This is a genomic window from Chryseobacterium pennipullorum (assembly GCF_003384725.1).
In the GTDB taxonomy this organism is placed as follows: Bacteria; Bacteroidota; Bacteroidia; order Flavobacteriales; family Weeksellaceae; genus Chryseobacterium; species Chryseobacterium pennipullorum.
This window is the reverse complement of record NZ_QNVV01000006.1, coordinates 115,344-173,014: the sequence shown is the minus strand read 5'-3', so window position 1 is coordinate 173,014 and position 57,671 is coordinate 115,344. Positions and strand designations below refer to the sequence as shown.

At 37.7% G+C, this 57,671-nt stretch carries 49 protein-coding genes and 1 tRNA gene (2 of these 50 cut by a window edge); 32 read left to right on the top strand and 18 right to left on the bottom strand.

Annotated features, from left to right (window positions below; genetic code table 11):
• The 3 genes from DRF67_RS09195 to ccoN all read right to left on the bottom strand — a co-directional run.
• Positions 1–1,746 carry the start of a translocation/assembly module TamB domain-containing protein gene (locus tag DRF67_RS09195; RefSeq protein ID WP_115928000.1) on the bottom strand. It extends 3,282 nt beyond the left edge of the window, so only the first 1,746 of its 5,028 coding nucleotides appear in the window; it begins with the start codon at positions 1,744–1,746; its stop codon lies off the left edge, out of view.
• Between the two features lie 266 nt (positions 1,747–2,012).
• Complete coding sequence (locus DRF67_RS09190; RefSeq protein WP_115927999.1) at positions 2,013–2,897, bottom strand: cbb3-type cytochrome c oxidase N-terminal domain-containing protein; 885 nt, start codon at positions 2,895–2,897, stop codon at positions 2,013–2,015.
• 19 nt (positions 2,898–2,916) lie between these two features.
• Entirely contained in the window at positions 2,917–5,196 is a 2,280-nt protein-coding gene (ccoN, locus tag DRF67_RS09185; RefSeq protein WP_115928033.1) for a cytochrome-c oxidase, cbb3-type subunit I, read from the bottom strand.
• 183 nt (positions 5,197–5,379) lie between these two features.
• On the opposite strand from ccoN, the gene DRF67_RS09180 reads away from it, so the two are divergent.
• From DRF67_RS09180 to DRF67_RS09125, 12 genes are all read left to right on the top strand, one after another.
• Positions 5,380–5,688 (top strand): helix-turn-helix domain-containing protein, encoded by a 309-nt coding sequence (locus DRF67_RS09180; protein WP_115927998.1) that lies wholly within the window; start codon positions 5,380–5,382, stop codon positions 5,686–5,688.
• A 217-nt stretch (positions 5,689–5,905) separates the two neighbouring features.
• Complete coding sequence (locus tag DRF67_RS09175) at positions 5,906–7,324, top strand: amino acid permease (protein ID WP_115927997.1); 1,419 nt, start codon at positions 5,906–5,908, stop codon at positions 7,322–7,324.
• A gap of 412 nt (positions 7,325–7,736) precedes the next feature.
• Positions 7,737–8,351: a hypothetical protein gene (locus DRF67_RS09170; protein WP_115927996.1), complete on the top strand. Its 615-nt coding sequence runs from the start codon at positions 7,737–7,739 to the stop codon at positions 8,349–8,351.
• 4 nt (positions 8,352–8,355) lie between these two features.
• Entirely contained in the window at positions 8,356–9,459 is a 1,104-nt protein-coding gene (locus tag DRF67_RS09165; RefSeq protein WP_115927995.1) for an agmatine deiminase family protein, read from the top strand.
• Positions 9,460–9,662: 203 nt separating this feature from the next.
• On the top strand, positions 9,663–10,295 hold the full coding sequence (locus tag DRF67_RS09160) for an HdeD family acid-resistance protein (RefSeq protein WP_115927994.1): 633 nt from the start codon (positions 9,663–9,665) through the stop codon (positions 10,293–10,295).
• Positions 10,296–10,642: 347 nt separating this feature from the next.
• Positions 10,643–11,038 carry a hypothetical protein gene (locus DRF67_RS09155; protein ID WP_115927993.1) on the top strand — a complete coding sequence of 132 codons (396 nt, stop codon included), beginning with the start codon at positions 10,643–10,645 and terminating at the stop codon, positions 11,036–11,038.
• A 433-nt stretch (positions 11,039–11,471) separates the two neighbouring features.
• A complete protein-coding gene (locus DRF67_RS09150) occupies positions 11,472–11,918 on the top strand; it encodes a hypothetical protein (RefSeq protein WP_115927992.1) in 447 nt (148 codons plus the stop codon).
• Positions 11,919–12,355: 437 nt separating this feature from the next.
• Complete coding sequence (locus DRF67_RS09145) at positions 12,356–13,417, top strand: hypothetical protein (RefSeq protein ID WP_115927991.1); 1,062 nt, start codon at positions 12,356–12,358, stop codon at positions 13,415–13,417.
• Between the two features lie 5 nt (positions 13,418–13,422).
• The gene (locus tag DRF67_RS09140) at positions 13,423–14,256 is read left to right on the top strand and encodes a hypothetical protein (protein ID WP_115927990.1); all 834 of its coding nucleotides are present in this window, start codon (positions 13,423–13,425) and stop codon (positions 14,254–14,256) included.
• 5 nt (positions 14,257–14,261) lie between these two features.
• On the top strand, positions 14,262–14,750 hold the full coding sequence (locus tag DRF67_RS09135) for a hypothetical protein (RefSeq protein WP_115927989.1): 489 nt from the start codon (positions 14,262–14,264) through the stop codon (positions 14,748–14,750).
• 113 nt (positions 14,751–14,863) lie between these two features.
• Positions 14,864–21,715 (top strand): RHS repeat-associated core domain-containing protein, encoded by a 6,852-nt coding sequence (locus DRF67_RS09130; RefSeq protein ID WP_115927988.1) that lies wholly within the window; start codon positions 14,864–14,866, stop codon positions 21,713–21,715.
• Positions 21,715–22,269, top strand: a complete 555-nt coding sequence (locus tag DRF67_RS09125) for a hypothetical protein (RefSeq protein ID WP_115927987.1) — start codon at positions 21,715–21,717, stop codon at positions 22,267–22,269. The genes DRF67_RS09130 and DRF67_RS09125 overlap by 1 nt, the downstream gene beginning before the upstream one ends.
• A gap of 349 nt (positions 22,270–22,618) precedes the next feature.
• Here the strand turns inward: DRF67_RS09125 and DRF67_RS09120 are convergent.
• Positions 22,619–22,689, bottom strand: a tRNA-Gln gene (locus DRF67_RS09120).
• 100 nt (positions 22,690–22,789) lie between these two features.
• On the opposite strand from DRF67_RS09120, the gene DRF67_RS09115 reads away from it, so the two are divergent.
• From DRF67_RS09115 to DRF67_RS09095, 5 genes are all read left to right on the top strand, one after another.
• The gene (locus tag DRF67_RS09115) at positions 22,790–23,815 is read left to right on the top strand and encodes an AMP-binding protein (protein WP_115927986.1); all 1,026 of its coding nucleotides are present in this window, start codon (positions 22,790–22,792) and stop codon (positions 23,813–23,815) included.
• Between the two features lie 31 nt (positions 23,816–23,846).
• A complete protein-coding gene (arfB, locus tag DRF67_RS09110) occupies positions 23,847–24,239 on the top strand; it encodes an alternative ribosome rescue aminoacyl-tRNA hydrolase ArfB (RefSeq protein WP_115927985.1) in 393 nt (130 codons plus the stop codon).
• 45 nt (positions 24,240–24,284) lie between these two features.
• A complete protein-coding gene (locus DRF67_RS09105; RefSeq protein ID WP_123912719.1) occupies positions 24,285–24,926 on the top strand; it encodes a hypothetical protein in 642 nt (213 codons plus the stop codon).
• A gap of 293 nt (positions 24,927–25,219) precedes the next feature.
• Positions 25,220–25,600, top strand: a complete 381-nt coding sequence (locus tag DRF67_RS09100; RefSeq protein WP_115927983.1) for a GreA/GreB family elongation factor — start codon at positions 25,220–25,222, stop codon at positions 25,598–25,600.
• A gap of 184 nt (positions 25,601–25,784) precedes the next feature.
• Positions 25,785–26,759 (top strand): deoxyhypusine synthase family protein, encoded by a 975-nt coding sequence (locus tag DRF67_RS09095; protein ID WP_115927982.1) that lies wholly within the window; start codon positions 25,785–25,787, stop codon positions 26,757–26,759.
• Between the two features lie 372 nt (positions 26,760–27,131).
• On the opposite strand, the gene DRF67_RS21505 is transcribed toward DRF67_RS09095, so the two are convergent.
• Positions 27,132–27,278, bottom strand: a complete 147-nt coding sequence (locus DRF67_RS21505) for a hypothetical protein (protein ID WP_165851765.1) — start codon at positions 27,276–27,278, stop codon at positions 27,132–27,134.
• 101 nt (positions 27,279–27,379) lie between these two features.
• Here DRF67_RS21505 and DRF67_RS09090 point away from each other — a divergent pair, with 101 nt between their 5' ends.
• Both DRF67_RS09090 and DRF67_RS09085 read left to right on the top strand, forming a co-directional pair.
• The gene (locus DRF67_RS09090) at positions 27,380–27,676 is read left to right on the top strand and encodes an MGMT family protein (RefSeq protein WP_115927981.1); all 297 of its coding nucleotides are present in this window, start codon (positions 27,380–27,382) and stop codon (positions 27,674–27,676) included.
• Positions 27,677–27,782: 106 nt separating this feature from the next.
• The gene (locus DRF67_RS09085) at positions 27,783–28,580 is read left to right on the top strand and encodes an alpha/beta hydrolase (RefSeq protein ID WP_115927980.1); all 798 of its coding nucleotides are present in this window, start codon (positions 27,783–27,785) and stop codon (positions 28,578–28,580) included.
• A 66-nt stretch (positions 28,581–28,646) separates the two neighbouring features.
• Here the strand turns inward: DRF67_RS09085 and DRF67_RS09080 are convergent, their stop codons facing one another.
• Together DRF67_RS09080 and htpG are read right to left on the bottom strand one after the other, a co-directional pair.
• On the bottom strand, positions 28,647–29,033 hold the full coding sequence (locus DRF67_RS09080) for a helix-turn-helix transcriptional regulator (RefSeq protein WP_115927979.1): 387 nt from the start codon (positions 29,031–29,033) through the stop codon (positions 28,647–28,649).
• Between the two features lie 341 nt (positions 29,034–29,374).
• The gene (gene htpG, locus DRF67_RS09075; protein WP_115928032.1) at positions 29,375–31,267 is read right to left on the bottom strand and encodes a molecular chaperone HtpG; all 1,893 of its coding nucleotides are present in this window, start codon (positions 31,265–31,267) and stop codon (positions 29,375–29,377) included.
• 135 nt (positions 31,268–31,402) lie between these two features.
• Between htpG and DRF67_RS09070 the strand changes: the two genes are divergently transcribed.
• The gene (locus DRF67_RS09070; RefSeq protein WP_115927978.1) at positions 31,403–32,851 is read left to right on the top strand and encodes a hypothetical protein; all 1,449 of its coding nucleotides are present in this window, start codon (positions 31,403–31,405) and stop codon (positions 32,849–32,851) included.
• Between the two features lie 171 nt (positions 32,852–33,022).
• Here DRF67_RS09070 and recA read toward each other — a convergent pair whose 3' ends face one another.
• Entirely contained in the window at positions 33,023–34,024 is a 1,002-nt protein-coding gene (gene recA / locus DRF67_RS09065; protein ID WP_115927977.1) for a recombinase RecA, read from the bottom strand.
• A gap of 380 nt (positions 34,025–34,404) precedes the next feature.
• Here recA and DRF67_RS09055 point away from each other — a divergent pair, with 380 nt between their 5' ends.
• Positions 34,405–35,622 (top strand): hypothetical protein, encoded by a 1,218-nt coding sequence (locus DRF67_RS09055; protein ID WP_115927975.1) that lies wholly within the window; start codon positions 34,405–34,407, stop codon positions 35,620–35,622.
• A 77-nt stretch (positions 35,623–35,699) separates the two neighbouring features.
• On the opposite strand, the gene DRF67_RS09050 is transcribed toward DRF67_RS09055, so the two are convergent.
• Positions 35,700–36,977 carry an oxygenase MpaB family protein gene (locus DRF67_RS09050; protein WP_228435772.1) on the bottom strand — a complete coding sequence of 426 codons (1,278 nt, stop codon included), beginning with the start codon at positions 36,975–36,977 and terminating at the stop codon, positions 35,700–35,702.
• Positions 36,978–37,128: 151 nt separating this feature from the next.
• On the opposite strand from DRF67_RS09050, the gene DRF67_RS09045 reads away from it, so the two are divergent.
• Complete coding sequence (locus DRF67_RS09045) at positions 37,129–37,524, top strand: hypothetical protein (RefSeq protein ID WP_115927974.1); 396 nt, start codon at positions 37,129–37,131, stop codon at positions 37,522–37,524.
• Between the two features lie 60 nt (positions 37,525–37,584).
• Here DRF67_RS09045 and gap read toward each other — a convergent pair whose 3' ends face one another.
• The 4 genes from gap to DRF67_RS09025 all read right to left on the bottom strand — a co-directional run bounded on the left by gap (position 37,585) and on the right by DRF67_RS09025 (position 40,989).
• Entirely contained in the window at positions 37,585–38,589 is a 1,005-nt protein-coding gene (gene gap, locus DRF67_RS09040; RefSeq protein WP_062697648.1) for a type I glyceraldehyde-3-phosphate dehydrogenase, read from the bottom strand.
• 32 nt (positions 38,590–38,621) lie between these two features.
• Entirely contained in the window at positions 38,622–39,608 is a 987-nt protein-coding gene (gene pfkA / locus DRF67_RS09035; protein WP_115927973.1) for a 6-phosphofructokinase, read from the bottom strand.
• 83 nt (positions 39,609–39,691) lie between these two features.
• Entirely contained in the window at positions 39,692–40,570 is an 879-nt protein-coding gene (locus DRF67_RS09030) for a DUF4846 domain-containing protein (protein WP_115927972.1), read from the bottom strand.
• 80 nt (positions 40,571–40,650) lie between these two features.
• Positions 40,651–40,989 (bottom strand): winged helix-turn-helix transcriptional regulator, encoded by a 339-nt coding sequence (locus DRF67_RS09025; RefSeq protein ID WP_115927971.1) that lies wholly within the window; start codon positions 40,987–40,989, stop codon positions 40,651–40,653.
• 212 nt (positions 40,990–41,201) lie between these two features.
• On the opposite strand from DRF67_RS09025, the gene DRF67_RS09020 reads away from it, so the two are divergent.
• Positions 41,202–42,041 carry a DNA alkylation repair protein gene (locus tag DRF67_RS09020; protein WP_228435771.1) on the top strand — a complete coding sequence of 280 codons (840 nt, stop codon included), beginning with the start codon at positions 41,202–41,204 and terminating at the stop codon, positions 42,039–42,041.
• A gap of 616 nt (positions 42,042–42,657) precedes the next feature.
• On the opposite strand, the gene DRF67_RS09015 is transcribed toward DRF67_RS09020, so the two are convergent.
• A complete protein-coding gene (locus DRF67_RS09015; RefSeq protein WP_115927970.1) occupies positions 42,658–43,413 on the bottom strand; it encodes a TIGR03915 family putative DNA repair protein in 756 nt (251 codons plus the stop codon).
• Positions 43,414–43,906: 493 nt separating this feature from the next.
• Between DRF67_RS09015 and DRF67_RS09010 the strand changes: the two genes are divergently transcribed.
• The 3 genes from DRF67_RS09010 to DRF67_RS09000 all read left to right on the top strand — a co-directional run bounded on the left by DRF67_RS09010 (position 43,907) and on the right by DRF67_RS09000 (position 47,483).
• Positions 43,907–45,034 (top strand): DmpA family aminopeptidase, encoded by a 1,128-nt coding sequence (locus DRF67_RS09010; RefSeq protein WP_115927969.1) that lies wholly within the window; start codon positions 43,907–43,909, stop codon positions 45,032–45,034.
• A gap of 139 nt (positions 45,035–45,173) precedes the next feature.
• Positions 45,174–46,010 (top strand): helix-turn-helix transcriptional regulator, encoded by an 837-nt coding sequence (locus DRF67_RS09005; RefSeq protein ID WP_115927968.1) that lies wholly within the window; start codon positions 45,174–45,176, stop codon positions 46,008–46,010.
• Positions 46,011–46,064: 54 nt separating this feature from the next.
• Complete coding sequence (locus DRF67_RS09000; protein WP_115927967.1) at positions 46,065–47,483, top strand: S41 family peptidase; 1,419 nt, start codon at positions 46,065–46,067, stop codon at positions 47,481–47,483.
• Here DRF67_RS09000 and DRF67_RS08995 read toward each other — a convergent pair.
• Positions 47,480–48,739: a putative DNA modification/repair radical SAM protein gene (locus DRF67_RS08995; RefSeq protein ID WP_115927966.1), complete on the bottom strand. Its 1,260-nt coding sequence runs from the start codon at positions 48,737–48,739 to the stop codon at positions 47,480–47,482. The two genes, DRF67_RS09000 and DRF67_RS08995, sit on opposite strands and share 4 nt — an antisense overlap.
• A gap of 156 nt (positions 48,740–48,895) precedes the next feature.
• Here DRF67_RS08995 and DRF67_RS08990 point away from each other — a divergent pair, with 156 nt between their 5' ends.
• The 5 genes from DRF67_RS08990 (at position 48,896) to sucC (ending at position 54,469) form a co-directional block, all read left to right on the top strand.
• Positions 48,896–50,224 carry a hydroxymethylglutaryl-CoA reductase, degradative gene (locus DRF67_RS08990; protein WP_115927965.1) on the top strand — a complete coding sequence of 443 codons (1,329 nt, stop codon included), beginning with the start codon at positions 48,896–48,898 and terminating at the stop codon, positions 50,222–50,224.
• A 166-nt stretch (positions 50,225–50,390) separates the two neighbouring features.
• Positions 50,391–51,479 (top strand): hypothetical protein, encoded by a 1,089-nt coding sequence (locus DRF67_RS08985; RefSeq protein WP_115927964.1) that lies wholly within the window; start codon positions 50,391–50,393, stop codon positions 51,477–51,479.
• Between the two features lies 1 nt (position 51,480).
• Positions 51,481–51,867: a DUF423 domain-containing protein gene (locus tag DRF67_RS08980; RefSeq protein ID WP_115927963.1), complete on the top strand. Its 387-nt coding sequence runs from the start codon at positions 51,481–51,483 to the stop codon at positions 51,865–51,867.
• 2 nt (positions 51,868–51,869) lie between these two features.
• Positions 51,870–53,147 carry a chloride channel protein gene (locus DRF67_RS08975; RefSeq protein ID WP_115927962.1) on the top strand — a complete coding sequence of 426 codons (1,278 nt, stop codon included), beginning with the start codon at positions 51,870–51,872 and terminating at the stop codon, positions 53,145–53,147.
• A gap of 131 nt (positions 53,148–53,278) precedes the next feature.
• A complete protein-coding gene (gene sucC / locus DRF67_RS08970) occupies positions 53,279–54,469 on the top strand; it encodes an ADP-forming succinate--CoA ligase subunit beta (protein ID WP_115927961.1) in 1,191 nt (396 codons plus the stop codon).
• 184 nt (positions 54,470–54,653) lie between these two features.
• Here the strand turns inward: sucC and DRF67_RS08965 are convergent, their stop codons facing one another.
• Positions 54,654–55,538 (bottom strand): mechanosensitive ion channel family protein, encoded by an 885-nt coding sequence (locus DRF67_RS08965; protein WP_115927960.1) that lies wholly within the window; start codon positions 55,536–55,538, stop codon positions 54,654–54,656.
• Positions 55,539–55,632: 94 nt separating this feature from the next.
• On the opposite strand from DRF67_RS08965, the gene DRF67_RS08960 reads away from it, so the two are divergent.
• Complete coding sequence (locus DRF67_RS08960; protein ID WP_115927959.1) at positions 55,633–56,268, top strand: peroxiredoxin; 636 nt, start codon at positions 55,633–55,635, stop codon at positions 56,266–56,268.
• A gap of 97 nt (positions 56,269–56,365) precedes the next feature.
• On the opposite strand, the gene DRF67_RS08955 is transcribed toward DRF67_RS08960, so the two are convergent.
• Positions 56,366–56,956 carry an outer membrane beta-barrel protein gene (locus tag DRF67_RS08955; RefSeq protein WP_115927958.1) on the bottom strand — a complete coding sequence of 197 codons (591 nt, stop codon included), beginning with the start codon at positions 56,954–56,956 and terminating at the stop codon, positions 56,366–56,368.
• Positions 56,957–57,245: 289 nt separating this feature from the next.
• Positions 57,246–57,671: the 3' portion of a hypothetical protein gene (locus tag DRF67_RS08950; RefSeq protein WP_115927957.1), read on the bottom strand. The gene runs 90 nt beyond the window's last position; the window shows 426 of its 516 coding nt (coding positions 91–516); its start codon lies off the right edge, out of view — the gene reads right to left on this strand; it ends in the stop codon at positions 57,246–57,248.

Genomic DNA, 57,671 nt, shown 5'->3' with positions numbered 1-57,671 from the left:
AGCATTCCCAAGAGTGGAGTAGAGATTCAGGTCTACATTCACTACTTTCGTGGTTCCTTTGGCGTTTCCCTTAATGCTGAAATGGGAAGGGAGTGAAATGTTGGAAGGAATAGTATTTTTTGGGACCAGATTGAAAATCGTTTTGGCATTGGAAGAAAATTCTGCGATCCTTACATCATAATAGAGCTGATCAGGATTCATCGCATTTTTTATTTTCCCCGAAGCAAGTACCCTCAGCTGATCAAGACCCGATACTTTAAGGTCCTGGATTAAAAGATCATTTACGCTTCCTTTTACATTGGCATTTACATTAAGAACTGCATTTGGATATTTGTTGAAAGGAACTGTATTTCTTAATGTAGGTACCAGATTCAAAATATCAGAGAAACCAATTTTTGAATCCTTGATGTTGGCGGATATTTTAACGGCTCCCAGATTTGAAGTTAACTGATCGATTGAATTGTAGTTCAGAATGACTTCGTCACGAAGAATGGTTTTCGGAGTCTGCAGATAAAGATCCTTAAGGTAGGCTTCCTTCTCGGCATAGACAAAATCAGTATTGAATTTCTGGATATTCAATCCTCTCGCTTCCTGAATTTCTGCAGAATTAACGGTTCCTGCAAAAGTGTTGTTTGCCATTTTAAAGCTTCTTACCTCAACATTCATTTTGGAAAAGTTCAGATGATTAAAATCCATTCCCTGCTTTGTAGGTGCAATCGCAGTATTGTTGTAGGTTGCTTTTACATCATTCAGAACTAACTTGCCCAGTAGAAGATTCATGGCCTGATCCTTATCAGAAGCTTTTGAAACTTCCGGTTCTGGTTGGTTTTTAGGATTGGCATTTTGAGCAGGCAGGTAAAGGTTGGCATTAATGTCTGCCCCCGAAAGGAATACATTGGCCACATTGTAGGCATTGTTCTCCAGATCGAGCTTGTTAACCTTCGTGCTCAGCTCTTTGAAAATAACTTTTGCGAATGTTTTGGTATTTTCGTCCCCATAGTCAATATTAATATTGGTAAGCTTAATGCCTCTGAGGCCTATCTTCATAGGTTTTTTATCGTTCAGGGAATCTACTTTTTTCTCTACCTTTTTAGAAACCTCTTCAAGAAGATCCTGTTTCAGTTTTAACTTTAATCCATCCAGATTGATATCATTGACTGCATACGTATTTTTGGTAAGGTCAAAAGTTTTAACCCTTGTATCAAATGATTTGAAATAAAGATTGATATCATTTCTGGACTGCTGGTCATTGAAAGTAACCCCAACATCTTTAAGATTAATTTTGTCAAGAGAAATGATAAACGGTTTGGATGGGCTTTCTTCCTTATCCGTGGTTGCAAACGCATCGATAATATAATCGAAATTAAATTTGCCATTCGGTTTCCGTACTACATTTGCCCTGGCGCCTTCCATGTCTACGGACGTGATATCAGCAGTAGAATTGATAAGTTTAAGCATATTTAATCCTACATCAAGCTTTCTGACCGCCAGCAAAGTGTCCACATCCTGTCCTTTAAGGTAAAGATTTTCCATCACAAGGCTGTTCGGAAATCCGATATAGACCTTCTGAAGGCTCACTTTGGTTTTAATTTTTTTCTCCAGATAAACAACGAGTTTATCCTTGATGAAATTTTGAACAGCGGGAAGTCTTAAGCTTAAGATCAACAGACTAAGAAAAATCAATATCGAAATAAAGATTATTGCAATACGCTTTAAGAGTTTTGTGGTGTTGATTTTCAGTTTCAAATTCGGTGTGGTTTCTAACAAAGATAATAATACTAAATAACTTTAACTTTGTTGTGGTACCATTTTCGAATGCAAAAACCCTGCCTTGGCTGTCTTATTATGGAATTTTAGTGTTGTAGTTGTCAAGTGAATAGTTGAGTAAGACAAGCCAAGGTGTGGATTTTATTTTTTAAAAAGCCCCCTTTGGATCATTTTGTAATGTTGAAAAGGTAGTTAGCAAAAATGAAAATTCAAATGTTAGTAGTAGTAAAGGGGGCTTGGCATGGTTAGTTCGCGTTTTCCCATTTCACTTCTTCTCCCTGAGGAGCTGCTCCACCTTGTGCTGGTGTAACCGGTGAAGTTTCCTGGTTGATATGATAAATATAAGCTGCAATTTTTTCTGCGTCTCTTCCCGTAATGGTTCCGTCCTTGATGAATGGTCGCATGGTGGGATTATTAGGAGAACCGTTTTCAAGCATCCAGAACACATTTTTGAATAAGCTTTTTTCTTTGATGTTGATCCAGTGCGTATCCGTAAGGTTGGGACCAATGCCTCCCTTTCCGCCGTCTCCATGACAGGTGACACAGTTAGTCTTGAACAGTTCCTGACCTTCGGCAATATTGTCGGCGCTGTATTTGGCAGATTCCAGATCGATCTGAGGCGCACTTTTTTCATACTCTTCAATAGAGGCCAGCATCGTTTTGGCTTCTTTTGTGTATTCTGCATCCGGATGCGCGTAATCTGTAAAAGCAAAGGCCGTAAGATAAACAACACAGAATATGCATCCGAACCAGAACAGGCCAATCCACCATTTAGGAAGTGAGTTGTCAAGCTCTGTGATCCCGTCAAAACCATGATCAATGAGAATATCTTTTTCCTCAGTGACAGATTGTTTTTTAAAGGCAGAATTCCATAATTTCTGGTAGTAGGGTATACTTTTTTCTGCGATATACTGCTTTTTTTCTTCTTCCGGTAATCTGCTGAAATTTTCATTTTCGATCAGGTCTCCAATGGCGTTCATAATGAACAGTAGAATGATGGCAATCAGGATCAGCGCCCAGAAAAATGGAGAAGAAAAATATCCGGAGTCACTGGCGAACATTTCAAAGGCCATAATCGTTAAGCCTATTGTTGTTGCGATATATATTGAAATTGGGGTTCTCGTTTTCATTGCAATATAATTTTAAACATTAGTCTGCGCTTGCGGTTTGGATCTGTGTTGTTTTGATATCAGTACCCAGTCTTTGCAGGTACGCAATCATCGCCACAATTTCTCTCTGCTCAAGTGGAATATAAGAAGATCCTTTTGCAGTTTTTTCCTTCGTCATCTGGTCTTTTACATCGGTAGCCTCTGCATAAATTCTTTGTACAATAGCTTGTGACTGGTTATTTGCCCACTGATCAGCCGAATCGATCTGTGCTTTTGTATACGGTACGCCAAAAGAATTTTTCATTAATTTCATTTTATCTACCATTTGGGTGCGGTCCAGCTTATTGGTAATCAGCCATGGAAAACGGGGCATAATGGAACCTGCAGATGTAATTCTTGGGTTATACATATGCTTGAAGTGCCATGAATCCGGATTTCTGCCCCCTTCTCTGTGAAGATCCGGTCCTGTTCTTTTTGACCCCCATAAGAAAGGTCTGTCGTAGATGAATTCTCCGGCTTTGGAATATTGTCCGTTTTTTCCTTCAAATCTTACCACTTCATCCCGGAAAGGTCTTATCATTTGTGAGTGGCATGAGTTGCATCCTTCACGAATATACAGGTCTCTTCCCTCCAGCTCCAGGGGAGTGTATGGTTTTACTGCTGTAATGGTAGGGACACTTTGTTTTAACGAAAGGGTGGGAACGATTTCTACAAGTCCGCCGATGGCTACTGTAATAAATGCAAGTATGGAAAGCAGGGTTGGCGTTCTTTCCAGCCACAGGTGCACTCCTTCACCTTCTTTTCTTCCTGTGCCGATATCTGCCAATGCCGGAGCTTCTGCAGGAACTTCTTTCTGGAATGATCCGGCTCTAACCGTTTTGATCACATTGATTACCATTAAGATTGCACCTGAAAGATAAAGGATACCTCCTAAAAATCTCATTTTAAAATAAGGGATAATTGCTGTCACAGTATCCAGCCAGTTTTTCCACAATAAGGTTCCGTCTGGGTTGAACTGTTTCCACATTAAGCCCTGAGTAAATCCTGAGATATACATCGGAACGGCATAGAAAATAATCCCTAATGTTCCCAGCCAGAAGTGCCAGTTTGCAAGTTTTTTGGACCATAGTTTTGTTCTCCACATGATCGGTACCAGGTAGTATACGACCCCGAATGCCATAAATCCATTCCATCCTAGAGCTCCTAAGTGTACGTGTCCTATGACCCAGTCGGTGTAGTGCCCTATTTTATTTAAAGATTTTGTGGCTAGTAATGGTCCTTCGAAAGTTGCCATTCCATAGCAGGTAACCGCTACCACAAAGAATTTGAGGATTGGATTTTCTCTTACTTTATCCCACGCACCTCTCAAAGTAAGCAGCCCGTTCAGCATACCTCCCCATGATGGTGCGATAAGCATAATAGAAAATCCTGTTCCTACTGCCTGAGCCCAGGCCGGTAATGCTGTATATTGCAGGTGGTGAGGCCCGGCCCAAAGATATACAAAGATCAGCGACCAGAAGTGAATAATGGATAATTTGTATGAGAATACCGGTCGTTGAGCTGCTTTTGGCATAAAGTAATACATCAGACCCAATACAGGGGTGGTCAATACGAATGCTACCGCATTGTGTCCATACCACCATTGTACCAGTGCATCTTTTACACCTGCATATACAGAATAAGATTTCCAGCTTGTGAAAGATAACGGAACTTCGAGGTTATTGAAGATGTGAAGCATGGCTACCGCAATCCATGTGGCCATATAGAACCAGATGGCTACGTATAAATGTCTTACCCTTCTTTTGGCAATAGTTCCGAACATATTGATTCCGAAGATGACCCATGAGAAAGTAATGAGTATATCAATAGGCCATTCATGCTCGGCATATTCTTTAGAGGTATTGATTCCCATGAGGAATGTGATCACTACAGCGATGATCATCAACTGCCATGACCAGAAATGAATCCATGAAAGCGAATCACTATACATTCTTGTTTTCAGTAATCTCTGCATACTGTAATAGGCTCCGCAGAAAAAGGAATTACAAACGAAGGCAAAAATAACAGCGCTGGTGTGTAGCATTCTGATCCTTCCGAAGCCCATTGCTCCCTGAGTGTTGATCAGTCCCTGAATATTACCCGAAGCTAAACTTTTAATAGTGGTGTCATCTGTACCGAATAAAAATTCAGGTAGTTCAGGATAAAAAAGCATCAATGCGGCCGTAAGCCCCAGCAGAAATCCTACAAGTCCAAATGCGATAGTGGCATAGAGGAATGCTCTGACAATATTATTGTCATAATTAAATTTTTGCGTCTCCATAAATTCCAATAGTGTTTACCGAAGTGATATTTTCTCTGAAAAAAGATTATTTTTTTCCTTTTTCTGTATTGAAAATAAATATCATGTAACGTGTATAATGTTTTGCCAAAGGTATTTATTAACTTTGTTGAAGGCTAATAGATAATCTTCTAAAGTATACCGAAAACTACTAAAACAAAAACGATGAAAGTGTGTGGACAAAATATCAGAAAAATACGCAGGAGCAAAGACCTTACCCAGGAGTATATGGCTTTTGAAATGGGAATTTCTCAGAAGGCCTATTCCGATATCGAGAATTCAAAAGTGAAGATTAATCTGGATATCCTGACTAAAATATCTGATATTTTAGACATCAGACCTTCCGATATTTGCAGTATATCACACAAATGCGGAACTGCTGATGACTATGAAGATAAATATCAGGGGCTTCTGGAGTACATGAAAAAGAATAATATTTCAATTCCGAAAGAATACCTGGAGGACACGAAATAAATAGACAATAATTTCAGGAAGTTATTGTAAATAAAAAGCCAGCCTTAACAAGCCGTTAAGGCTGGCTTTTTATAGTTGTTTTCCGGTAACCCTCACCATAGAAAGGGCTCATCTTTATTTTTCCAGGTTTTGCTTTGCTTGATTTGTCAATTTACCCCATGGACTGTGAATTTCTCTGAAAAGTTTTTATATATTTAGCAACCGAATAATTCATTCAATGAGCGACGAAAATAAAACTGGACAAAACGAGACTTTAGTTAGAGGATTAACAAATCGACACATACAATTAATTGCCCTTGGAGGTGCCATAGGAACAGGGTTATTCCTGGGAATAGGGCCTGCGGCCGTCTTAGCCGGACCATCTGTTATCCTGGGGTATGCCCTGGCAGGTATCATCGCATTTTTCATTATGCGTCAACTTGGTGAAATGGTAGTTCAGGAACCCGTATCCGGTAGTTTCAGCTACTTTGCCTATAAATATTGGGGAAATTTTCCGGGCTTTGCTTCGGGATGGAACTATTGGATTCTCTATATCCTGGTAAGTATGGCAGAACTTACAGCCATAGGACATTATATTCACTTCTGGTGGCCGGAAATTCCACTCTGGGTGTCCAGTCTTTTCTTTTTTATCGTGATTAATGCCCTTAATCTTGCCTCTGTGAAAGTGTATGGAGAAACGGAGTTTTGGTTTTCCATCATTAAGGTTGTAGCGATTATCGCAATGATCATTTTCGGAGTCTATCTGTTAATAAGTGGAACGGGAGGTGAAAAAGCAACCATTACCAATTTATGGAATGACGGGGGATTCTTTCCTAAAGGACTGTTCAATAAAACAGAAGACGGGTATTCCGGATTATTTGCGGCTATGGCTATGATCATGTTCTCTTTCGGAGGTCTGGAGCTGATCGGGATTACTGCTGCTGAAGCAAAAAATCCTGAGAAAACAATTCCACAGGCGACCAATCAGGTGATCTACAGGATTTTAATTTTCTATGTAGGAGCTTTGGTGATCTTATTCTCATTAAGTCCATGGAGAGACATTACAGAAGGATCAAGTCCATTTGTGATGGTGTTTCAGAATCTGAACGGATTGGAATTCAGTCTTTTCGGTAAAGTGATTCAATTCAATACATTGATTGCCAATGTGCTTAATATAATTGTGCTGACTGCCGCCTTATCGGTATACAACAGCAGTGTGTACAGTAACAGCCGTATGCTTTTTGGGTTGGCGCAACAGGGAAATGCTCCTAAATTTTTGAAGAAGCTTAATAAAAATTCCGTTCCCATTAATGCCATTCTTATTTCATCATGTTTTGCGGGAATCTGCATCATCATCAATAAACTGGTCCCTGAGAAAGCCTTTGAATACCTGATGGCTCTTGTGGTTTCTACCTTGATCATTAACTGGCTGATGATATGCTATACCCATTTAAAATTTAAAAAAGCAATCAACACATCAGGAATTCAATCAAAATTCCCGTCGATCTTTTATCCTATATCCAATTATATCTGTATCGTCTTTTTACTCCTTATCCTGGGGCTGATGAGTATTACGGGAATGGAAATTCAGGTTATTTTGATTCCGGTTTGGATCGCTTTCTTATTTGTGATGTATAAGCTATATAAGCCAAAATAAGCTGCTAGAGCGGGCTGAAGACATATTAAAAAAAGATGAAAATGGAATGATTTTCATCTTTTTTATTTGTTGTGAGATGAGTAAAGAAGATGTTGTAAATTAGATCAAAATCATTTTGCTTGCTTGCTGGTTGAACTGTTTTTAGGTTAAAGCTTTGTGGTATGTATAATAGTATTACTTTCCAGAAAATGTATAGAAAGTAATATTACAGATTTAAATGGGGGTTAAAGTAAAGATGACGTTCCGGTCTGCTGTGGATTCTTAGAACAAAAAGTAACCCTATTTATATTTGTTTTCCACTATGGTAAGAATGTCCTTTTAGGACAAGTTTTGTTTTTTCTGAACATCTAATTTTGCATCAGTAAATCATGTTTAGCAGATTTGCCTTATAATATCGAAAAAACATAACACAATGAAAAAATATGTATTTCTTTTAAGCGTATTGGTTTCGTTTGCCGGGAAATCTCAGATTTCTGTTCAGGCTTACGGCGGAAATAAAGAAGCCGAGATCCTTGGAATTTACAGTAAAGATTTTAACACCCAATGGAATTACTTTGCCTCAGGAACTCTTTCTTATGACTACGATACTCGGAAGCTGGCTCCTGAACTTTATCAAAATCTTAATTATGGAATTGGAAGAAACCTGGGGATTTCTGCAGGAGTTCACCTGTCGGATAAAGATGTGATGCCATCGGTAGGACTTGCCTATGCAAAGGAAAGTGATGTATTTTCGATCAGCCTCTTCCCAGCTTTTACCTATTCTACAGACGGTAAAGAATTTGGGCTTGGATTGTATACATTATTGGAATATACCCCAAAGATCAATGAGCGCCTTAATTTTTACAGCATGCTCATTGTAGAATCCGATTTCAGTTTTAAAGAGCATCAATCCAGCAGTCAGATTATCCGTCTGGGTGTTGAAAACAGGAAAAAAATGCAGTTTGGGATAGGAAGTAATATTGCTCAGACAGGGGGCGGTTTTGAAACTGAAATTAATTTCGGATTATTTATAGGAAAAAAATTTTAATGATATGAATAAATTATTGACACTTGCTTTTATATTGAGCTTTACAGGTATTATGGCACAAACTTATCATTTTCCGGAGGAATCTTCAAAACATGAAGGAACATGGCTTCAGTGGCCGCATCATTACCAGCACGGTACAACATACCGTCAGAGAGTGGAACAAACATGGATTGATATGACAAAAGCCCTGCAGGCAGGGGAGAAAGTTCACATTATTGCTTATGACACGACTGAGAAGGATAGGATTATCCGTACTTTGGAACAAAATAAAGTGCCGCTAAAAAACGTTGATTTCAGAATTTATCCTACCGATGATGTATGGATCAGAGATAACGGACCCATTTTCGTAAAAGATGCTAAAGGAAATATTCTTATTGAAGATTGGGGGTTCAATGGATGGGGAGAAAAGTTTGACTTTGAAAACTGCGATAAGATTCCTCAGCAGATCGGTAAAGATCTGGGCGTACAGGTTATTAACCTGAATGAGGAAATGGTGAATGAGGGGGGCTCAGTAGAAACGGACGGTAATGGTGTTTTAATGGCTTGTAAAAGTTCGGTAATCAGCCAGCAGAAAGGAGCAACGAGAAATAAGGGAATTACGCAGGAAGAAGCTGAAGAGATGTTTGAAACCTACTATGGAGTTTCAAAAGTCATCTGGCTGGATGGGGTTACCGGATTGGATGTTACGGATATGCATATTGATGGTTTTATGAAATTCGTTAATCACAATACCATGATTACTATGAATGAGGAAGATCTTCTTGAGCTTGGCCTTTCAGACAAAGATGTTAATACGCTTTACACTGCATCAAACGCCAATGGAAAAGAATATAAAAAAGTCTATCTTCCGGCAACTAAAAATAAAGTGAAAACCGCTTATGGTAAGCAGTTGGAAGATAAAGGATCCTATGTTAATTATTATGTAGCCAATAACGTAGTTCTCGTTCCCAATTATGGAGATCCCAATGACAGCGTTGCCAACAAAATTATTCAGGATCATTACCCCGGAAGAAAGGTGGTAGGAATTGATGTACGGAATCTTTATGAAAACGGAGGGATGGTGCATTGTGTTACACAGCAGCAACCTGCCGGAAATTTGTTGAAATAAGATTGACAAACAAAATGATTAAACTTTAAAAGGGATGAATTAACTTCAGATTAATTCATCCCTTTCTCCTTTGGTTGAGTAAATTTTTGTACCTTGGTAAAAGGCGATATTTCAATTTAGGGTGAAAATTATTTGTTTGGAATTCCCGCGGACGAGCTGAACACCGTTATAAAAAGTAGGCATGACTAAAAACACACACACTTATGGCAAATTTATTTCAAACGTTTACCAACACCGTAAAGCACTGGTACATTCCGTTGATCTTTGGAATTATTTTTTTACTCTGTGGATTCTATGTATTCAATGTTCCGTTGGCAACCTATGTAACCCTTTCAATCTTTTTTAGTGTATCATTCCTGTTCTCAGGGATTACTGAGATATTTTTTTCACTACAGAATAGTAAATCCCTGCAAGGCTGGGGTTGGTTTCTGGTGAGTGGATTGCTAACTACAGCAATAGGAGTATATCTTATTTCCAACCCTCAGATTTCAATGGCTGTACTTCCTTTTGTGATAGGATTTACTTTGTTGTTCCGCTCTTTCCAGTTGTTGGGATTTGCCTTTGATTTGAAAAGTATGAAAATAATGAGCTGGGGAAATGTTGCCCTGGCCAGTGTAGGCGGAATAATATTTTCTTTGCTGCTGATATTTAATCCTGTTTTTACCGGTCTTTCACTGGTCACCCTTACGGGAGTTTCGTTTATCTTCATGGGTATAGCTTCCATTATGCTGGCCCTGGATTTAAGAAAAGTTAAAAAGATTCCGGGGAAAGTAAGCCAGGAATTAAGAGATAGGATCAAATCAATTCAGGACGAGATTGATGATCTGAAAAAATAATTGAACATAATGTCCAGAGATAAGCTGCTTCGAACAGAAGCAGTTTTTTTTGTTATTTCGACACTTTTGTAATTAAATGTAATCCACCTCAGTTTTTGAGGCGGATTTATATTTCCACGAAGGGAATGTACTTTAGAGCAGATTTTGTTTTTAAGCATCCAAATGTTATGAAGGTAAATAATTACTATCAAAGAAATCCTGTTGATGGATTTTATTTTGGGTGAACAATCCTCTTATTGGAAGCCCTGTTAGTGGTAAGTTTCAATGGCCTGTCATTAATAATTTAAATTTAACTGGACATTATTATAAACCAGGAGAACTAATTAATCATATAAATATAACAAGATATGCAATCCAACAACCTTAAAACAAGAATGGTAGCAAGTAATTTTGTATTTCTATTTCTATTTCTAATTTTAAGTTGTAGTAAAAGAGATGATTCTAAGAATCAAATTACTATAAAAATAACCTCTATTGATAGTAAGACTAAACAACATAGAATTAATAAGCATGATACTATAGTTATTAGAAAAGAAGGAGTAGGATACTTAATGAAGACCTTCAATAAAGTTGGAGAATATATTACGGATTCTACAGGTTCAGCTACAATCAAAATTGATTCCACTAAAATATATGATATTTCTGTGTTAGGTACTGATGTATTAGGTGGAGATCTATATTATCCAGGACATTTAAAAGAGGGTCAGGAAGTAAATATTGAAGTTATGCCCTTGGAGAACTAATGAATTACAAATAAAATAGAAACTTCCTGCCATTCGTGGATTGCCCCTAAAAAGTGTCTAACTTTTTGGGTGTTGTCCAATAGCAGGAGTTATTTTTTTTACCGCGTAACAATATTTTAATTTTGAAGGCACTATATTGTTGACAAATTTGTTATTTCGACACTTTTGTAATTAAATGTAACACACCTCAGTTTTTGAGGTGGAATCCTATTTCCGTTAAATATTAATTTTACTATGATCTTGATTTGTTAAAAGTTAGATAGCATCTCCTATGTAATACTGTAGTTTATTTCTTTATTAGGCGGGAAGTTTCAACTGATATATTTAAGTATTTTCGACATTTCGTTGTGTTAATGCATATTAAATCATATTTCCAATCGATGATGAAGATGAAGCGTTAAAATTTGTATCTTTTTTTAAAATTAATCTCCATATGAATAGAACCTTAATATTGATCAGCATCACTTTCGCCACTGCTGGATTTTCACAGGCTACAAAAGTAAAGAAAGATCAGAAGCTGGTTCATCAATACGAATCGGGACAGCCTCAGGATTTTTCGGTTCCTGCACCTCCGGTTAATCCTTTTCCTGCTCAGTTTCCGGAAGGAAATAAAACATTTGTAAAAAAGGTCGAGCAGAACCTTAACAAAGAAGCTCTTGCCTCTCTGTCCAAAAATCTGAATACAGAAATTATTATAAAAGTCAACGGTGAAGGGGATGTGATCAACATTTCAACCTACGGTAAGAATGAAACCCTCAATACAGAAGTGAAAATGGCTGCTATCAAATCAACAGAGAACATTAAATGGACAGCCGGGAAGAATAAACGGGGTGAAAAAGTAGTGGACATTGTAAGAATTCCGTTTCACTATAAAAAGTAAACACATGGACTTCTGGTCACTTCACTATGATCTAAAAAAGGCTGTTTATCTCGAAGCAGCCTTTTCCTATGATAAACCGTCACCATACAAAACACTTATCCACTTTTTAAACATCTTCAATTTATACGACATGTTTTGTCGCTGTATCAAAATACTTTTGTGAAAAAGATTGCCATTGATAACCACAGAAGATATTAAAATTGATAATAAATCAGATGATCGAATTTTGTTTGTTAAAAAATGTTAAATTGCACCCTGAAAACTAAGTTGAAAACTATGAGAATTATATTTCTATTCATTCCCCTGAAATTATAGCGGACTGCCGATACTATGCGGCAAAAGACAAATCCTTTTTCTTTAGATTAAGGTATGAATCGTTTGTGGGTTAAAACCGTCAAACATCCAAAAAAGTACAAAAACTTATCAAATAAAAAAACATGAAAACAAAATTATTAGCATTAGCTGTTTTGGCGTCATCGCTTGTCCCTGCGCAGCTATACACTCCAGCTGGTACAGTACAAACTTCTTCTAATAGCTTTATTGGTATTGGAACAAATAATCCGGAAAGTATTCTGGATATTAATGCAAATAGCAGCATTCCAATCATTAGAGGAAACGGAGGGTATATTCCAACCGGATTAAGATTCGTAGACGACTCATATACACAACCTGGTCAGGTGAAAGAATGGAGTATATGGAAAGGAAATTCCTTTAATAAAGGATTGTCATTCATGCGATATGATGCTGTAAATCGATGTGCCGGAGGTATTTGTGATATTCCGTTGTTCTTGTCAGATAATGGAAACATAGGAATCAATACGAGTTCGCCTCAGGAGAAGCTTTCTATACATGGGAAACATATTGGTTCTACAATCTTAGTGCATGCTGATAATGGTGGTAACGCACCAGGTGATTTAATGTTGTGGGCTTCCGAGCCGGGAATGACTTATTCGGGAGTAGGTTTAGGAAATAACATCATTAATTATACAAATGGATTAAGTATGGAGAGAATCAATTCATCGAAAGGGGGTTCGTACATTAGATTGCTGGATAATGAAATTAATTTTAATCTGGTTTCCAGTACAGGAGTTAAGCAACAAACTTTAGTTTTACACAGCAATGGTAATGCTTCACTGCAAGGTAAATTTGAATCTAAAGAAATAAAAGTAACTCAGACACCAACTGCCGATTTTGTTTTTGATGAAGCGTACAACCTTCCAAAATTAGAAGATGTTGAAAAACACATCAAAGAAAAAAAGCATCTGCCGGAAATTGCTTCAGCTAAAGTAATGGAGAAAGAAGGGGTAAACGTAGGCGAATTCCAGATAAAACTGTTGCAGAAAATCGAAGAACTTACCCTCTATTCAATCGAACAGAATAAACAGCTTAAATCCCAATCCGGACAGATTAAGCAATTACAGCAAGAAAATAAGAGCCTTAAGTCACAGGCAGATGAAATTGCAGCACTCAAAAAACAAGTACAAAAACTTATCAAATAAAAAACATGAAAACAAAATTATTAGCATTAGCTGTATTGGCTTCAGCATGGGCTTCGGGACAACAGACATTTTCTGAAGTGACCATTGAAAGTTATTCACCTACTTTATTTTTAAAAAGGAACACCGATGTGGGCGGTTTTGTCAGAGGTATCCAGACAAAAGCTGTTAACGGAGAAAACGGATGGTTTTTTGGAGATGTGCATGGTACACAGTGGGTTGTTTCAAAAGGAGACCATCAGAACCGTAAATTGGTGGTTACAGAAGGTGGTGATGTTGGGATAGGAACGGTTTCTCCTGGTGCAAAGCTTGACGTGAACGGCAATGTGAAATTTCTGGATTTAATAAGTGCAGGAAGCAATTCATGGATCTTTCATACTCCGGATGATACCAGAAAAAGCCTTCACATCGCGCCGAGAACCCCTGCCGACAATGATTGGGATTGGGGGAAATCATTCATCATTAATGGGGAGAATGGAAATGCTTTGCTAAACGGAAAATTTGAAGCTAAAGAAGTAAAAGTAACCGCAATCCCCACTGCCGATTTTGTATTCGATGAAAATTACAACCTTCCCACATTAGAAGATGTTGAAAAACACATCAAAGAAAAAAAGCATCTGCCGGAAATTGCTTCAGCAAAAGTAATGGAGAAAGAAGGGGTAAACGTAGGCGAATTCCAGATAAAGTTGTTGCAGAAAATCGAAGAACTTACTCTCTATTCTATTGAGCAGAATAAAAATATCAAACAGCTTCAGGAAGAAAACAGAATGCTGAAATCACAGGCTGACGAGATTAAAGAACTAAAAAAACAACTACGGAAATTGGTAACACTTAAAAATTAAAACCCATGAAAACAAAACTATTTTCCATGCTGTCGCTACTGATAGCGGCACTGGGATTTTCACAAACCCAGGTTTACTTCAAGTATGATGAGGCTGGAAACCAGAGATACCGGGGCCCTGATGCTGCAGGTAAGAAAGCGCCTGAAGAAATCGTAAAAAAAGAAGAAAAGGTAGAAGAACCTGCGAAAGCAGCCGCCCTTACAAAACAGGAATCAGCGATCGACGAAAAAGCTTTCTGGAAGCAGATCAGATTGTATCCGGTTCCGGTGAATGATTATCTGACCATAGACTGGACGGAAGAAGTGGACGGACTTATAGAATCCGTTTCTCTCTATCAGCACAGTACAGTTCACTGGAAGTTTCAGCAACAGAATATTCCCGGGCTCAACCGTCAGATTAAAATTAATATGACCGGTTATGACTGGGGAATCTATATTCTGCGCTTTACGTTGAAAGACGGCAGAGTATTTAGCAGAAATGTGACCAAGAGATAAAATTAAGACGGGAATGTAAAGGTTGAGGAGGTGTCGAAAAAGTGATCACCTGCCAAATTTTAATTCCGACTCTCCATTATCTTTTAACAATATTATTATAAAACTAGACAGATATGAAATTATTTTCAACAATATTAGTCTCCCTGAGTTCGGTAATGGGCTTTTCACAGACCATACTTTACCAGCCGGAGACAACCTCCCGGACAGTTCAGGATCCACAATCGGTGGTCCTGGCTCAGGGATTTTATGCGCAGGGGACTGTTTCCAATCCTTTTGTGGCAAAACTCGGACCTGCGAGTGAAAATCCAGGTGGAGGGCCCACAGACTCAAATGCCGGAGCAACCAATCCCATCGGAACCTCAGGAAGAGAAGGAGTAAATTTTCATGACACCAAAGGAGATATTGACGTATCAGCCGGAGGTCAATTGCAATTTACCCTACCTATTGCTTTGCCTCCGGGGGTGAAGACTGTAGCGCCTCAAATTAATCTGGTGTACGCCAGCGGATCCGGTAACGGAATAGCCGGATACGGCTGGAGTATTTCAGGAATTACAGCGATTTCAAGAATAGGAAAAACCATTGAAAAAGATGGAGATGTAAAAGGAATACAATTGGATTATTCTGATGTCTATAGCTTTAATGGACAAAGACTGATCCTGAAATCAGGGCAATATGGAAAAGACGGAGCCGAATACGTTACTGAAAAGTATTCTAATGCCAGGTTCAGGTCAGTAGGCAACAGTTTGAATATCGCCGGTCCCGACTATTGGGAAGTGACGTATGAAGATGGTTCCCAGGCATGGTATAACCGAACGTTTACCAATCGTCAGGGAGACACAAGACCTGCTTTGGAATATAATATTACCAAGTGGAAAGATGTCCATGGCAATTATATTACATATGGGTATAGCTCGCTGAGTGGATTTGTAGGACCTCTGGACGGACGAAAATCGCTTCTTACTTCAATATCCTGGGGTGGGAATGAGACCCTGAATAAGCCGCATTTCAATGAAATTCTGTTACAATATAAGGACAGAGTATTTAAAGAAATCAACTACCTGCAGGGAGAAGAATTCCAGCAGGATAAAATATTAGATGATATTACTGTAAATACGAATGGGAAATTGTTTAAAAGATATGCTGTAGAATATGTCGATAACAGTACAAGTTATCAGTTTGCAAAAAAGATAACGGAATATAATTCAGGAAACCTACCTGCCAATCCGGTGACTTTTACCTATGAACAAAACAATACGACAGAACATATTCCTTATCAGTCATTCAGTTCCACAAGCGGAACAAAAAAATATGCTGATTTTAACCTGGATGGAGAAACAGATTATATTGAGTTTGTCTCTAATGGAGTACTCAAGTACAAAAGCTCACTATATAAAGATGTTCCCGAGCTTACCTTGAGCTACGATGCTTCTAAATTTTCTTCGGGAGATTTTAATAAAGCCACTCCCATTACTTTTAAAAAAGACAATTACATTAAAAACAATATCGGTTTGGTAGTACCCGTGGTAAAAGCCGCCTCCCAGCCAGATATGTCGGATATCGAACTTCAGATTTTTTCGGTAGATATAGCCACCCAAAAGCTGGTATTTGAATACTCGAAAACCCTTCAATATGACCAGTACTTTGTAGGTGATGATACCTATAAAATTGATGGGTGGTTCTGTAATTACAACTTTTTTACAGTTTCTGCCAATGCCTATGACCGCAATGGTGATGGTGTTTCAGAATTAATACTTAATGTAAGCAGAACATTAACGTGTACAGATCCGGGAATTTTTCAACCTGTAGATCCTACAGATCCGGGTTCCGGAACAGGATTGCCACAGCAGCCTACCAATCCTAATGATTATACTACTACAACCCGTTTTTATACGACGATACTGTATGACCTGGATCAGCAGGTAGCTCCCGATGCAAGTTACTATGCTATCGATCAGGAAACAACGATGTATAATAATAACAGTATCAAACCTACCAGGCTTTTCGCTGACTTAAATGGGGATGGACTACAGGATATCATTGAGCTCAAAACCTCAACAGGGGAAATTCTGAGTGTATATAATATTGTAAAATATTCAGGAACCTACAGCAGATCACCGGTTGGTAATTTTGCTGGCCAGTCCCTGACAAATATGCACGGAAACAGTTTTATTGCAGATTTTAATGGTGACAGCAAAGCTGATATCATGATTCCTGTAAGTAATAATACCAACCAATGGAGGCTATTTATATCCAATGGGAAAAGCTTCACGTCTTCAACGATTGCTTTGGCTCCTTTCAAAACCAATGCAACAGTTTACTTCCAGGATAAACATAAAGGATTCCTAGGAAACAGTTGTGATCGTGTGAAGCTTAGCTATTTCAACTATGATGTTAATGATATTGACGGAGACGGAAAATCTGAGCTTATCGTAACAGAAGTTCAGTATGAAGAACATGAGTGGGACGCTCACAATGACCAGGAAAATACATTGTCACAGGTTTCTGTCTATTCGCTTAATAAGATCGATAACTATAGTATGGCCCAGGGTACAGATACCAGCGGAAAATATACTTTCTATAAGACAAGAGTATGGACAAACAGTTATCCACAGAAGGCAATTGCCTTTAGCCAGATTACCATGAGCAATACCCACCAACAATTAATACTTGTAGGAAAACTGGTTAATTGTTCCGGTTGTACAGAAAGCTTTGCCCAGTATTATAACCATCCTTCTCTCACCACGATTTCAAGAATCAATTCCATTGAACAGGGGGGTGTCAAGCTTAATGTTGTTTACAAAGAGCTAAATCCCGATGTTAATGCTAATTTTTATTTGCCGGTAAAAAAAGAAGAATACCCGTATTATGAATCAGCTAAATTACCAAAATCCTTTGCGGTTGCACAGTTCTATAAAACCCTGCCACAGGGACAGGTAGTCTATCAGGATTTCCGCTACAGGGGATTTTTGAATCATAATACAGGACGGGGATTCATTGGATACAGACAAAATGCCCGTTCTTCCTGGTATGCCCAAGGATTAGAGAATGCTAAAATCTGGTCGGGAACAGAGATTGATCCTTTGATGGAAGGAATTCCTGTTAAAGAATGGACGATCAGAACGAATGACGAAAATAATGTATTCCCGACTGATATATCAGAGAATAACAGTCAGTTATTAAGCTTTAAAAATACAGTATATCAATCTGATAAATTGTTGAATGGTCAGGTGGTAACCGGAGCAGTATCGGAAGCTGACAAACCTAAAATCGTTCAGGCGATCTTTCCGAAAAATACGAAGAGTAAAGATTTCCTAAGCGGCACCACTACAGCAAGTTCTGTTATTTATGGAGAGTATTATCTTCCGAAACAGAGCGTGACGACCATTAATAATGGATATGCTTTAACGACTTCTGATTTCGAATACTTTCACAATGCGGGAGCAAATGGTACAGACTATTTTATTGGCCGTCCTAAATCCCGAACAGATATCATGCAGGTCTATGGAGATGTAAAATCGACCAAAAAAGACTATGGATATGAAAATAGGCTCTTGAAAACATTAAAAACATGGAACAGAGATAATACAGGATATCTGCAGGAAGCTTATCATTATGACGGATTTGGAAATATTACCCAAAAAATAGTAAGCAACAGTATAGATGCTAAAACCCAGACTGCAGTCAATGAGTATGATCCAAAAGGAAGATTTGCAGTTAAACATACAGATAATTTAGGACTCGTTACCTCTACTGAATATAACGATTGGGGACAAATTGTCAAGAAAACAGATCCTTTAGGAAATATTACCGTAAACGGATATGACCTGTGGGGTAAACTATCTACGTCAAAAACCAATCTGGAAGGAACAACCACCTACCAATACGATAAAGATAACGACTCTAATGTTAAGGTTTTCCGATACGATCCTGATGGCAATGTTTCTATAGAATATACCAACAGAATCGGTCAGAACTATAAAACATCAACAAAAGCATTCGGACAAGGGAAATATGTTTCTGAAGAAACCCAGTTTGATGCGTTGGGAAGAAAAATTGCAACCAGCGAACCTTATTTTGAGGGGCAGGCTGCTTCACAATGGAATACATTAGTGTATGATGACAGTGTTTTCCCTGCAAAAGTAACAGCAACTTCATTTGTAGGAAAGCAAGTAGAAACTTCGGTTTCAGGTTTAACGACTACTGTAAGGGAAGTGAATGGTAATGCCAGAACGACTTCAAATACCAAAGATGCATTAGGGAATATTATTTCTTCCACTGATAAAGGGGGAACTATTAATTTTTCCTATAATGCCGCAGGGGAACAAATCCAGGCACAATATGCCGGGAATGTTGTGACTAGCAAGTATGATGTTTGGGGCAGAAAGACAGAATTCAATGACCCGTCCAATGGCGTTTATAAGTATGAATACAACAGTTTTGGACAGACCGCAAAAGTGATCAGTCCTAAAGGTACAAAGGAATATTCCTACAACAACTTTGGACAGCTTGTCGCTCAGAAGGAGTTGTCAACCTTAGATGGTGGACAGGCTACCGATAAATTAATTTCATTCGGTTACGACAATAAAGGGAGGCTTACCTCTAAAAACGGAACTTCAAAAGGAAAAGCATATACTTCTAATATCGTATATGACCCGCAGGGAAGGATGCTTTCAACCTCAGAAAGCAGCAATGGTAAATACTTTATTCAGAAGGGAATTACGTATGACGACAAACAGAGAGTCATATCTTATGAAAAACAATTGTACTCTTCAGGAGTACTTACCAAAGTAACCATTGAAAATGTATATAGCGCATGGAATGGAGAGCTTTCTCAGATAAAAGATAAAAATTCCGGAAAAATTCTTTGGGAGCTTAGCGAAACCAATGCTAAGGGACGGGTGCTTAGAGCAAAACTCGGTGCCGTAGATGTGATTAGTGACTATAACCTTTCCAATGGCTATTTAGCAGAAATAAAACATGGATCGGCAGTGAAGCCTAATCTATTAAATATCAAATATCAGTTTGATGCGATTAAAAACAGATTGAATGGAAGAGTTACAGCAGGAGATTTCAATATTACGGAGTCCTTTGCCTATGATGATAATGACAGATTGATCAAATGGACTAATCCTGTTACCAATCAGTCGCACACCAATGTATATGATGTAAGAGGCAGGATTACAGAGAACAACCAGATAGGAAAGATTAAATTTGAAAATTCAGCCAAATTATATCAGCCTACGGGAATGTCTCTTAATGCAGAGGGAGTTCAGAACTATAAAAATGATTTGATTCAGACTATCGTATACAATGAAAATAATGACCCTGTATTTATTGATGGCGAAGTGGGAGATGTTGCATTTCAGTATGGGTTAACTGCCATGAGGCAGATGGTTACCTATGGTGGAAATTTCAATGCAGATCAGGAGGGTAGGTTTACTAAGTTCTACAGTGAGGATGGTAGTTTTGAAGTGTTGAAGAATACAGCAACAGGTCAGGAAAAACATACTATTTTTATCGAAGGAAGCCCTTATGACAGTAATATTGTCTTTATGAAGAATTATACAGAGAATGAAGGCTCTTATAAATTTTTACACAAAGACTATTTAGGAAGCATATTGGCAATTAGTGATGAAGCGGGTAATAAATTGGAACAGAGACATTTTGATGCCTGGGGCAACTTTACCCATCTGCAGGTAGGAAGCGGATCTGTGATTACCGATGCCAAAATGATTAAGAAAATGGTAAGCACTGGTGCCGTGTTGTTAGAAAGAGGCTATACCTCACATGAACACTTCATGGAAGTTGGGCTGATCCATATGAATGGAAGATTGTATGATCCCCTGTTAAGAAGATTTTTAAATGCAGATGAAAATATTCAGGATCCTTATAATACCCAGAATTATAATAAATACGGTTATGTAATGAATAATCCGCTGATGATGAATGATCCAAACGGAGAGTTTTTCCAGTTTTTAGGACTCGGTATTTTATTTTGGAAAGCAGTGATCATTGGCGCGTATATTGGATTCACATCCTATATTTTAACGGCTGCAATTACCAATCAGGGAGTTTCTTTAGCAGGAGGTTTAAAAGCCATATTTTTTGGGGCCGCTTCAGGAGCCGTCACATTTGGTATTGGAAGTATATTCAGCAGTACGGCAGGGGCCGCTACCCAATTTGCAAAGAGTCTCGGCGATGCTGCTGTAGTGGCCAAAGCTGTAGTACATGGAGCCGCTCAGGGTGCATTATCTTTAATGCAGAACGGAGGATTTAAGCAGTCATTCTTTTCGGGAGCATTAGGAAGCCTTGGAGCATCTGCTTTTGGAGCAGTGGCTGGAAAATTTGCAAACAGTACCATAGGAAATGTAGCTTTTGGTGCTGTAGCAGGTGGTGTAGCATCAGAGCTTACAGGAGGCAATTTCTGGAAAGGAGCTGTCATAGGAGGTATGGTGGCAGGGTTAAATGATATGATGCATAGGATGCAGACGAAATCTATTGCAGAACAGGAGCTGAACGATGTAGACGTAAAAGATGTTAATAAGGAGGCACCTAATACTAAAGAAAGTCTGGATACCGTTTTAAAAACGAAAACTCTTGCAAAAATGCGTAAAGACGCAAAAAATGCATCTATTACTTATGGTAAGACGTCCAAAAGCAATAGATTGGGCGAAACAGATGAATCTACCGGGGCAATAACCCTTAATAAAACAAAGGTATTTACATTCTTTAAATTGTATCAGACCATAGGCCATGAATTGATCCATTCAATAGATTTTACTGATGGTACGGCTAAGTCGATATATAAAAATTACCTGGAAATTTATAAAGGAGATAAAGTTCCCGCAAAAATGTATTATGATGACGCCCTGGAATTCAGAGCTTATGAGTGGGAGGTCAATTTTGCACCTTCAGAATTGTCAACACAATGGTATAATTACTTTAAAGAAAAAAATAATTGGTAATGGAAAAGATAATTGGAATGCTGTTTTTAATCTTGGGAATTTTTTTTAATGCTCAGGTAAAAATTGATTTAAAATATACCAAGGGAGCTACAATCAAGGTCAATATTCTTTCCAAAGAGAATTTACAGCTGAGTACAAGTCTTAATTCAACTACTTTGTTCATGTTGGGGGAAATATCAGAATATCCCATGTATGATAACAGTAATTTATATCTTTTTTTGTTTGACGAGAATGGAAAGCCCGTTCCCCAAAGAAGTGCTTCCATTTTACCGCATCCTGACAAAGATCCTTCCTATTATAAGAAGGAATTGAAGGAGGCTGAAAAAAAGCGAAAGGCTAAATACACTATTACAGCGAATAAGCCGGAATCTCTCAATTTCGATTTTTTGATCTACAAAAATGAAAAAGAGGTTTTTAAAGCATATCCCTGCAAAATGTTCGACTGCTCTTATTATTACTATACCTTGCAAAAAGGAAAAAAATATAAGATGCAGGTTCAGCTTCAGGGAACCGCTGAGGTGTACAAATCCAATACTGTGGAATTTACTTACTGATTTTATCCCCCGAAATTTTCGGGGGATATTTTTTTTAACTGATCCTGAATAATAAAGGATCAGGCGCAAATTGGAGGGCAAGCAAAAAGTTGAGTTAATATGAATAGAAAGATAATATTGGGTTGTATACCAATCACTGTTTGACTCTGTAGAAATAACATTCATCGGCTGAAGGGAGATGATCTTCTATTTTAATATATAAGTGAAAAAATCAACCACAGATGTTTAAGTATATTTTTCACGGATCAAGTACAAAAATAGTTTTTCCACAACTTTTGGCATCGATCCGTAACCTTACCAATAGGCTATAGATAAAAAACAAAAACCACCCTTTAAAAAGAGTGGTTTGTAGACTCACAGGGATTCGAACCCCAGATGACTGAACCAAAATCAGTAGTGTTACCGCTACACCATGAGTCTGTGTTTGTTTTAGTGGTGCAAATTTACAGCTTTTTTCTTTACTTACAAGAACTTTTTAAATTTTTTTTTAAATTTACTGTACATTTTATTTACAGAAAACATGCTGATAGACTTCAATAATCTCAATATTAATCAATTATCTTTCAATACGGAATTTGAAAAAAAGGTGGGATCTTTTTTACAGGAATGGATCTCAGAGAGCGAAACGGTAAAAGTTCAGACTTCAGGTTCTACGGGAGCGCCTAAAATTTTTGATATTGAAAAAAAGAAAATGATCAATTCTGCAGTCATGACCTGCAACTTTTTGGGATTGAAGGAAGGCGATACCGCACTGCTCTGCCTGCCGGTAGAATATATTTCAGGAAAAATGATGGTCGTACGGTCTGTACAAAGGAAACTAAAACTGATCGTGGCAGAGCCCTCCTTACAACCTGTTGAAAATTTAGAAGAAGAAATAGATTTCTGTGCGATGACTCCTCTTCAGGTGGAACATTCATTGGATAAGCTACATCTGATTAAAAATCTGATCATTGGTGGCGCGGCGGTTTCAGAAAGCCTTAAAAATGAGATCCATCAGATAAATCCTGGTGCTTCCAATCGTATCTTTGAAACCTATGGAATGTCAGAAACCCTTTCTCATATTGCTTTAAGACAGATCATGCCTGTGGCAAAAGAATATTTTACCGCTTTTGAAAATGTATCCGTTTCCTTAGACGAAAGAGGTTGTATGAAGATCTTTGCTCCCGCCGTAAATGCTGAGGTCTTGCAGACTAATGATTTAGTTGAAATTAAGAAGGGTAATCAGTTCAGATTTCTTGGTAGAATAGATAATGTAATTAATTCAGGTGGAGCAAAGATTTTTCCCGAATTACTTGAGGCTCTGGTGAAAAAAGAGATACCTAATGAATCCGTTTTTATAGGTTTACAGGATGAAAGTCTGGGCCAGAAATTGGTACTTGTGATAGAAGGAGAGCCGTCTGAAGTTCTGAAAGACAGTATTTCAAAAATACCATTTGAGAAAAACTTTCACCGACCTAAAGAGATCTTGTTTATCAGCGGGATTCCGAGGACGCCTAACGGAAAAGTAAACCGAATAGAGCTCTGTAAGATCATCAGTGAAAATTAAAAGTCGCAGCACTCACTCAAATTCGATTATAATGAAAGACTTTTCAAAAGAACTCAGTTTCAAAACTTCCCGCAGCAGTGGAGCAGGAGGACAAAACGTCAACAAAGTAGAGACGGCTGTCACTGTACTCTGGAAGGTGGATGCTTCTGGCTTCTTCACTGACGATGAAAAGATACTCATCCAAAGCAAGCTTAAAAACAGGATCAATGCAGAAGGCTTTTTATTCATGTCGGTCTCAGAAAGCAGAACCCAGCTGATGAATAAAAATAAAGCCATTGAAAAGATTACAGAATTGGTAAATAAAGCACTTATTGTACCCAAAAAGAGAACAGCAACAAAACCTTCAAAAGCCCAAAAGCAAAAAAGACTAGACAATAAGAAGAAACTTTCCGATAAAAAAGAAAACAGAAAATTTAAATTCTAGCAGGATCTTCTGGAGAAAATCTTATTTTTGTCGAAATTTCAAAAAATGATGAAAAAACTAATGCTATTGGGAGCTATTTCGTGTTCCTTATTTTCTTTTGCTCAAAAATTTTCTTTTATTCCATCCGTAGGATATGGTTGGCGGGTGGCAGAAACACCTTCCGGGCTTTCCAGGGAAGAAAAAAATTATATCAAAGGCTTAAAAAGCGGACTTCATTTTGATATCGCTGCTTATTACAACATCAGAAATATTGGAATAGGACTAAAATTTTCCAATTATACTGCATCGAGTAATGGAATGTTATCAGCACGTGATCCCCAGGGATATACCGTATCCTTTCCGATAAGTACTACCGATAATATTACATTTATCGGACCTTCCTTTATGTATTCCAATTATAATGAGCCGACAAAACATAAGATATTTCTGGATGCGGCATTGGGAGTTATTTCTTATACTACAAAAACAGGGAGTGTAAAGGGAACAGGTTCTAATTTGGGATTGGATGCCGGTTTTGGATACCAATATGCCCTTTCAGACAACATTTTTATCGGACCAAAATTAAGTATAACAGGCGGAACATTAAACAAAATGAAATTTAACGGAACAACCGTTGACTTTGGGGACGATCAAAAAGAAGGTCTAACCAGAGTTTCGCTAAGCGGAGTTGTGACATTCCGTTTTTAAGTTGTATATTTGATAGAATTCAAAAATAAAAATATTCATGACAGCAACAATTCTTTTATCTGCAGTGTGGCGGAGAGCAGGATTGCTGCTGTCATTACTTTATCTCCATACAGACTCATTTCTGAAAAGTTCTAAGGACTTTATCAATTAAGCCCTGTCAGGATCCAAGACAGGGAATCACCCCGGTTTTTTATTTATTGCTTTGCGGTTATCCATAGATTAGGCCTTACACAGGCTGGATTCTACATTGGATCATCGGGAATAACTGCATTTTTAATTTAAAAATTGAAAAAATGTCCGATCAGATTATTGTGACTACAGGGATTTATGATGCTATAAAAGATACCCTCAGAAGAAAAAAGGTGAGTTTGGAAGAAGAAAAGCGGCTTACCGCAGAACTCAGAAAAGCCAAACAGGTTCGAAGAAGAGACTTACCCACCGATATTGTAACCGTTGATAGAAAGGTAACGTTGAAGGACCATACTTTGAATTTTGAACATGAATACATTTTTGTGCCTTCCATCAAAGAAAAGCTGAAAAAGAATAAACATTCCATACTTTCCGATATTGCGCTTGCAGTCGTTGGGTATAGAGTAGGAGATGTTATCGAATGGCCTTTCAGAGATGGTGAAAGGAAAATTGAAATCCTGAAAGTGGAATCCTGGGAAGGATAGATTGCCTATACATAAAGTGTAGTTAAAGCATAGCCCATCGGGCTATGCTTTTCAATGTCCACATCTCACCAGCCGCCTGTCTGTTTATTTAACAAATGATAAAAAATAACTTTCACAGAAGACTTTCTCAAAGTGGTTGGGCTGCATTCCATTTTTAAGTTTTATCTTTGCAAAAATTAAAAAAATGAGCAAACCGATTTCTGAATTTATAGAAAAATATTTTCTGCATTTCAATGCAGCAGCGTTGGTAGATGCATCTAAAGGATATGTAGCGCATCTTAAAGACGGTGGAAAAATGATGATTACCCTGGCAGGAGCTATGTCTACTGCAGAGTTGGGTAAGATTCTTGCAGAAATGATCCGTCAGGGAAAAGTGGACTTCATCTCTTGTACAGGAGCTAATCTTGAAGAAGATCTGATGAACCTTGTAGCACACTCGCATTATGAAAGAGTTCCGGACTACAGAGACCTTACTCCACAACAGGAGTGGGACCTTTTGGAAAGAGGACTGAACAGAGTGACTGATACCTGTATCCCTGAAGAAGAAGCATTCAGAAGATTGCAGAAACATATTGTGGAGATCTGGAAAGATGCAGAAGCTAAAGGAGAAAGATATTTCCCACACGAATATATGTACAAAATGATCCTTTCAGGAGTATTGGAGCAGTATTACGAGATTCCTAGAGAAAACTCATGGATGATCGCTGCTGCTGAAGCCAACCTTCCAATTGTGGTTCCGGGATGGGAAGATTCTACGATGGGTAACATCTTCGCTTCTTACTGCATCAAAGGAGAGCTTAAAGCGACTACAATGAAATCAGGAATCGAATATATGACTTATTTGGCAGACTGGTACACGAAGAATTCAGCTGGAAAAGGAGTAGGATTCTTCCAGATCGGTGGTGGTATTGCCGGAGATTTCCCTATCTGTGTTGTACCGATGTTGTATCAGGATATGGAAATGCACGACATCCCTTTCTGGTCGTATTTCTGTCAGATTTCTGATTCTACAACTTCTTACGGATCATATTCAGGAGCTGTTCCAAATGAGAAAATCACTTGGGGTAAACTGGATATTACGACACCGAAATTTATCGTTGAAAGTGATGCGACAATCTGTGCTCCACTGATGTTCTCATACATCCTGGAAAACGCTTAATAAAAACTCTTAAAGAAAATTAGATATCAGCGCTTCAATATAATTTGGAGCGCTTTTTATTGTAGAATAGGGTAATAGATTTGTTTTGAAAACTGAAACTATTGAAAACATTAAGAAAAATGAAGACGGTAAGAATAATTAAGTTCCATCTTCGATGGAAAAATAAAGCACAACGCTAAAAAACAGCTTTAGCTATTCTCTTACTGCTCTTAAAAACTTAAATGGTCTTAATGGGTCAGATCAATAATGATATACAATTTTATCAGAAATAAAATCTTGTGCCGTACAACATTTAGTATTTAAAGTATGTACATCTCCTGGTTTTCCAAAATAAAAAAAAATTGTAAAAATCCGTGCTACCTGAGGGAGATGTCAATCCAAAGAATTCACCAATACAAAATACCGGTATGCCAGAATTCCTTTCTCCATTTTAGTCAGGGTATTAGGATCCTTACCGCTCAACTTTGGGAGAATCTTTTTATTGATGGCATTCAACGCCCGGAAAAATGATTTTTTCATATCTTTATTTTTTTAATGAAACATCATTGAATCATTAAGAATTCAAAAATGATGCAAAACCTATATGGTCTTATACCATATTGGCATTTAAAACAGGTATTATGGACGAAGTTTTCAAACAGCAGGTATACGAGGTGGCAAGGCTTATTCCCATTGGAAGAGTGTCTACGTATGGTGCTATCGCAAAAGCAGTGGGTTATCCCAATCATTCCCGTCGTGTTGGAAAGGCCATGGGCGGATGTCCGGAAGATGTTCCCGCACACCGCGTCATATCCAGTTCAGGAGTTTTATCAGTACCTGAATTCCAGTCCAGGTTGGAGGCTGAAGGAATAAGTATTGAAAATCTTAGAATAAAAAATTTCAAAAACCTGTTCTGGGATCCGTTAGAAGAGATTTAGTATTATAGATTTAACGATTCAGCATATAAAAACGACAATCCAGTCACCTATTTTTTTTGATAATAGACAGTCACAATATCTTTGTTTCATCATTAAAACAAATAACATGAAACCAAGATCAATTTTTACTGTAGCCCTTCTTTTTATAGCAGTATTTTCAAAAGCTCAGATGGATGATAAATTCTATCAGCCTCACAAAGCAATGAATCCTTTTGAAATGAAAATCTCAGATTCTATTAAACTCCAGGTCGGGGACAATAATATAATTACAGCATTCATTGCAAAGCCTAAAAAAGAAACTAAAAAAACTATTTTTTACTTTCATGGTGCAGCGGGTAACGTTACTACTTATCAATTTATGACAAAACCTTTAGTAGATGCAGGCTATCAGGTAGTAATGGTCGATTTGAGAGGGTATGGATTGTCTACAGGAAAACCAACACATAAAAATATAGCAGAAGACGGGCAAAAATTTTTTGATGAATTGATGAAAAGAGAAGATGTTAAAAATACCAGAGTTTATCTTTATGGGGCATCTTTGGGAACTCAAATTGCCGCTCATCTGGCTAAAAATAACTCTTCTAAAATATCCGGTCTTATTCTGGATTGTCCAATGGCTTCTTTTACAGATATAGCAGCTCACTTTGCACCTCAGTATAAAGATTTTATTTTACAGACCATGATCTCCCCTTACGCAGCCAAGAATGATGTAAAATACTTACATCAATTACCGGTACTCGTGATCCATGCTAAGGATGATAAAACCATTCCTTATGAACAGGGAAAATTAGTTTTTGACAATACAACTTCTAAAACTAAATTTTTTATTCAATCTGAGGGAGACCACTTGCAAGGGCTTGTTAATAATAAAGAAGAAATTTTAAAGGCTATTGACCGGTTATAATGCAACAAAACTCCAGCGGCGAAGCTGCTGGAGTTTTGTTGTTGTTCAAATTCGATGAATCTTAATTTATTTTTTAATCCTTGCTGGGCTTTTCAGCTCCTCTTTAAGTCTATCGTTTTCTTCTTTTAATAAGGCAATATATCCCTGAAGGTTTTCAATGATTGATCCCGGAATATTATTAAACTGGTTAAAATTTCCATTTCCACCCGAAGAACTGTCATTAAATATCGGGTGATCATTATTTACAATGACTTTAGCTTCTTCTTCTTCATAGATATCTTCTACCGCGACGTCTAAAAAACGGGCAATCTTGTCCCATTCATCTTTGATGATTTTTACATCACCGCTTTCTTTTCTGCTATAGTTAGATACATCCGTAGCGATAAAGTCAGCTACCTGCTGCTGCGTATAGCCTTTTTGTTTTCTGATGAGTCGTAATTTTTCTTTTTGCATGACCGACATTTTATACAAAAATGGAAAAAAAGCACAATGTATACAATAAAAAACAGAAAAAAGATGAAGTTAACCACGGGCAGCGAAGGGAAAAACGCTAAAAGCTTTATAATTTGAATGCTATTGAAGGTGATCGTTAATTATTTTAGCCTGCAGAGTCTGATTGACGAAACGTGATACAAGCCAAACATGAAATGATCCGGTGCTGAATTTACAGAGTTTGACGAGAATGCTGTCTGATCTGTGGGAAGCTGGTTCACAACTGATGGTGACGATCGAGTTTGAGCTTCTGGATATGTATAAAAAGAAAAGCTGTTTCAAATGAAACAGCTTTCTTTATGTTATTTTTCCAGTTGCTTATAGCTTCTCTGGATAAAATTTGTAAGGTCTTTTCCTTTCAGTAGGTTTTGAGAAAGTTTGGCAAGATCCAAAGCATGCTTAATCAGACTTTCTTTCTCTTCCGTATTTTCAGTTTTCAGGATCTGATTAGACAGGTCACTGTTGGAATTCACTACCAGATTGTACATTTCCGGAAACCCTCCCATTCCAAACATACCGCCACCACCTGTAGCCTGCATTTCTTTCATTCTTCTCATGAATTCCGGCTGGGTAATGGTAAATGGTGCATCACTGCTGTCAAGATCTTCAAGCTGTACCGTAAATTTAGAATCCTGAATAGCTTCTTCTACGTTCTTTTTCAGAGATTCTTTTTCTGTTTCATTCAGTTTTGAGATTACCGGTTCGTCTTTTTTAATCAGATTGTTGATATGATCAGCATCTACTCTGGCAAATGAAATATTTTCTTTTGAGGTTTCCAGTTTTTGGATGACGTGTGGAGTGATCGGGGAGTCTAATAAAAGAACTTCATACCCTTTATCTCTTGCAGCCTGAATGTAGCTGTGCTGCTCATCAGCATTGGTAGCATACAGAATAACCAGTTTGTTGTCTTTATCCGTTTGTAGCGGTTTGATTTTTTCAGTCAGCTCATCCCAAAGGAAATACTTTCCGTCGGTCGTAGGATATAGTGTAAATTTGTCGGCTTTTTCAGCGAATTTCTCTTCCGTAACGATTCCGTATTCGATCACTACTTTGATGTCATTCCATTTCTGTTCGTAATCTTCACGGTTTTCGTTGATCAGCGAGGCCATCTTGTCCGCTACCTTTTTAGTGATGTAAGAAGAGATTTTCTTCACCGCACCGTCTGCCTGAAGATAAGAACGGGATACATTCAATGGAATATCCGGAGAATCGATTACCCCTCTCAGAAGCATCAGGAAATCCGGAACGATTCCTTTTACTTCATCCGTTACAAATACCTGGTTTTGGTACAGCTGAATTTTATCTTTATCAATATTTAGATTATTGCTCAATTTAGGAAAGAAGAGAATTCCTGTAAGATTGAAAGGATAATCAACGTTGAGATGAATGTTAAAAAGAGGCTCTTCAAACTGCATTGGATACAGCTCGTGGTAGAACTTCATGTAATCTTCATTGGTCAGTTCACTTGGCGCAATGGTCCATGCCGGTACCGGGTTATTGATAATATTGTCCACCTCTTCCGTTTCTGCTACAGCATCTTCCGGCGCATCTTCCGGTAATGGAAGCGTGTGGGTTTTGGTTCCGAATTTGATCGGAACAGGCATAAACTTGTTATATTTTAAAAGAAGTTCACGGATTCTTCCTTCCTCCAAAAACTCCAGAGAATCTTCTGCAATGTGAAGAATAATTTCCGTACCCCGGTCTGTTTTTTCTGTCGTTTCCTCAAGAGTAAATTCAGGACTTCCGTCGCAGATCCATCGTACAGCTGGCTCATCTTTATACGATTTGGTGAGGATTTCCACCTTTTCAGCCACCATAAATGCTGAATAGAAGCCCAGTCCAAAATGGCCGATAATCCCGGAATCCTTAGCCGAGTCTTTATATTTTTCAAGAAATTCTTCAGCTCCTGAAAAAGCTACCTGATTGATATACTTCTCAACCTCTTCGCCTGTCATACCAATCCCCTGATCAATAATCCGCAAGGTTTTCTGGTCCTTGTCGATTTTAACTTCAAGTTTCGGAGTCCCATATTCAACCTTTGCTTCCCCAATACTTGTTAAATGCTTTAGTTTTAAAGTGGCATCCGTTGCATTAGAGATTAATTCTCGTAAGAATATTTCGTGGTCACTGTAAAGAAATTTTTTAATAAGCGGGAAAATGTTTTCCACAGATACATTAATATTTCCTTTAGTCATCATATTTTAGATTTTTAATTTCTAAATCTTTCTCAAAAAAAATACCATGCAGGAGAAAGTGACAGAATGGCATTTTTTTTATGATGTCTCTGTTGCTGTCTTTTATTATATTTACCGCCAATTATAAATAACAGTATGGGAATCTTTGATTTTTTTAAGAAAAAAAATAATACACAGGAAAATAGTGGTACTCCAGTACCGGCGCACGAAGTGCCGGCAGAAAAAATAGTGGAAGAAGTAACAGAAGAAAGGGTAGAGGTCGAAGCTATGCCGGAAATACCTGTTCAGAAGGAAGAAGAGAAAACGGTCAACAATCAGTTTGAAAAGATCAGTACCTATAAAGATTATATTGTATATTCTATAGCTCTTCAGCTGAATGGAGATTTTGCTCCTATTTCTGCATTCGAAAAGGAAAGTGGAGAAGTAGAAGGTTTTGCCTACATGATCACAGATCCTTCCTATGGACTGTCTGCACAGCAGGTGATTGATATGATGGAAGAGAAATTTGAAAACGAATTAAAGGAAGGAAAAATCAAGTCATATGCTATTCTGTACCATTCGCAGTTTGATAACGATGACAATCACAATCTGGCAACTACCCAGGAAGAGCTTAAGGCCATTACGCTTTCTTATCATTTTAATGATTTCGGAAAAGGGAAGACGGCAATGCCTTATATCTTTGAAAATGAAAATATTTCCTTTAAAGGATTTGCTGAGTTTTCCCATGAGGAAAATAATTCGATCATAAGCAATCAACTGACTGAAGGGAAAGATTACTTTACCAACAGAGAAGAGATCAAATCTCCTGAAGCAATGACTGATAACGGTATTAAAATTACAAAATCAAATACCCATACCCTGGGAAATATGTGGGGTGGTATATTTGGGTATGAAAGTATCCAAAACGAGGAAAAATATACCCAGTTTCTCAAAGAGATCATGGCGCTGTGTATGATGGATGATCCAAACTATGAGCAGGATAAGCTGAAATACACGGATTTTAAAGATGTGAAATTCAAAGTGATCCCTGCCGGTGAATTCAGTACCATTTATCCGGAAGTGAAAACAGATTTTTCGCTGGATTTTGAAACAAAGGAAATCAGCGAGTGGGAAAATGTAAATAATATTGAAGCTATTGTTGGCGGTCCTGCAAGAGATACTTTTGGAGTTTGGTTTTTTGCAACAGATTATGCAGAAAACAAAAACAGATATCTCACCGAATCTCCTCTCAATGTGAACATCAGTGCTATTGTTTTTGCATTGGATATTCATAAGAAATTTGATCTTCCGGATGGTACCAGCATAAGTGAAGAATTTACGACCTATATGCCTAGTAAGGAACTGCCAAACTATGCATGTTTTGATTTTATAGGTGAGCTTGTTGATTTCCGGGAAACAGAATTGCTCGATGACGGAAGTGTAAAAGGGTATATCCTGAAGCTGAAACTGATTACAAATGAAGAAATAGAGGATTTCTTTACCATTGATGCTTTTGTCAGCAAAGAAAATATGAGATTTGATACACTGACCAAAGGGATGAAGCTTATGGGAGCTTTACAGCTGCAGGGTAAAATTTCCGGATAATCATCAGATGATAAAACATATACGGGGCTGTTCTTAATGAGCAGCCTCTTTTTTGTTTTAACGCTAAGCGTATTCCTGCTTGATCAAACACTTTTATAAAAGTATTCATCCTGGCTAAAAACAAAAAAAGGCAACCCGAAGATTGCCTTTGTCATTATTTTTTTTGAAAACTTATTTGTTTTTCAATTCTTCCTTGATCTTGTTTTCCAATTCCTCAGAAAGATCCGGATTATCTTTTAAAACGTCCTTCACAGCATCACGTCCCTGGCCAAGCTTAGTTTCTTCATAGCTGAACCAAGAACCGCTTTTCTTCACAATTCCCATATCTACTGCCGTATCCAGAATTTCTCCTACTTTGGAAACTCCTTCTCCATACATGATATCGAATTCTGCCTGCTTGAAAGGCGGAGCTACCTTGTTTTTTACAATCTTCACTTTCACACGGCTACCGATAGCTTCATCGCCCTGTTTGATAGGAGCGCTTGCTTTTCTGATATCGATTCTTACCGAAGCATAGAACTTAAGAGCATTACCTCCTGTCGTTGTTTCAGGGTTTCCAAACATAACACCGATTTTTTCTCTCAACTGGTTGATGAAAATCACAGTACATTTTGTTCTTGAAATCGTAGCGGTCAGCTTTCTTAAAGCCTGAGACATCAGCCTTGCATGTAGACCCATTTTGGAGTCTCCCATTTCTCCTTCAATTTCTGCTTTTGGAGTAAGGGCTGCTACAGAGTCGATCACCACAATATCAATAGCTCCTGAACGGATCAGGTTATCTGCAATTTCCAATGCCTGCTCACCGTTGTCTGGCTGAGAAATAATCAGGTTCTCCAAGTCAATTCCCAGCTTTGCAGCATAGGTTCTGTCAAAAGCATGCTCTGCATCAATAAATGCAGCAATACCACCTGCTTTCTGAGCTTCTGCAATCGCATGAAGGGTAAGTGTTGTTTTACCTGAAGATTCAGGGCCGTATATTTCGATGATTCTGCCTCTTGGATAACCGCCTACTCCTAAAGCAATATCCAATCCTAAAGATCCTGAAGGAATTACTTCTATTGTAGTGTCTACGGCATCATCTCCCAAAGTCATTACCGTCCCTTTTCCATATGTTTTATCTAATTTGTCAAGCACAAGTGCCAGTGCTTTTTTCTTATCTTCAATGTTACTCATCGCTATTAAAATAATTTCTCAAAAATACATAATTTAAACATGAAAAACTAATATTATTTACCTTTGAAAGCTGCTTTTAGAGTTAAAAAATGATAAAGTTTGATGAGTGATCTTATTCATAACGAAGGAGATGCGAAAATGTGGTATGAAGAATGTTGAAAAATAAATTTACGATCAGAAAAGTATTGCCGAAAGCCGGAAGATCAAGGCAGAAGTTAATACGGACAGGAGAATTTTTAGGAGTTATAGCCTTTACAGGGTATTGAATTGGCTTGTATTTGTAGACGGTTATACTACTTAAATTGATCAGTATCACCACAGTTTTATCCATCCAATATAAAAAATGCTTATCTTAAAACACTATTTTTTAAGATCATTCTATGGACAGAAAATTAAAACGCTTCCTGATAAAATCCTTTGCTGTATTGGCTGTTATACATCTGGCTTACTTTATGTACGGATATATAAAATTTGAGGGTCTTAAGGGAATTTATATGTATACAGAATTTTACAGGTTCAAATTTTATGATGACGTTTCTATTTCTCATGTTTTCGTATCCGGTCTTTTTCTGTTTTTCTTTGTTATTTTTCTCCTTAGGAATCATTCTAAAAAAAGAAATGAGCTTTCAAAAACTATGGGAATTGGTGCTATACTATTATTAGTTTCTTTTTTTTCTCTGACTTTTTTTATCAGTTACAGTTTCGGGTTAAATGCAAAACTACGAACCGAATTGCCCGAAAAAGACCTTAATAAAGATAAGACGCTGCTGAATGTCTTACAGCCTTTTTTATACAATTATACTTCCTACAGCTCAGAGAGTCTGTTTAATCCCAAGAATGTTTTATATCCCAAACCTTACCCTGTGGTTGAAGTGAGAGATACAGTGTACTACGAGCCGGGTGATCATAACGATTATTTCTCAACAGAATCCAGATATTACAGTATTGATACCCTGACCATGCTGAGTGCCAATCATGAGAAACTGAATAATAAGGCCAAATCGGTGCTTGACATTCTTGGGCTTGACGCTGAAGAGCTGGGAAAAAGAATTATTTCCAAAAAGGAGATCGGGGACAGCACTGAAATTATATTCCAAGGAGTAGAAGTACATCCTGAATATGATGATAAAATGTGTATTTTTCTTGAAAATAAATACTTGTTTTTTCCATTGCATGACATTCCTGAACGAGACCAACAGTATCAAAATGCAGTGAAAAGGTACAATTTGCTTTACAAATACAGTCAGGACTCATTACTTTCTTCGTTTCAGAAGCTGGATATTCTTTTTAAAAAATATAATATAGAATCGCAGATGGTTCCGAAAGAACTTACCAAAGATGTTTTTTATTATCGGGATCACCGGAATGAGCCTCTGAATGCAATACGAAATACTTACGAAAGAGGCCAGTTAAAAGAGAAATTTACAACTCTTGATCGTCTGTTTTACAAACCGAACTATCTTCACCCATCTATCGTGGGATTTTTCATCAGTGCAGTCCTTGGCGTCTGGTTGATTTTGTTTTTACTGTACCTGATTTGGAATTTCAGGAGCAGAAAACGCTCACCCGATCACTCTGAAAAAAGTGAGCAGATATAATTTTCCATATTTTCCCAATAAGTTGGGAAACATTAATTTTCAGATGCTAATCATTGATTATTTCCTCAAAAGGGAGGTTAATGGAAATTTGAATTTTTAGTGATATTCAGATAGTCTTCCAGTACCTTCATCTGATCTTTATGGCCTCGCTTTATCCTGGAGTTCCGGCTTACAAGACGATCATAAATTCTATTGAAGAGGATTTTTGATTTTGGAAATAATAATCTGTTAGAAGCTTCCGGAATCTGAAGCCTTTTGCACACCTCGTCATCCAGCAGAAACCAGGTACAACAGATGTGAAGATATCTTAAACTTTTTCTCTGAAACTCAAATTTTAAAATAGGATTTTCCAGGGACTCATTCAGTAAAGAGTGAGCCAGAAGGACAGAATCTTTATCAGAAGGAGGCTGTATAGAGGTCCACAGATAAAAATACTCGGTAGCCTGTTTTTTATCATCAGGAAGAAGCTGTTCGGGGATTCCCAAAAGATACCCCACATATTTCCATAGGTGGAAAATTCCCCGCTCTTCGAGAATGGAGAAAGTATTTCCCAGCTTTTGAAGACTGTGAAGAAACACCAGGCTAAAACCGATATAGGTAGCCATCATATCCCATGAATTGATAGGCTCACCCCAGTTTTCAGTATCCCATTCTTTATAATGTTTTTTAATAGAAAGCCTTGCGTAGGAGTGGATGAGGCGGGTCTTAATGGCAAATTCATATCCTTTTGCATGAACTTCCAGAGCATTATAACGCGTAGCATTTACCCAAAAGTCTAATGTTTCCGACAACCGTTTTACAGCCCCTTTCTTCAGGGCCTCTGTCACAATGAGCGGTTTGTTGAGATAGGCATAATCGTAGCCTCCGATCAGGCAGTAATCTCTCAATGAAATTAAAGAATCCAGATTGCTTCTCATACAAAGCTCGGCACCACTTTTTAATAAATTATAATCTAACCATTCGGGGACTTTCTGAGTTTGTGCAAAGAGTTTTTTTACACTTTCAGGTACAGCATCTGTTTCAGAAACTCCATTTCGGATGTAGTGTTCAATCTCCCGGGAAGCTTCATGGAATTTTTTGGTAAAATAAACATCTTTTACAACCTCATCGCCTGTTTCATCTACATGATAAAAGAATGGTGAGAACTTTTCAAAGTCATTAAAACTTACTTCGGCTCCTGAGAATGCGATCAGCTGCTTTCCATTGCCTCTTTCCCAGAAGTTTTTGAAATGCAGAGCATCTTTAAAGCGGGGTTGTATCATTATTCGGTCCATGACAGATAAAAATACAAGTTTTATGCTGAACTGCTGCTGAGATTTATCAGTTCCCTGAAGGAGGTTGAAAAAATACCACAAACGGGTTATTTTTTTGTCTTGATAAAAGTCCAACCTTTGTGATGAAGCTAAGAGTCATCAGATATCAATTCTGAAAAGAAAAATTTTCCGAGCTGAATCTCCCATACTCTTATTATCATCTGCAAAACTTTAACCCTAAAAATAAATAATTATGAGACCGAAAATTTTACTGCCACTTTTGCTTTGGACAGGAGTGCTCTTTGGACAAGTGAGAGATTCATTAAATGCAAAATTTGCTAATCCTGAAATCCAGCAGGATAAAATACTTGCATCAAATATTTTGAGGATTGAGGGAGACCTTGTTTCATCCTGGAGAGGAGTCAAAGGCTGTGGCCATGCACCAACACCGCGTAAACATATTGAAGCCACAGCGAATGCGTGGATTAAAGAGAAGATGTTTGAACATAAAAATTTGAAATGGATCAGATATGGATGGAATGTTCCGGTAATCTCTATCAGAAACTGGAAAGATCCTTTTCCGGATAAAAAAAGGCATTGTTCGGGAAATGCAAAATTCAAAATTTTTATAGAATTGGAAAAACAATAAGTTTGAAAACAAAAACCTTCCCATCGGGAAGGTTTTATATTATGTATTGCGAACTACTTATTATAAAGAAGCAGCATGTACCAGCATATCCACTAACTTGTTAGAGTAACCCATTTCGTTGTCATACCAAGAAACAAGCTTTACAAAATTAGGAGAAAGCATAATACCCGCATCTTTGTCGAAGATAGAAGTTCTCTTATCTCCTACGAAGTCCTGAGATACCACTGCATCTTCAGTATATCCTAGAATTCCTTTCAATTCACCTTCAGAAGCTTCTTTGATTGCCGCGCAGATCTCATCGTAAGAAGTAGCTTTTTCTAATCTTACCGTAAGGTCTACTACAGAAACGTCTACCGTAGGAACTCTGAAAGACATACCTGTTAATTTTCCGTTTAACGAAGGAATTACTTTTCCTACCGCTTTAGCAGCCCCTGTAGAAGAAGGGATGATGTTGTTTAGCGCAGCTCTACCTCCTCTCCAGTCTTTCATTGAAGGACCGTCAACAGTTTTCTGTGTAGCAGTGGTAGCGTGTACAGTCGTCATTAAACCTTCTACAATTCCGAATTTATCGTGGATTACTTTAGCCAAAGGAGCTAAACAGTTTGTAGTACAAGAAGCGTTTGATAAGATTTTGATATCATCAGTCAGTTCCTTGTGGTTTACACCCATTACGAACATTGGAGTATCATCTTTAGAAGGAGCAGAAAGGATTACTTTTTTTGCACCAGCATTGATGTGAGCCTGAGCAGAATCTTTAGATAAGAAAAGACCTGTAGATTCTACGATATAGTCAGCACCGATTTCATTCCACTTCAGGTTGTTAGGATCTTTTTCAGCAGTTACTCTGATTTTTTTTCCGTTGACTACAAGATCATTTCCTTCTACAGAAACTTCACCTGGGAAAATACCATGTACAGAGTCATATTTTAACATGTAAGCCATGTATTCTGCATTGATTAGGTCATTGATTCCTACAACTTCAATGTTGTCTCTTTCAGTCATTGCTCTGAAAACAAGACGTCCAATTCTACCAAAACCGTTGATACCTACTTTAATTGTTGACATAATAGTTTGTTTTTATTAGATTATAAAAATAATTAGATTGCTAAAATTTCTGAAATCAACATCAGATCTTTATTGATTTCATTATGCTTTTTGATGGCCTCTTCAATCGGGGTATACACCAGATCGTTAGAGCGCATTCCTGCCATTACATTGCTTTTACCATCCATTAACCCTACTACTGCGCCATATCCCAGTCTGCTGGCCAGCACTCTGTCTGCACAGCTTGGAGAACCTCCTCTCTGGATGTGGCCTAAGACGGTTACACGGATGTCATATTCCGGAAATTCATCTTTGGTCTTATTGGCAAGATCATAGATGCTTCCCAGTTTTTCACCTTCTGCTACCACTACAATGCTTGATGCTTTTCCTGTTTTTTCAGCTTTTCTGAAGTTGGCGAAAAGATCATCCATGCTGTCTTTTTTCTCAGGAATAAGGATATCTAGAGCACCCGTTGCCAATCCACTGTTTAAAGCGATAAAACCTGCGTCGCGCCCCATTACTTCTACAAAGAAAACCCTGTTGTGTGAAGTGGCAGTGTCACGGATCTTGTCTATTGCTTCCATGGCGGTGTTTAGTGCTGTGTCGTATCCGATGGTGTTATCTGTTCCGAAAATATCATTGTCGATTGTTCCAGGTACACCGATTACTTTGATGCCGAATTCTTCACTGAAGACCTTTGCGCCGGTAAATGTTCCGTCACCACCGATACATACCAGTCCATCGATGCCCAGCTTCACGCAGTTATCGTAAGCTTTCTGACGGCCTTCCTTATCTCTGAACTCAGCAGATCTGGCAGATTTTAGAATGGTTCCACCCTGGTTGATTATATTTTTTACGGAACGAGGGCCCATTTTCAGGAAATCATCGTGGATGAGTCCATTGTAGCCTTCTCTTACCCCGTAGCATTCGATATTATAGTAATTGGCGGTTCTTACTACCGCTCTTAATGCCGCATTCATACCCGGAGAGTCGCCTCCTGAAGTAAGAACTGCAATCTTTTTTACAGCACTCTCTTTCATCAAGTAAAAAATTTCGAACACAAATTTACAAAAACAAGTTCACATTATAGCAGTAAGTTTCCAATAGTTTTGAATATCAATAATTAAAAGCGTCTGAAATTTGTGGGTTTAAAAATATATCTTGCCGTTTTGGTTTGAAGGGCGCTGATATCCAGCTCATACCATGGCGAAATGCTTTTGTTGAACGGATTGGATAACAGGTGGATAGACTGTGCAGGGGTAAAGCCCTCGCTCAGTAAAAATAATTTTTTATCCTCTTTGTTTTTGCATACTCCGGCTATAAAAACAATATGTCCGGGACTTCCAGGAGTGATGAGAATATCCCCGGTTTTTAACTCGCTGTTTTTTGCTATAGGAAAGGTTTCCTTATTCAGTGAAATGGTTCCTGCATAATTGAAGATGAGGTCTAGATATTTTCTGAAACTCTGATAAGAATCATCAAAGCCAGCAGTTTTTGTGAAACTGACAGAATTGCCCCTGATCAATGCTCTTGTTCCGTTTTTGTACTCATTCCAGCTGAAAAGATCACCGCTGGTAAAATGAAATTTAATCTGGTCGTATTTTTTCATTGTATACAGGTACTCGGCTCTCAGCCGGATCACTGCATCAGCACATTGCTGCAGATCCTGATCTCCTGTATCAATGTCAAAAATAGCTTCATGGAGATGTTGAGTAGAAATGGGGGTCCCGTCATATTTTAGAATCTCGGCTCCATAAGGTTTCAGTTTAAAATTTTCAATAAAATATCCGAAAGAATCAGCCTGTTCTTCAACCCACTCATAGCCACCCGGAGGAGAAAACCTTTCCCGGATGGTATTTTTGTCCTTATTGATTTTCAAAGAATTCTCTGCAGTGGTCTGCTTATTACTGTCCGGTTCAGCGGATAGACGGTCCGGTGGTCTTTCTTTTGTACAGCTGGAGAAAATGAGAAGAGCTGTGATGGGTGCGATAACTTTTTTCATGCGTTTTTAGTAAACGCAAATATCATTTTTTTTCACATATCTGCCAATAAAGATTCTGAAAATCTGTACATTCAGGTCTCTTACACTTTTTCATCAGGAAGTAAGAGTTTTCCCCAATCATTCAGCTGCCAGAGAATCTTAACCAGTTTTTCGCCAAGTTCTGTAAGAGTATATTCCACTCTGGGAGGAAGTTCATTGAAAGCTTGTTTTGTCAGAATGCCATCATCTACCATTTCAGAAAGTTGCTGATTGAGTACCCGCCGGTCTACTTTAGCAATGCCACGCAAAAATTCACTTGGTCGTTTTTTTCCTTCATTGATCTGCCACACAATAGGAATCTTCCACTTTCCACTGATACTATGTACGGCTACTTCCAATGGACAGGTTTTATTTTGTTCAGTTCTTTCCTTTGTTTCCATAATGTTGACTTTTTTATCCCTATGGGAGAAAAATATGCGGTATTGCCTATTGATAAAGGCTTTTAGATCTTTGTAAAAATAATAAAAATAAAAGCAATGACTACTTTAGCAGCACAGATGGAACATTTGAATACGGAGCTGGCTTCCATATTTCCACCAAAAATTCTGGAAGCTGACAGAATCGTCACCTATCAATTTTAAATGTAAATCACATGAACAGAGATAAATGTGGAAGAATTAACTTTAATATTATGAAAGAAAAACGTAAAGGAGCCCGTTCTATCAAAGATATTCCGCCAGTTATTTTAAACCAACTGAATCGGGGAGAAATTGAAACGGCGAATCTTACCGAATGGCTGGCAGTAGACCAGCGGATTTTGCTTGAAAACCTTCTTGAACAGCAGAACAGAAGCAAATATTTGAACAATATTCTGGAAAGCGTAGATCAGCTGAAGAAACAGAGCGTTAACAGCATTAATGAAGCTATTGGAACAGGATTACTCAGTCTTGCTTCTGCCCATAATGATGAGCCGTTTTTATCAGTACTTGCAACCCATCCCTCGGACCTTGTTCGTTGCTGGGCGGCTTATACTGTTGGAAAAAACCAGGCTTTACCATTAAAAGAAAAATTAAAGCGGATACAGCGTTTTGCTGCTGATTCCCATTTTGGCGTACGGGAAATTAGTTGGATGACTGTACGTCATGATATTTCAAAAAAACTCCCGGAAAGTATATCTATTTTATCAGAATGGAGCGGACATGATGATGAAAATGTAAGACGTTTTGCCTGTGAATCTACAAGACCCAGAGGAGTATGGTGTGAACATATTGGTCAATTGAAACAAAATCCCGGGCTGGCATTGGATATTTTAGAACCATTACATTCTGATCCTTCCCGATATGTACAGGATAGCGTGGGAAACTGGCTAAATGATGCCAGCAAGTCGCAGCCGGAATTTGTCACAGAGATTTGTGATGAATGGATTAAGAATAGCCCGACAAAAGAAACCCAATATATTGTCAGAAAAGCGCTGCGAACTATCCGGAAATAAAAGTTATCCACAATATCATTTTTTTGACGGATATTTTTTCTTAGGTTTATGATGCTTAATAGATTGCGTAAAGTGCTTTATGCCGGGAATCGAGGCAATTCTATTCTTCTCGTATTGTTGAGAAAAGTTATCCACAATATGGAAACGTGAATGTTTTTTAGTTAAATGGCTGATCACTATAACCTTGCGATATACCCGCCAGCAGAAAGATTCCTCATTGATCAGGACGAAAAAGTTATCCACAATATGAAAAAAGAGATGGATTTTATTCATACCACCCATCAGTCTTTAAGATGATATAAAAATTAAAGGAAGGCTTCCATTATTTTATCACTGTACATAAAAAGTTATCCACAAACTGAACATGTTAAATGTATTTTTATAGTAATTGATTGTATAATATTGACTTACGAAAGCCTATTGTCAATGGATTATTTTTAATAAGTATATTCTGTAGTTAATAAAAAAGTTATCCACAATGTGGAAATGTTGATTGTTAGTTAGTGATAAGTTATTGTATATTATAGTTTTGGCTAATCCCCGTACATACGGAAGCTATACAAAGGTGGGTATCATTTTTCACTGAAAAAAGTTATCCACAATATCATAGGTTTCACTATTTTTCAGTTAAATACTTCCAGTATCTTTTCGGAACGTGCTGGATATGCAATTTCATGTTTTTTCTTTCAACAATGTTGGTTTTGGTAAAATACCGTTTCCAGAGAGTCTGATACTGATTTTCCTCGTCATGAAACTTATCTCTGTACTTGTTCAGATCCAGTTTCTCATCAGGATAAAAGAAGTCGCAGTTTTCAAGATCATACATAATCCCATAGTTTCTCCGTAGATCATAAATCATCCACTTCTGATCCTGGTAGCGGTCTTTAAAATGTTTTCGGATTAAAGGCAGAACATTAAAATCGGGATCTATTTTGGCGAAAAAAACACCATCTTTCATTTTTTCAAAACGGACAAATGCAGTCATTCTGTGTCTTTCGCGGTCTACAGACTTACAGATTTTCGAAATTTTTAGAATATCAGGATCTGCAAAATTTTCGAGAATATTTTTTTCCTGTTGCTTTACAGATTGTCGTACAGAAGATAAAATTATTTTTTCCAACTCCGGATCTTCAGATAAAAAGACTTTCAGAAGCTGATGAATACCTCTTTTCCCGATACTCTGTTCAAGCTTATTTAAAACTCTTTCCGATTTTTCAGGTTGACTAATGGTTTCATGTATTTCAGCAAAAATATTTTCCTGGTGAAACTTTTCCCTGGCCACAATGTCCACATCCTGATAGCGGTATTCAAAAACTTCAAATATCGCTGTGAAAAGGCCGTCAAAACTTCCGTCATAAATAAGCGTAGTCATAATTCTGTATTTTGGTCATGCAGGTAACACAAAAATAATGAAAAAGAACGCCCATTAAAATGTTCAGATCTATATTCTCTGTAGTAAAATCTTATAATACTTCCCAATCTTTTTCCCGACACGTAAGAAAGCGGTCTTTCATTGCTTTTTCAGTTTTCGGACGTTAAGGTTTTCTAAATATAAAATAATGGGCATGGCTCATAGAATTTACTATACAAAATAGCAAAAAAAATCCGTGCGACATGATATGTTAAAAGACTGAAGATGTCAATATTCCAACATCAATAGGGGCGGACTTTAGTCCGCCCTAATTAATACAACAGCTTAAAATTTAATTATAATAGAAATATAGTAATATGAATATAATATTAAGATGAGAAAAAACATTTTTCTCTAACGTTTGCACCTGATCTGTTATTTATTATCTTTGAAAAATTCCCAGCCAAACATTGACTAAGAATACCATAAAAACACAAAAAAAACAAAATATAAGATGTTCAGAAAATTATCTATTTCAATTCTCACTATTCTATGTATCAATACTTATGCTCAAAAAAGAGTCCGCGAATTGGGATTAAGACCAGGGGTTTTGGAACCTGGCAAGCAGAACAGTATTACAGATGTTTCAGGTGTTCTCGTAGGGCATAAAACAGTAATAAAAGGGGATGACGTCCGCACAGGAGTCACAGCTATATTGCCACATAACGGAAATATCTTTCAGCAAAAAGTGCCCGCAGCTGTTTTTGTGGGAAATGGGTTTGGGAAATTGGCGGGTGTCACTCAGCTTATGGAATTGGGTAATCTTGAAACCCCCATCATACTAACAAATACCTTAAATGTAAGTACGGGAATGAGTGCCCTGATCACGCATACGCTCCAGCAAAAAGGAAACGAAAAAGTGCAGTCTGTAAATGCGGTGGTAGGAGAAACTAATGATGGATGGCTTAATGATATTCGTGGACGCTATATAACAGAACAAGATGTTCTTGATGCCATAAAGCAAGCAGGAACTTCAGTAACGGAAGGGAATGTTGGTGCGGGAACTGGAACCGTATGCTTTGGATATAAAGGTGGAATCGGTACATCATCTCGCAAGTTGCCCCAAAGTCTTGGAGGATATACGGTGGGAGTATTGGTGCAGACCAATTACGGAGGTGTTCTGCAAATGGATGGCGTTCCTGTAGGAAAAGAGCTTAAAAAATTCTCTTTCAGCAATCAGCTATTAAATAATGTTGACGGCTCGTGTATGATTATTGTGGCAACTGATGCTCCTTTGGATAGCCGTAACCTGGAAAGATTAGCGGCAAGAACCATCATCGGATTAGGAAGAACCGGTGGTATAGCATCTCACGGTAGTGGAGAATATGCCATTGCTTTTTCAACAGATCCGGGATCAAGGATACAACATCAGCCGGGCAGCCCGGTTGTTCATGTGCCTACTCTGCATAATGATTATACCTCGCAACTGTTTATGGCCGCTATCGAGGCTACAGAAGAAGCGGTACTTAACTCTCTCACTATGGCCACTTCTATGAAAGGTTATCAGGGTCATCAGGTGGAGGCATTATCTTTAGATAAACTTCAGGAGTTATTGAAAAAATATAACCGTATCGGTCAATAATTGTGCAGCAAACCTATCTCTTATGGGGGTAGATTTTTAATGCAGTTACAATTGTGAGATCCCTATGGCCTGATCATTTTTGCATTAATTTATTTTTTTAAGTTCAGGACCAATGACGCTCCAAAATTAAAATACAAAGATGAACTCAATTATCGTAAAACCTAAAAATGAGATCCTGAAAAAATATATTCAGTATTTCCTGTTTTTTAAAAAAACAGATCAGGAACCTTTAAATTATACGACGTTTCCCAATACGAACTTATGTCTTGCAATTTATAAACAAAATCAGGTTTTTTATACGAATGAGGGCGGGACTAATCTTTGTAAAATTAGCAATGGCAGTACATATGTAAGCAGGTTATATGGATTTCATAAGCTCCCTTTCCATGTCAATATTCATGGTGCCCTGGATCAGATATGCATTGTTTTTCAACCTTCAGCACTAAGAGCATTTACAAATGAGGCTTATGAAAACCTCATGCTTTCCGATACTGTTTTTGATGAGATATTTTCTTTTGAAAAAAGTTTTCTAGATCAAATTTTTGATTTGAATGATTTTGCAAAAAGAGCGGAAGAACTCGAAATTTTGCTTTGTGAAAATTTAAAAGATAATCTTCCTTACAAAATAAAAGAAGCATTGGTTCTTATTAATACTAATGAATTTCTAAGTATTGATGACCTTTCTAAAAATCTTAAAATCAGTGAAGCTACACTATTCCGCTTATTTAAAAATAATCTCGGGCAGAATCCCAAATCTTACCTAAAAACAATACGATTCAGGAAGGCTTTGGATGATATTCTGAAGCCAAGAAATTCCCTCACAGGGATTGCCTATCAAAATCAATACTATGACCAGTCTCATTTTATTAAAGATTTTAAAAACCTTACAGGATTTTCACCCAATAAAATAGTGGAAAAAATATCAGTGACCGAAAAAGATTTCGCATGGATCTGTCAAAACTTACAAAATGAATGATTTTTACAATTTTTATACTCGTTAATTGTTTTTTTTTGCCTGAAAATATTGTTAATGAAAATTAAACTTTTTGTGTGGATGGCTGTTGTGTTCTCTTGTAATCTTTGGAATGCACAGGCCCAGTGTAATTGTAAAGAGACATTACAGAAAATAATTTTGAAAATTGAAAGTGAATATCCTGGATTTAATACCAAAACAAAAGATAAGTTTTTATATGAAACCTTGAAGAAAAATGCACTTTATTCTTCTGAGAATGTGAGAACTGATGAAGCTTGTTTAGAGGTGTTGAAAGGCTATACGGGCTTTTTCAAAGACAGGCATATTTGGGTTTTACCCAATCAGATTAATCAGACGGTTCCCCGTACGGAGACTCATACTGAGTTACTCAATATAAATCTAAAAAAATTCAGAAAAGATATTCAAAAGCAAAAAGATGAATTTGAAGGGATTTGGAAAAATGACGGTTATGAAATTGGTATCAAAAAATTAAGTGATAAACAATATGCTGGATTTATTATAAAAGCTGACCCAACATACTGGAAGCCTAACGAAATTAAATTCAGATTATTTTCAGATGGAAGTTATGAATATTATAGCCAGGATCATTCTATACAAAAAGGAAAATACCAGATGTATGATAACGCTCTTTTGTCTTTCAATGAGATCAAATCCATTTTTACAAAACAACTTCCCAGCCCGGCATTGAGTGCTAATGAGATGGAAAGTAAAATCAATGAAATCAATGGAACGTATATCAAAAAAATAAGTTCAAAGACGGTGATGATTAGGCTTCAGTATTTCAGTTATTCATTTGTAGATCAGATAGAAAAATTACTAAAGGACAATAAGAAAATGCTGGAGGAAGCAGAGTATTGGATTATTGATGTAAGAGGTAACGGAGGAGGAACAGACAATGCTTACAGAACTATTTTGCCTTACATCATGACCAATTCTATAAGAAGAGTTGGAGTAGAATATTTGGCGTCACCTACATTAATTCAAACTTCAGAAAATTATTTGAAAGGAATAGCCAAAGATTCCATCAAAAATAAAGAAGATATAACCAGTTTAAAAACAAGAATTGCCCAGTTAAAAAGTAACCCTGGAAAATATGTGAATTATAACCAGGATAAGATCGCTGTTGATTCAATCTCTCTGGCTGTTAAGAGCCCTTCTCAAATTGTAGTTTTAGCAGATAATCATACAGGAAGTGCTGCCGAAAATTTTCTTTTAAATGCAAAACAAAGCAAAAAAGTTAAAATTATGGGAATCCCGTCATCAGGAGTTTTGGATTATGCGAATGCGATGTTTTTTGATTATGGATGTAATAATTACAAACTACTGATGCCTACTTACCGTTCATTCAGATTACCGGATTATCCTATTGATAATATAGGAGTTCAGCCGGATATTTATCTCGACGAAAGTGTTAAAGACTGGATCGGCTTTGCAGTAGACTATCTGGAAAATTAAAATAAACTCAGCTGTTGTGAAAACTGGTTGTGAAACTTTGAAGCACTTCCTCCAATCAACAGTTTTCTTAAATTTTTATCCGTTAAATATCTTAAATAGGCATTCCCTGCATTAAAATCAATAAAATACCTCGCCCGGTTTACTGCTGCCCCCAATTGCTTGAGATGATCAATAGTTAAAACCTGAAAACGTCTCGCACTGATTATTTTCTGTGCCGATTTCACTCCGATTCCGGGAATTCTTAGGATCATCTGGTAGTCGGCAGTTTGAAGGTTAATGGGAAATTGATCCAGATGCCGCAATGCCCAGCTTAATTTCGGATCCACTTCCAGATCCAGAAAAGGCATCGTGGGGTCCAGAATTTCTTCCGCCTTAAACCCGTAAAACCTCATCAGCCAGTCCGATTGATACAGCCTGTTTTCGCGAAGCATAGGAACTTCTGTAGTTAATGACGGAAGTCGCTTGTCTTCAAGAACAGGAACATATCCTGAATAATACACTCTTTTCAAATTGAAATTCTTATAAAAGTGATCCGCAACCTTGATGATTTGAAGGTCATTTTCATTGGTAGCCCCTACAATCATCTGTGTAGATTGTCCGGCTGGAGCAAATTTGGGAACTTTTTTAAGAATCTTTTTTTCATCCTGATACTGAATAATGCCTTTCTGTATATAACGCATCGGGCTAATCATGTCCTCTCTGTTTTTTTCAGGAGCCAGTAATTTCAAACCGCTTTCGGTTGGAATTTCAAGATTTACAGACAAACGGTCTGCATATAAAGCTGCTTCCTGCATCAGTTCATCGCTGGCTCCCGGAATGGACTTTAAATGAATATATCCATTGAAATTTTCTTCCAGACGTAACTTTTTGGCAACCCGTACAAGTCGTTCCATTGTCGTATCGGCATTCTTGAAAATTCCTGAGCTCAGAAACAACCCTTCAATATAATTTCTACGGTAGAAATTAATGGTAAGATCTACCACTTCCTCTACGGTGAAAGCAGCCCTTTTGATATCGTTTGAACTTCTGGATACACAATAAGCACAATCATAAATGCAGTGATTGGTCAATAGAATTTTGAGAAGAGAAACACAACGGCCATCTTCCGTATAGGTATGACAGATCCCGCTTGCAGAGCTGTCTCCCAAAGCCCCTTTTTTATTTTTTCTCGTACCTCCGCTTGATGAGCAGGAAACATCATATTTTGCAGCATCAGCAAGGATTTCAAGCTTTTCTTTCAGGCGTTCAAAATTCATATTCTAAAATGATTGATATGATTTGTATCAAATTTGTCTTTTAACAGTGTTCAAATTTAGTTCCAAAATTGATAAATATCAAATTTTTTTCATGGAAGTTATCCATAAAAAAAAGCCTCAAAATCATTATATTTACGGCTCATTAAAGTTTGTACTATGAATCATAAACCAATCGAAGGTTTTTCCAAGCTTCCAAAGCAGGGAAAAATAGACTGGCTCGTAAACGAATATCTTCAGGGAAACCAGGAATATCAAAATATATTAAAACAATATTGGAATGATGATGCTGATCTTCAGAAGCTTCACGATGAATTTTCTGAAAATACGATCTCCAATTTCTATATGCCCTACGGAATCGCTCCGAATTTCTTAATTGACGGAAAACTGCTGGCTTTGCCCATGGCCGTAGAAGAAAGCTCGGTCGTAGCAGCAGCCTCCAAAGCAGCCAAATTCTGGATCGATAAAGGGGGCTTTAAAACAACCATTATCAATACTGAAAAGTTGGGACACACCCATTTTATATTTAATGTAGAGCCGCATAAACTCCTTCACTTCTTTAATTTCAGTTTAAAGAAAAAGCTGATGGAAGCTACAGAAGATATCACTTCCAATATGAGAAAACGTGGTGGAGGTATTCTTAACATCAGTCTCGTTGATAAGACTGCAGAGATGCCGGATTATTACCAGCTGAAGGCCAGCTTTGATACCGTAGATTCTATGGGGGCAAACTTTATCAATTCATGCCTGGAGCAATTTGGTAAAACATTGAAGCAGGAAGTGGCAGTCAGTGAGGATTTTACCCAGGAAGAGAAAAATTCATTACAGATTGTTATGAATATCCTTTCCAATTTTACACCAGACTGTATCGTGCGAGCTGAGGTTTCCTGTAAAATGGAAGACCTGAAAGACGACAGCGGGATTTCTCCCGAGGAATTTGCCTCAAAATTCAAGCAGGCGGTTACCATTGCCGAAATTGAGCCTTATCGGGCAACCACTCACAATAAAGGAGTGATGAACGGAGTAGATGCGGTGGTGATTGCTACCGGAAATGACTTCAGAGCAACGGAAGCCTGTGCTCATGCGTATGCAGCCAGAGACGGGCAGTACAGATCTTTAACACATTGTACAACCGATAACGGAATTTTTAGATTCTGGATCGATCTTCCGATTTCAGTCGGAGTAGTGGGTGGATTAACAAATCTGCACCCTCTGGTGAAATTCTCACTGGCACTTCTGGGGAAACCTTCAGCACAGGAGCTCATGAGTATATTGGCTGTTTCGGGTCTTGCGCAGAATTTTGGAGCATTGCGCTCTTTAGTTACAACAGGTATACAAAAGGGACATATGAAAATGCATCTGTTGAATATTTTGAACCAGTTGGGTGCAACAGAAGAAGAAAAGCAGCATTTTGTGGCCTACTTCAAAGATAAGACGGTGAGCCACCATGAGGTGATCAATGAGTTTAACAAAATGAGAGGAAACTGATGCTACAGATCATCTTGCCTATTGTATTCCTGCTCTTTGGATTTTTTCTAAAGAAAACCAATAACGAAGGTTTCCGAAGCTCCAAGAGATTTGCAAATATGTTTATCATACTGGGTATTTCGACTTTGGTGGCCAAGTTTATTCTAATGTATATCAAGTCCAGATCGTGAAAAGGAGCATTTTATTTTTCCTGTTGATTTTTGGTGTTGGCTTTTCACAGCATAAAAATCTGAAGATCAGTAATCTGCAGCCTAAAACCGATGATTCAGTTTTTCCGGTCGTATCCTATGAGCACAATCGTAAAGTAGAAAATAAAATAAACACTTTCCTTCAGGTGGATCAGCTTGAGCATGTTCCGGGAGCAGAAGGAAACCCTTTTAAGCTGGTTTCGTCAGGCACAACTTCTTACTCAAATTATATTTACTTTTATAATTGGGAAAAGCTGAGTACACCAGATCATATTTTGACCATCGGTATTCATGGGGAAGCTTCAGGAGCGTATCCGGAAGAATTTTCAGATTGGAAAAATTTTGATCTGCGAACAGGTAACTTTATCAATGCCGAGGACTTATTTCGGCCGGATGCCATCCAAACAGTAGAGGGAATCATCCAGAAAAAAGTGAAAAAAAGGATCTCTGATTTTCTTGCAAAGCTGAAATCTGATAAAAACCGTACCGAAGAAACGGAAGAGCAGATCGGTATATATGAAGGGTGCTTTACCGAGCATACTTTAGAAGGGATAAGATACTATTTTGGAAAAGATAAAATGACTTTTGTAGCCGGAAGATGTTCTAACCATGCGATGAGGGCTCTGGACGAGCTGGGCAGTCATGAAATTGTACTTCCCTATAAAGAATTTGAAAAATACTGGAGTCCGTATCTGAAAAATTTAATTTCCGGGTCAGACAGGATAGAAAAGACCAGTTTCAGAAATAAACTGTACAAAGGTAACATCGACGGGAAATATCCGATCACCGTTCTTGTGACACGCTTCTACCCTGATCATGATCAATCGGGCATAAGTGCCTTTCAGGCAGAATACTGGTATGATAAGACTAAAAAGCTAATCAAATGGGATGGACAGTTGAAAGGTAATCATATTCTGATTACAGAAAATGACCATTACGATGATACTACAAGTCAATGGATCCCAAGAGCATTTATAAAAGCAGATATGGATGGAAATAAAATCTCAGGAACCTGGCAGGATGCTAAAACAAAAAAATATTTAACCCTAGAATTAGAAGAGTTATAAAATGAAAACAATTACGTTAGTTTTTGGAGCAGTTTACGGAATGGTATCTGTAATACTCGGTGCCTTCGGAGCACACGCCTTGAAGAAAATATTAGCTGTGGAAAGACTGGAAAGTTTTGAAACAGGAGTAAGATATCAGATGTATGCAGCATTTTTCCTGCTGATCATAGGATATATTCTAAAATTTGAAACTTCTGCAGAAAAATGGACCTCCATTTTGATGATTGCAGGAACCATTTTGTTCTCAGTGAGTATCTATTTTCTGAGCATGCAGGATTATCTGGGAATGAATCTGAAATTTCTGGGACCCATTACACCGCTTGGGGGACTGATGATGATCCTGAGCTGGGCAATGCTTATTTTTTACTTTGCTAAAAACAGAATTTAAAAATGAAAATCAACAGGAGAAGACGGCTTATTAGAACGTTCAATCTTTTGGATCAGCCGATAAGATTCAATCCTTTTGTATTCAGCCGTACTTTTTTTATGTGGGCCGTTACAGGTCTTGTAGGCGGAATTATTGCTGGTGGATATTGGATCGTATTGGAGCATTTTACTGAATTTCTTGCCGAATTTCATGGATGGCAGGTGATCCCCACAATGGCAATCTGTGGATTGCTGGCAGGGTTGGTGATTCACTTTATTGGAGATCCAGGGGAAATTCACCTGATTGTTAATAACATCAGATTCAATAAAGGAAAGCTGGAACCTAAAAATAACCCTTCCATGATTTTGTCCTCACTTTTTTGTGTCGCATCGGGAGGGAGTTTGGGGCCTGAAGCGCCTCTGGTTCAGGTAACAGGTTCTACCGGAACCTATCTGGGGAAAATTTTCAGGCTAAAAGGAGAAGAGCTGCGCTCCCTCAGTATTGCAGGGATGGCGTCAGGTTTTACGGCATTATTTGGTGCTCCGCTTGGAGGAAGTCTTTTTTCATTGGAGATCCTGCATCATAAACATGCGGTTGAATATTATAAAGCCATTATTCCGGCTTTGGTGGCAAGTTGTTTCAGTTACCTGATGTTTGCATTGATCATTCATATGGGAATTGGGGCAACATGGGATCTTAAGGCTTACCATTATACCGGAGTATATGATTTTTTATATGCTGCATTGTTTGGAATTGTAGGCACTTTTTTTGGATGGATTTTTATTTTTGTAGTCAAATTCTTCAAGAAAATCTTTGAATACAGAAAGTTTCCGATCTATATCAAAACCTTTACGGGAGGAATTATTTTAGGAATTATTGCCTTTTATTTTCCCATTACGAGATATTTCGGGCATCATGAAATCAATCAGTTGATCGGCGGAAATTATGGATTAAACTTCCTGATTCTGATTCTGGTTTTTAAGATACTGGCTATTGCCATTACGGTAACTTCCGGATGGAGAGGAGGTTTCATTATCCCATTGTTTTTTGTGGGAACTACGTTAGGATTAATTATCCATAACTTATTTCCAATGGTAGACACTACCTTAGCGATTGTAAGCTGTATGGCGGCCATTAATGCCTGTGTAACCAGAACACCGATGAGTACAACTATTATTTTGGGTACGCTGACCGGATTTACTTATTTTGTTCCCATATTGTTTGCCAGTCTCACCGGATATTTTCTGGCTCCGAAAATTCCGTTTATCGGATCTCAGTCTGAAAAATTGGCTGAAGAATAAGGCAAATTTGGGGGATATGTTAAAAATCAAGTCAGTCAGACTCTAAATTTTAAGTCAATAAACTTGAACTTCCATGTCTTTTTAGTAAATTTGTCAACCTTTAAATTTTTAAATAAAATAATAAAAATAATATGAATCTTCACGAGTATCAATCAAAAGAGATTTTATCAAAGTATGGAGTAGCTATCCAACGTGGTTTCGTTGCCAATAACGTAGACGAAGCTGTAGCTGCTGCTGAAAAACTAACTGCTGAAACTGGCGCTCAAGGGTGGGTAGTAAAAGCACAGATCCACGCAGGGGGTCGTGGTAAAGGTGGTGGTGTAAAGTTCTCTCCAAACATGGATAAACTTAAAGAAAACGCTCAGAACATCATCGGAATGCAGTTGATTACTCCACAAACTTCTGCTGAAGGTAAAAAAGTAAATTCTGTTTTGGTTGCAGAGGATGTATATTATCCAGGTGAGTCAGAAACTAAAGAATTTTATGTTTCTATTCTTTTAGACAGAGCTGAAGGTAAAAATACCATCGTATATTCTACTGAAGGAGGAATGGATATTGAGCATGTAGCTGAAGTAACTCCTCATTTGATCCACAAAGAAATCATTGATCCTGCTCTAGGTCTTCAAGGATTCCAGGCTAGAAAGATTGCTTTCAACTTAGGTCTTGAAGGAAATGCTTTCAAAGAATTTGTAAAATTCATCGGTTCTCTTTACAATGCATATACTGGAATTGATGCTTCTCTTTTCGAGATCAACCCGGTACTAAAAACTTCTGATAACAAAATCGTTGCTGTAGATGCTAAAGTAACTTTAGATGACAACTCATTGTTCCGTCACAAAGACTTAGCTGAGCTTAGAGATACAAGAGAAGAAGATCCAATGGATGTTGAGGCTGGTGAAGCTGGTCTTAACTTCGTAAAACTGGATGGTAACGTTGCTTGTATGGTAAACGGTGCAGGTCTTGCTATGGCAACTATGGATATCATCAAATTATCAGGTGGTAACCCTGCCAACTTCCTTGACGTGGGAGGTACTGCAGATGCTCAGAGAGTACAGACTGCTTTCGGAATCATCTTAAGAGATCCAAATGTAAAAGCAATCCTGATCAACATCTTTGGAGGTATCGTAAGATGTGACAGAGTAGCTCAGGGAGTTGTAGATGCTTACAAAGCAATGGGTAGCCTTCCGGTTCCATTGATCGTAAGATTACAGGGAACTAACGCTGTAGAAGCTAAAAAATTAATTGATGAGTCTGGTCTTCCGGTTCACTCTGCAATTACTTTAGAAGAAGCTGCAAATAAAGTAAAAGAAGTTTTAGCGTAAGCTGAAATTTTAAGATAAATAAAAAAACCGTTTCACTTGTGAAGCGGTTTTTTTATTTTGAAATGTAAAAGGTGCATGTTCTTGTTATGTCCAATTATATCCAATGATGTCCAAACCTTATAGGTTTTTAAAACCTATAAGGTTTAATTTTTAAATTTATTATCCGATAAATTCCGTGTACATATTATTTATCCTCGTTTCCCTGCAGAGTATTATCTCCATTGGTAATACTGATGCTCGTAGGAGTTACAAGCTGTATTTTATCAGTGTCAAAACGTTCTTTAATACTTAGATAGGCCATACTTTTGACCTGAGCCAGGTTAGCACCTATTTTGATCCAGAATTTAACCTGAAGATTGAATGACCCCTGCTTTAAATCCGTAAAAATAACTTCAGCAGTATCCAGTCTGTCCACATTATCAAGATTTTTAACAACCTCCAGAATTCCTTTCTGTGCCTTGCTGATATCTTCGTCAGCAGGAATTTCAAAATTTAAAATTATTCTCCGCTGCGGAGACGCTGTGATATTGTAAAACGGAGCGTTAAAAACCACCTGATTCGGAATATAAGCCTTTTTGCCATCATCAGTAAGGATTTTAGTCGTTAAAAAACCGATCTCCTGCACTGTTCCCGAATGGGCTCCTATAGTGATATAGTCTCCCACCTTAAATGCTTTATCTATTCCTATCAGCATTCCTGAGAAAATACTTGAAACGAGATCTTTCAAAGCGACCCCGGCGATAACCCCGGCAACCCCAAGACTTCCGATAAATTTCCAGAGGAAACCACTGAATCCCATAATTTCAAGGGAAATAAATGTTCCCATCAGCATAATAAGAAATCTGAATGCTCCGATTAAGGTCACCAGAGAGCTCTCCTTTTGACTTTTAGGGAAGAGTTTATGGAATAATTTTACCGATGCCTGGCTTAGATATTTACTGGTAATAAGAAAGAATGTAAATACCAATATACCAACGATTAGTTTTGGGGTAAGCTCGGCAAATGTTACATACCAGTTTTCCAATACCTTATAAACAACATCAACATAGCTGAGTCCAGTTTTCTCCATGAATACTTTTTTTAATTAAATATATAAATTTTCAGCAAAAAATTTGCCAGTTCCAAAAAGTCTACTAAATTTGTAGACTATAAAAACAAATCGTATGTCAATCAAATTAGGAGATACCGCACCAGACTTTCAGGCAGAATCATCAGTAGGAGATATTCAATTTTATAATTATTTGGGAGATTCGTGGGGGATTTTATTCTCACATCCTGCAGATTATACACCGGTATGCACTACAGAGCTGGGATATACGGCAAAGCTGCAGGATGAATTTGCACAGCGGGGAACAAAAGTGATTGCTTTGAGTGTAGATGGAGTAGAAGACCATCAGAATTGGGTAAAGGATATCAACGAAACCCAGAATACAGAAGTGCAGTTTCCCATCATTGCAGATAAAGACCGGAAAATTTCAGAACTTTATGATTTTATTCACCCCAATGCTTCAGCGACAGCTACGGTGCGTTCTTTACTGATTATTGACCCTGCTAAAAAAGTACGGTTGATTATTACATACCCTGCTTCTACAGGAAGAAATTTTAACGAAATTCTCAGAGTGCTGGATTCTTTACAGCTGGTGGATCAACATCAGGTTGCCACTCCGGTTAACTGGAACCATGGGGATGAGGTGATTATTCCTCCTTCCATCTCTACAGAAGAAGCTCTGAAACTATTTCCAAAAGGCGTCACAGAAATAAAACCCTATCTCAGGTATACGCCGCAACCCAATATATGATTTATTTGATTTTTTATAGTTTAGTTTTAATTTGTACGAAAAGCGCCCCGGAATAAAATTCAGGGGCGCTTTCATTTTTTTATAAGTATTTCAGTGATTACTTAACATCGTTGATGATTTGCTTTCCTTTAGACGTAGGAAGATAAATCTGGAAACCTAAACCAAAAGTAATTTTGTTGGTATATCCTCCGCTTCCGAATCCTGCATTGGCATCATATTTAATCAAACCTTCTAAACCAATGTTTGGCGTAATGAAGTATGAATACCCAGGACCGAATCCAAAGTTAAGACCGTTAGAAGAAGAACCTCCTTTAGAGATTGATGTTCCTCCAACACCTAAATTACCTTCTAAGAACCATCTACCGTGATGTAACAGGTTGTTTACTCCCTGCTCTCCCGGGTTAAGATAGTAACGTCCTAATGCTCCTACATTATAAGTGAATGTAGTTGGGGCATCTTTAGCTCCTTTGAAGCCTAAATCAACATATCCACCCACTGCAATGTTATCTTCAATAAAATAAGCTCCTTTAGGCTGGATATTGAAGTCATAACCACCTCCTTTGTTTAATCCAAAGTTGGCGCCTGCAAGGTTACCCCCTACCATCCAATTACCTTTTTGAATCTGAGCGTTTGCAGTTGCTGTTAAACCTGCTACAGCTAATATCCCTGTTAAAATAAGTCTTTTCATAATTTATTATTTTAATAATTAAATGTTTATTATTCCCGAATTATAGAAAAAACAATAAATGTGCCAGACTCTTAATTTTAGACAATATTTCTAAATTAATGTTAAGATTATGAGTGAGATACAATTTAATTTTTTAACAATATAACTGATGATTCTTCAATGATAAATAAGTGATATTAGATCCGAAAAAAGGATGCCGCCAAAATCAAAAGAATTTATCATTTCTACATTTGAGATCTACACAAAGTGCCAGTGTAGATATATTTTTAAATTATTCGTATCATTTTCATCAAATAAACAGAAGGATCACTGAAATAATCAGACCTGCAATTGTGAATTTGATGCCCCGCTTAAAAGCCTTTGTTTTAGGATTAAACATCCAGAAGCTTGAAATGACAAAAAAGAACAGTGAAATTCCAAAAAATACGCTGAGTGGCGAAATGGCGTCTTTGGACTGTGATTTGTGCAACGAAACCATTTTATCCAGGACAAAAGGAAGCTCTTTTTTCGCATATAAGGCTTTTCCTGTTGCCGAATCGTAGGTTCCCTGCTTGAAATACAAAACAGTTCCTTCGGTTTTCTCTACTTCAAGACCTTTCATTTTAAGCTCTTTTTTCAGTTGCTTCTCAGAAAGATGGGTCGCAAGGGTCTTGTCATATTTCTTTTCGCTTTTCAAAAAATCAGTGTCCCTGTACACCAAAAGAATCCCACTCAA

Coding starts and splice junctions, on each gene's coding strand:
- DRF67_RS09190 (WP_115927999.1), bottom strand. CDS start 2,897: ATGAAAACGAGAACCCCAATTTCAATATATATCGCAACAACAATAGGC.
- ccoN (WP_115928033.1), bottom strand. CDS start 5,196: ATGGAGACGCAAAAATTTAATTATGACAATAATATTGTCAGAGCATTC.
- DRF67_RS09180 (WP_115927998.1), top strand. CDS start 5,380: ATGAAAGTGTGTGGACAAAATATCAGAAAAATACGCAGGAGCAAAGAC.
- DRF67_RS09175 (WP_115927997.1), top strand. CDS start 5,906: ATGAGCGACGAAAATAAAACTGGACAAAACGAGACTTTAGTTAGAGGA.
- DRF67_RS09170 (WP_115927996.1), top strand. CDS start 7,737: ATGAAAAAATATGTATTTCTTTTAAGCGTATTGGTTTCGTTTGCCGGG.
- DRF67_RS09165 (WP_115927995.1), top strand. CDS start 8,356: ATGAATAAATTATTGACACTTGCTTTTATATTGAGCTTTACAGGTATT.
- DRF67_RS09160 (WP_115927994.1), top strand. CDS start 9,663: ATGGCAAATTTATTTCAAACGTTTACCAACACCGTAAAGCACTGGTAC.
- DRF67_RS09155 (WP_115927993.1), top strand. CDS start 10,643: ATGCAATCCAACAACCTTAAAACAAGAATGGTAGCAAGTAATTTTGTA.
- DRF67_RS09150 (WP_115927992.1), top strand. CDS start 11,472: ATGAATAGAACCTTAATATTGATCAGCATCACTTTCGCCACTGCTGGA.
- DRF67_RS09145 (WP_115927991.1), top strand. CDS start 12,356: ATGAAAACAAAATTATTAGCATTAGCTGTTTTGGCGTCATCGCTTGTC.
- DRF67_RS09140 (WP_115927990.1), top strand. CDS start 13,423: ATGAAAACAAAATTATTAGCATTAGCTGTATTGGCTTCAGCATGGGCT.
- DRF67_RS09135 (WP_115927989.1), top strand. CDS start 14,262: ATGAAAACAAAACTATTTTCCATGCTGTCGCTACTGATAGCGGCACTG.
- DRF67_RS09130 (WP_115927988.1), top strand. CDS start 14,864: ATGAAATTATTTTCAACAATATTAGTCTCCCTGAGTTCGGTAATGGGC.
- DRF67_RS09125 (WP_115927987.1), top strand. CDS start 21,715: ATGGAAAAGATAATTGGAATGCTGTTTTTAATCTTGGGAATTTTTTTT.
- DRF67_RS09115 (WP_115927986.1), top strand. CDS start 22,790: ATGCTGATAGACTTCAATAATCTCAATATTAATCAATTATCTTTCAAT.
- arfB (WP_115927985.1), top strand. CDS start 23,847: ATGAAAGACTTTTCAAAAGAACTCAGTTTCAAAACTTCCCGCAGCAGT.
- DRF67_RS09105 (WP_123912719.1), top strand. CDS start 24,285: ATGATGAAAAAACTAATGCTATTGGGAGCTATTTCGTGTTCCTTATTT.
- DRF67_RS09100 (WP_115927983.1), top strand. CDS start 25,220: ATGTCCGATCAGATTATTGTGACTACAGGGATTTATGATGCTATAAAA.
- DRF67_RS09095 (WP_115927982.1), top strand. CDS start 25,785: ATGAGCAAACCGATTTCTGAATTTATAGAAAAATATTTTCTGCATTTC.
- DRF67_RS21505 (WP_165851765.1), bottom strand. CDS start 27,278: ATGAAAAAATCATTTTTCCGGGCGTTGAATGCCATCAATAAAAAGATT.
- DRF67_RS09090 (WP_115927981.1), top strand. CDS start 27,380: ATGGACGAAGTTTTCAAACAGCAGGTATACGAGGTGGCAAGGCTTATT.
- DRF67_RS09085 (WP_115927980.1), top strand. CDS start 27,783: ATGAAACCAAGATCAATTTTTACTGTAGCCCTTCTTTTTATAGCAGTA.
- DRF67_RS09080 (WP_115927979.1), bottom strand. CDS start 29,033: ATGCAAAAAGAAAAATTACGACTCATCAGAAAACAAAAAGGCTATACG.
- htpG (WP_115928032.1), bottom strand. CDS start 31,267: ATGACTAAAGGAAATATTAATGTATCTGTGGAAAACATTTTCCCGCTT.
- DRF67_RS09070 (WP_115927978.1), top strand. CDS start 31,403: ATGGGAATCTTTGATTTTTTTAAGAAAAAAAATAATACACAGGAAAAT.
- recA (WP_115927977.1), bottom strand. CDS start 34,024: ATGAGTAACATTGAAGATAAGAAAAAAGCACTGGCACTTGTGCTTGAC.
- DRF67_RS09055 (WP_115927975.1), top strand. CDS start 34,405: ATGGACAGAAAATTAAAACGCTTCCTGATAAAATCCTTTGCTGTATTG.
- DRF67_RS09045 (WP_115927974.1), top strand. CDS start 37,129: ATGAGACCGAAAATTTTACTGCCACTTTTGCTTTGGACAGGAGTGCTC.
- gap (WP_062697648.1), bottom strand. CDS start 38,589: ATGTCAACAATTAAAGTAGGTATCAACGGTTTTGGTAGAATTGGACGT.
- pfkA (WP_115927973.1), bottom strand. CDS start 39,608: ATGAAAGAGAGTGCTGTAAAAAAGATTGCAGTTCTTACTTCAGGAGGC.
- DRF67_RS09030 (WP_115927972.1), bottom strand. CDS start 40,570: ATGAAAAAAGTTATCGCACCCATCACAGCTCTTCTCATTTTCTCCAGC.
- DRF67_RS09025 (WP_115927971.1), bottom strand. CDS start 40,989: ATGGAAACAAAGGAAAGAACTGAACAAAATAAAACCTGTCCATTGGAA.
- DRF67_RS09020 (WP_228435771.1), top strand. CDS start 41,202: ATGAACAGAGATAAATGTGGAAGAATTAACTTTAATATTATGAAAGAA.
- DRF67_RS09015 (WP_115927970.1), bottom strand. CDS start 43,413: ATGACTACGCTTATTTATGACGGAAGTTTTGACGGCCTTTTCACAGCG.
- DRF67_RS09010 (WP_115927969.1), top strand. CDS start 43,907: ATGTTCAGAAAATTATCTATTTCAATTCTCACTATTCTATGTATCAAT.
- DRF67_RS09005 (WP_115927968.1), top strand. CDS start 45,174: ATGAACTCAATTATCGTAAAACCTAAAAATGAGATCCTGAAAAAATAT.
- DRF67_RS09000 (WP_115927967.1), top strand. CDS start 46,065: ATGAAAATTAAACTTTTTGTGTGGATGGCTGTTGTGTTCTCTTGTAAT.
- DRF67_RS08995 (WP_115927966.1), bottom strand. CDS start 48,739: ATGAATTTTGAACGCCTGAAAGAAAAGCTTGAAATCCTTGCTGATGCT.
- DRF67_RS08990 (WP_115927965.1), top strand. CDS start 48,896: ATGAATCATAAACCAATCGAAGGTTTTTCCAAGCTTCCAAAGCAGGGA.
- DRF67_RS08980 (WP_115927963.1), top strand. CDS start 51,481: ATGAAAACAATTACGTTAGTTTTTGGAGCAGTTTACGGAATGGTATCT.
- DRF67_RS08975 (WP_115927962.1), top strand. CDS start 51,870: ATGAAAATCAACAGGAGAAGACGGCTTATTAGAACGTTCAATCTTTTG.
- sucC (WP_115927961.1), top strand. CDS start 53,279: ATGAATCTTCACGAGTATCAATCAAAAGAGATTTTATCAAAGTATGGA.
- DRF67_RS08965 (WP_115927960.1), bottom strand. CDS start 55,538: ATGGAGAAAACTGGACTCAGCTATGTTGATGTTGTTTATAAGGTATTG.
- DRF67_RS08960 (WP_115927959.1), top strand. CDS start 55,633: ATGTCAATCAAATTAGGAGATACCGCACCAGACTTTCAGGCAGAATCA.
- DRF67_RS08955 (WP_115927958.1), bottom strand. CDS start 56,956: ATGAAAAGACTTATTTTAACAGGGATATTAGCTGTAGCAGGTTTAACA.